A 55413-nucleotide genomic window follows, 5' to 3' on the forward strand; every position below is an offset into this window, starting at 1 on the left:
GCGCGCGCGACAGCGCGGTGGCCAGTTCCGAGGTGCCGGTGGCCTGCAGCGCCTCCGGGGTGATGATGTCGATCGGCGACTGCGACTCGGCGACGGTGCGGTCGCTGACCCGGGTGCCGGTGACGATCACCGTGTCCAGCGTGCTGGGCGCGGCGGACGCGTCGGGGGCGGTCTGGGCGAAGACGGAGGGAGTGGCGAGGGCGGCGAGCACGGCGCTCGCCAGCAGCGACAACGGACGGTTCATGGAAACTCCAGCAGGTGCCGAAACGGCAGGCGGGGCGCGGCGGCCGGCATGGCCAGGCGGGCCGCGTCCCAGGGGCGGCTTATTATTTTTTAACATGCGTGCTGCGTCGCAGGATGCAAGCGCATGTTCTTATTCTTTTACGTTCTAAGCCGCCCGCGCCGGTGCGTGGCCGCGCCCCTGCGGCCACGCCACGGTCCCTGGCCTTCTCAGAAGCGGTAGCTCACCCGCCCGTACCAGTAGCGCCCGTTGAAGCCGAACGGCGACAGCGGCGAGTACTGCAGGCCGTTGGGGCGGTCGTCGTAGATGTTGTTGAGCGCGGTCCGGGTCGGGTACTGGTTGGTGACGTTGTCGGCGCCGACGGTGAAGGTGAGGTCGTGCCAGGCGTAGCTGGTGGACAGGTTGAGCAGCCAGCGCGCCGCGAACGCCTGGTCCTGGCTGCCGTCGGCCTCGTCGCCGCGGCGGGTGATGGCGCCGTAGCGGGTCGCGTCGCCGTGCAGGGTCCAGCCGGCCAGGGTCCAGTCGCCGCTGAGCACGTACTTGGTGCGCGGCGTGGCGTCGGTCAGCAGGCCCTGGCTGGCGCGGCCGAAGTTCGGATCGGAGATCTCCAGGATCTCGATCTTGTTGTAGTTGGCGCTGAAGCTGAGGTTGAGCGAGCCGGCGCGATCGAGGTCGAGCAGGTAGTTGCTCACCCAGTCCACGCCGCGGGTGCGGGTGGTGGCGCCGTTGACGAAGAACTGCGCGGCGCTGACCTGGCCGATCGGCACGGCCAGCGAGATCTGGTCCGAATACAGGATCTGGTCCCAGATGCGGATCTGGTACAGGTCGAGGGTGGAATTGAAGCCGCCGCCGGGCTGCCAGACCGCGCCGATGCTGTAGTTGGTGGATTTCTCCGGCGCCAGCGGCTTGGCGCCGAGCGCGATCGCCACCGGGTCGGAGGTGCGGTAGGTGCCGATCTGGCTGAGGACGCCGTCCACCGGCAAGGTCACTACCGACGCGTAGTTCTGTTGCGCCAGCGAGGGCGCGCGGAAGCCGTTGGAGATGGTGCCGCGCACGGCGAAGGCGTCGTTGAGCTGGTAGCGCGCCGACAGCTTGCCCGAGCGGGTGGAGCCGGCGTCGCTGTAGTCCTCGTAGCGTGCGGCCACGCCGCCGGACAGGCGCTCGCTCAGGTCCGCTTCCAGGTCCGCGTACACCGCCTTGCTGTGGCGCTGGAACTGCCCGGCCACCGAGGGCGACAGGCCGGGAAACACCTGCGAGCCGCCGGGGTAGGGCGCGCCGGTCTCGGGGTTGATGGCGTTCGGATCGAAGTAGATCGAGGTGGGCGAGCCGGCCACCACGGCGTACTTGTCCTGCCGGTACTCGGCGCCGAAGGCGAGGTTGACCGGATAGGCCAGGCCCCAGTCCAGGGATTTGCTGAAGTCGGCGTTGAGCGCGTTCTGCTCGTTGCGGAAGCCGCCTGCGTTGAAGCGGGTCGGCGAGGCGCCGGTGCTCCAGTACAGGTTGGTGTTGATGGTGTTGCGCAGGTCGAAGGTGACATCGTTCTTGCCGTAGTCGGCGGAGACGTCCCAGGTCCAGCCGTTGTCGGTGCTGCCCTTGACGCCGAGCACCGCGGCGCGGTCGTTGGACGGGTTGTAGATCTGCGGCAGGAAGCCGTTGGGATAGACCGCCTGCACGTTGCGGTCGCTGTTGTTCCAGGCGCGGTAGTAGCCGTTGGACAGCACCTCGCGGCGGCTGAAGTTGGCGTAGCCGTACAGGTCGACGTGCGGGGTGAGCGCATAGCCGAAATTGACCAGCCCCTGATAGGTCTTCAGCGCCGGGTCGCCGTAGCGCTCGTAGGGAACGCCGCTGGGGTTGGCGGCCCCGGCCAGGGTGGTGGCCTTGTCGGTATTCTCGGCGCGGTTGGTGTTCATCGCGTTGAGGTAGTTCCACGACACCCGCACCCAGCCCGGCGCCTCGCCGTCCGGCGCACCGCCGAAGGCCAGCCCGTAGGAGCCATCGATGCCGTTCTGCGCGCCGTCGCCCTTGTCCATGATGCCGCCGTTGACCGCGACGCTGTTGCTGCCGGCCTTGGCGCCGTGCTTGAGCACGATGTTGATGACCCCGGCGATGGCGTCGGAGCCGTATTGCGCCGACGCGCCGTCGCGCAGCACCTCGATGCGCGCGATCGCCGACATCGGGATCGAGTTGAGGTCGGCCGGCGCCGAGCCGCGCCCGACCGAGGGGTTGTAGTTGACCAGCGAGGTGGTGTGGTAGCGCTTGCCGTCCAGCAGCACCAGCACCGCATCCGGCGACAGGCCGCGCAGGGTCGCCGGGCGCAGTGCGTCGTTGCCGTCGTTGATCGCCGGGCGCGGGAAGTTCAGCGACGGCAGCAGCTTGCCGAGGGCGCTGGCGAGGTCGCTGGCACCGGTGGCCTGCAGCGCCTCGGGCGCGATGATGTCGATCGGCGATTGCGATTCGGCCACCGTGCGGTCGGCGATGCGGGTGCCGGTGACGATGATGTTGTCCAGCGTGGTCGGCGCCTGCTGGGACTGGGCGAGGCTGTTGGCGGAGGCGAGCGCGAGCAGGACGGCACTGACGAGGGGGAGGCGGCGTTGCGTCATCGGGCGGAGACTCCAGTGGCTGGTGGGAGTGGCGTGGGTCTGGCGATTTCCGTTGGGGCGGGCGAATGCTGCAGTGCAGCGGGTGCCATCGGATTGAAATCCGTTTTTCACGCCGGCGCGTATACAAATCCGGACCTGGGTCCGGTTTTTGCGGTGCCCAGGGGGTAGCCCCGGACCGCGCTACGTCGCCGCCCCGGGTGGGCCGGGGCGGGCGAAGCGGCTACACTTCCGCCTCGCTAGCCGAGTGCCCTGCCTTGATTTCCCTACGTAATTTCGCCTTGCGCCGCGGCGAGCGGCTGTTGCTGTCCAATGTCGACCTCACCCTGCATGCCGGCTACCGGGTGGGCGTGGTCGGCCGCAACGGGGCCGGCAAGTCCAGCCTGTTCGCGGCGGTGAAGGGCGAACTGGAGGCGGACAAGGGCGACGTCGACCTGCCCGGCAAGGTGCGCATCGCCAGCGTCGCCCAGGAGACCCCGTCGCTGCCGGACCCGGCGCTGAGCTTCGTGCTCGGCGGCGACACCGCGGTGGCCGCGGTGCTGGCCGAAGAGGCCGAGGCGACCGCGCGCGAGGACTGGGAGGCGGTGGCTGCCGCGCACACCAAGATGGCCGAGATGGGCGCCTACGACGCCGATGCGCGTGCCGGCAAGCTGCTGCACGGCCTCGGCTTCCCGGCCGAGACCCATCACCGCGCGGTGTCCTCGTTCTCCGGCGGCTGGCGCGTGCGCCTGAACCTGGCGCGTGCGCTGATGATGCCCAGCGACCTGCTGCTGCTCGACGAACCGACCAACCACCTCGACCTGGACGCGGTGTACTGGCTGGAGCAGTGGCTGCTGAAGTATCCGGGCACGCTGCTGCTGATCTCGCACGACCGCGAGTTCCTCGACAACGTCGCCACCCATACCCTGCATCTGCACAACGGCGGCGCCAAGCTGTACACCGGCGGCTACACCGATTTCGAGCGCCAGCGTGCCGAGCAACTGCGCCAGCAGCAGATCGCGCACGAGAAGGAACAGGCCGAGCGCGCCCACCTGCAGAGCTTCATCGACCGCTTCAAGGCCAAGGCCTCCAAGGCGGCACAGGCGCAGAGCCGGATGAAGCGCCTGGAGAAGCTGGCCGGCACCGAGGCGGTGCGCGCCGAGCGCGAGTTCCGCATCGAACTGGCGCCGCCGGCCAAGCTGCCGTTCTCGCTGATCCGCCTCAACCACGCCGAGGCCGGTTACGGCGCGGACGCGGTGATCCTGCACAACGTCGGCTTCGGCCTGGAGGCCGGCCAGCGCATCGGCCTGCTGGGTCCCAACGGCGCCGGCAAGACCACCCTGGTCAAGACCCTGGTCGGCGAACTGCCGCCGATCGCCGGCGAGCGCATGGCGCATCCGGACCTGCGCATCGGCTACTTCGCCCAGCACACGGTGGAGTCGCTGCACGAGGGCCAGTCGCCGATGGACCACATGCGCGAGATCGACAAGGACGCCAGCAACCAGGCGTTCCGCGATTTCCTCGGCAAGTGGAATTTCCCCGGCGATCGCGCGTTCGAGCCGGTCGACGGATTCTCCGGCGGCGAGCGCGCGCGCCTGGCGCTGGCGCTGATCGCCTGGCAGCAACCCAACGTGCTGCTGCTCGACGAACCGACCAACCACCTCGACCTGGAGATGCGCGAGGCGCTGGCCGAGGCGCTGAGCGATTTCGAGGGCGCGATCGTGATGGTCTCGCACGACCGCCACCTGATCGGCCTGGTCTGCGACACCTTCTGGCGCGTGGCCGACGGCGTGGTGGAGCCGTTCGACGGCGACCTCGACGCCTATGCCGCTTGGCTGCGCACCCGCCCGGCCGCGCAGGGCACCAAGCAGAAATTGGCCGAGGCCGCGCCGACCCCGCCGCCGCCGGTCAAGCCACTGCCGGCGAAGAAGCCGCCGAATCCGCACAAGCTGGCCGCTGCCGAGAAGCGCGTGGGCGAGCTGGAAGCGGCGCTGGCCGAACTCGACCGCCAACTCGCCGATCCCAAGCACTACGCCGATGCGGAAAAGATGGCGGTGCTGGGCCGCGAGCGCGAGGCCGCCGCGCGCGAGCTGGCGCAGGCCGAGCAGGCGTGGATGGAGTTGATCGACGGCTGAGGCGCGCCATGGGCCTGCCTTGCGGCGTAGGCCGACGCCGCGGTGAAAGGCCGCGCAGCGCGCCTGCCGGCGGCTTTGCGCCGGCCCTGCCGCGCGTGGCACGCTCCCGCTCTGGCCGGTGCAGGACAGCGGGAGGAACAGCATGACGATCAGCGGCAACATCACGCTGGAGGACTATCTGATCGCCCAGCGGCTGCATCAACGGCGCGCCGTGCGGCGCGTGCTGGTGGCGATGGCGGCGTTGCTGCTGAGCGGATTGACGCTGTTCGCCTTCGCCCGGCATGGCTCCGGCATGGCCATGCTCGGCATCGTGCTCGCCGGCGCCGGCGCCGGTGGCGGTGGCTTGATCGGCCAGACCATCCAGTCGGCATGGACGATGCCGCGCAAGGTCCGCCGCCTGTATGCGCAACAGGCGGCGTTGCGGCATCGCCTCACCTATCGCTGGGACGAAGCCGGCCTGGAGGTCACGTGGGTGGATGGCCACGTGCGTCGTTCCTGGCGCGACTACGTGCGCTATCGCGAGAATCCGCAGGTGCTGATGCTGTACCAGAACGACATCCTGTTCGACCTGATGCCGATGTCCTGGTTCGCCGATGCCGCGCAGCGCGACGCGTTCCGGCAACTGGTGGCGGCGCAGGTGGGCACCGACGGCGGCAAGCGCGCCGTGTAGCGGGCGCCGCCGGCAGGGCGTGCGTTGGAGAGACGGGAGAGGTGGATGTTCGGGCCGGGTCTGTTGGCGCGGATGCGGCTCCGCGATGGTGTCGCCGCCGAACACGGATGATTCCCGTCGAGCCAGTTCCTTCTCCCTGCGGGAGAAGGTGCCCCGAAGGGGCGGATGAGGGGGCGGGCGCCTGCGGAGCCCGGAGCAGCCGGCCGTGCGTGCCGGCGTACCCTCACCCCAACCCCTCTCCCGGCGGGAGAGGGGCTTCCATCGCTTCTTGACGCCGCTCAGGCTGCGGCGCTGGCCACGACCAGCAGGCCGCCGGCGATCGCCGCCCAGTCCAGCGGCGTGCGCGAGCGAAGGCCCTGCAGCGAGGGGCGGGCGGTCGGCGTCGGCCGCAGGCCGGCCTTGAGCGCCATCAGCGCCAGACCGGCGGCGCTGAGCGCCCAATGCCATTCGCTGGCGCCGCTGCGCAGAAAATAGGCGAGGTGCAGAACACACAGGCAGGCCAGCGCGGCCGCGAGCACGACGTCACGCGAGACCAGTCCCGGACGGGCGGTCAAGGCAATACGGTTCATCAGCAAGTTTCCCCCAGAAACTGTGGGCGCCTTCCCCAGGCGCACATTGCGACTGCGACCGGGATCATAGTTCGCCCAAAACCGGTCGCCAAGCGGCACTGCACAAAATCTTCACATGGGTATCGTTACCAGTTTCGCGCGCTGTTTCGGCGATGCCGTTCACACCGGCCGAGTGCCCGACAAGCCGTGCATCCAGGCACTTGCCTGCGCGCGCCGCCGCCGACTCACTCGGCCGACGCCGCCTGCTCGGCCAGCAGCCACGCGCGCAGGCGCCGGGCGGCGTCGTTTTCCACGCGCGAGCGCAGCCGGGTCAGCCAGTAGCGGCCCAGGTCGATGCGGGTGCTGAACGGACAGACCAAGCGCCCGGCATCCAGGTCCTGGGCGAACAGGCGCAGCGGCAGCAGGGCCACGCCGTGGCCGGCTGCGGCGATGCTGGCCAGGGTCAGCGAGGCATCGCAGATCGGGCCGCCGGCCTGCACGTCGGGGGCACCGGCGGTATGCAGCCAGCGCGGCCATTCGTCCAGCCGATAGGAGCGCAGCAGCGTGGTCCTGGCGAGGTCGGCGGGCGTGCGCAGCAGCGGCGCCAGCGCCGGCGCACACACCGGTGCGAACGGGGCGTCCAGGATCGGCGTGGCGTGCTGCCCCTGCCAGTCGCCATCGCCGAACCGGATCGCCAGGTCCAGGCCTTCGCCGGCCAGGTCGACCCGGTTGTTGTGGGTGTACACGCGCAGTTCGATGTCCGGATGCGCGGCATGGAAGGCGTCCAGCCGCGGCAGCAGCCAGCCCACCGCGAAGGTGCCGACCACGCCCACGCTCAGCGTCTCGCGATAGCGGCCGCCGGCGAAGCGCTGCAGCGTCCCGGCGATGCGGTCGAAGGCTTCGGTCAGTACCGGATGCAGGCGCAGACCCTCGTCGGTCAGGGCGACGCCGCGCGGGAGGCGCTGGAACAGCACCACGCCCAGGCGCGCCTCCAGATGCTTGATCTGGTGGCTCAGCGCGGCCTGGGTCACGCACAGCTCGGCCGCGGCGCGGGTCAGGTTCTGGTGCCGCGCCGCGGCCTCGAAGGCGCGCAGGGCGTTCAGCGGCAGGTGCGGACGGATCATCGCTAGGTATCAATTCGGCTCATGGGTGCGATTGAATAACCTCGCTGGTGGGGGTGGGTCAATGCGGCCATCATCCTGGCTCCCGACGGAGGTGGACGATGCTGACGAGACGACGGTTCCTGCAGGGCGTGGGCATGGGCGCGAGCCTGCTGGCGGTGGCTGCAGCACAGGCAAAAACTGCGCAAAATCCTGCGCAGACGCTGCAACAGCGCTTGGCCGAGATCGAGCGGCGCAGCGGCGGCCGGCTCGGTGTGAGCCTGCTCGACGGCAGCGGCGCAACGCTGGGCGGACAGCGCCAGGACGAGCGCTTTCCGCTGTGCAGTACCTTCAAATTTCTATTGGCGGGGGCGGTGCTGCAGCAGGTCGACCGTGGCGCGCTGTCCCTGGAGCGGCGCCTGCCGGTGCGCAAGGCGGATCTGCTGGCGAATGCGCCGGTGTCCGAGCGCCATGTCGGCGGCACCCTCAGCGTGGTCGAGCTGTGCCGCGCGGCGATGATCTACAGCGACAACACCGCGGCCAACCTGCTGCTGCCGCTGGTCGGCGACCCGCCCGGGGTGACCCGCTTCCTGCGTGCGCTGGGCGATGCGCAGACCCAGCTGGACCGCAACGAGCCGGGCATGAACGACTTCGTCGCCGGCGATCCGCGCGACACCACCACGCCGGCGGCGATGGCCGCGACGATGCGTGCCTTGTTGCTCGGGGAGGTGCTGCAGCCGGTCTCGCGGCAGCGCCTGATCGACTGGATGCGCGACAACCGCACCGGCAACGACTGCCTGCGGGCCGGCCTGCCGGCGGGCTGGCGGATCGGCGACAAGACCGGTAGCAACGGCACCGATACCCGCAACGACATCGCCATCGTGTGGGCGCCGGGGCGGGCCACGCCGCTGCTGCTCACCGCATATCTCAACGGCGCCACGGTCGACAGCGCCGCGCGCGATGCGACGCTGAAGACGGTGGCGCAGGCCGTGGTGGCGTCGCTGCCTGCGCAGGTGCTGCGTACCGGCTAGGCGGCGTTGTGCGGCGCCGTATCGACTGCGCTCGCCGCAATCGCGCCGGGTGCAGGTCGATTCCCGTAGGCGCGGCTTCGGCCGCGACAGGCTTTATCGCGAAAGTCCGTCGCGGCTGATTCCACAAGCGGACCAACAGCCATTCGCACGAGCCGCTGCTCGCGATCGTCGGCGGCGCGATCGTGCCGATGCCGCGCGCGATCGCCTTCGTTGCACCCAACGGCCACCGCCGTCGCGGCCGTGCCACCTGATCGTGCGGTTCCTTCCATTCCCCATTCTGTTCGGAGCGTCCCATGCGTCGACTCGTATGCTGTTCGTTGGCCATTGCCCTCGGTCTGTCTGCCCACGCCGCGCAGGTGCGGGTCTGGGAACCCTCGCCCGGGCACGTGCAGGTGCCGATCTGGCCCGGCGCGGTGCCGGATGCGCTGCCGCATCCGAAGCCGGAATCGGCCGGTCCCGGTCCGGGCAAGCCGTGGTGGCCGGCCATCCACGACGTCAGCCGACCGACCATGACGGTCTATCCGGCGCAGGGCCACAACACCGGCGCCGCGGTGGTGGTGTTTCCCGGCGGCGGCTACCAGATGCTGGCGATGGACCTGGAGGGCACGGAGATCTGCGACTGGCTGATCTCGCGCGGCATCACCTGCGTGCTGTTGAAGTACCGCGTGCCGAACTCCGGGCCGACCTGGGTCGACGACCGGCGCTACTACCCCAAGGTGCAGACCGCGCTGCAGGACGCGCAGCGCACGCTGGGCCTGGTGCGCCAGCAGGCCGCCACCTGGGGCGTGGACCCACACAAGATCGGGGTGATGGGCTTTTCCGCCGGCGGCCACCTGGTCGCCGCGACCAGTACGCATTTCGCCCAGCGCACCTATCCGCTGGTGGATGCCGCCGACCGCGTGAGCTGCCGCCCGGATTTCGCCATCGCCGTGTATCCCGGCCATCTGTGGGTGCACGAGGACGAGGACGCCGACACCCGCAATCCCACCGATCTGGCCTTGCGTCCGGACATCCGCGTCGTCGCCGACACCCCGCCGACCTTCCTGTTGCAGGCCCAGGACGACCACGTGGACGGCGTCTCGCAGGTGCTGGCGTACTACGTCGCACTCAACCACGCCGACGTGCCGACGGAAATGCACATCTACGCCCAGGGCGGCCACGCCTTCGGCCTGCGCGCCAAGAACCTGCCGATCGCACAGTGGCCGCAGCTGGTGGAGACCTGGCTGCGGACGATCGGGGTGCTTGAGAGCCGGGATTAGGGACAGCCGGGATTTGGGATTGGGGATTCGGGATTGGCAAAAGCGTGTCGGCGCGCGGATTGGGCTTTCACGAATCCCCAATCCCTAATCCCCAATCCCGGACGTTGTCACGAATCCCAATCCCGAATCCCCAATCCCGCCCGCCTCAGACGGGCCCGGGGCCTTGATAGTTGGGCGGGCTCTCCTGATACAGCCGCGCCGGTCCGCCCATCGCCGGGTCGCTGATGCCGGGCCTGCCGGTTTCCACGCGGCCGGCCAGGCGCTGGCGCGCGTTGTCCTGGACCAGCCACAGGTCGTACCAGCCGCCGCTCGGCTTGGCATTCCAGCGAATGCGCTGCTCGCCACCGGGCGCCAGCGTCACCCGCTGGCGCGGTTGGGCCTGGGCGTACGCGACTGGTTCCAGGGACACGCTAAGCGGCGCGGCACCCGGATTGCGCAGGACCAGGCACAGCGCCTGCGCGTCGGTCGGCTCCTGGACGATCTCGGCCTGCAGCAGCGGGGCGCTGAGGTCGCCACAGTAGTGGCGGTGGAAGCCGTTGGGGCCGAGCAGCCACAGGTCGTAGCTGCCGTCGTAGGTGGTCCAGGTGCCGTCCAGGGTGGCGCCGGCGCCGACCGTGTAGCGGCGCGGGAGTGCGGCCAGGTCGTAGCGGTCGTAGACGTGCAGCACTGTCGCCGCGCCTGCATTGGCCATGCGTAACTGCACCTCGCCACGTGCCTGCACGTACTGCAACTGCACCGTCGGCCGATACGGCAGGGCGCGCGAACGGCGCACGCCGAAGGCCTGTCGTGGCGCCTGCAGTTGCGCCGGCAGTGGCGGCAGCGCGTGGTCGCGCAATGCGGCGGCGCGCGCCGCTGCCTCGCGCACATCCGGCAGATCGGCGACGAACGGGCGGGTATCGGCCTGGCGGAAATCGAAGGCGTCGAGCAGGTCGCCGCAGACCGCGCGGCGCCACGGGGTCAGGCCGGCGGCGGCGACGCCGAAGCGGCGCTCCAGCAGGCGCAGCACCGAGGTGTGGTCATAGATCTGCGAGTCCACCCAGCCGCCGCGGCTCCACGGCGAGATCACGTACAGCGGCACCCGCGGACCGAGGCCATAGGGGCGCCCGCGCAGTTCCGGTGGATCGGCCTTGGCGTCGCCCGGCGCCGGCTGCAGGTGGTACTCGCCGTCGGTGGCGACGCTGGACGCGCCGGCCCAACCGCCGGCCGCGGACGGGTCGGGCGAGGGCGGGGCCGGCGGCGGCACGTGGTCGAAGAAGCCGTCGTTCTCGTCGAACATCAGCAGCAGCGCGGTGCGTGCCCATACCTTGGGATCGGCGGTCAGCGCGTCGAGCACGCGCGCGGTGTAGGCCGCGCCCTGTGCCGGGCTGGATGGATCGGGATGCTCGCTGCCGGCGGCGTCGGCGATGATGAAGCTCACCGACGGCAGCCGCGCGGCCAGCACGTCCTCGCGCAACTGCGCCAGGCTGCGGCTGGAGACGCCGCGTGCGCGCAACTGCGGATCGTGCCCGGGCACGCCGCGCCAGGCCGCGCGGAACGGCGCGAAGCCGGCCAGCGGGTTGTCGGTGAAGTTGTCGGCCATGTCCTGGTAGATCTGCCACGACACGCCGGCCTGCTGCAGCGCCTCGACGTAGCTGGGCCAGCGGTAGTCGTCCGGGTCGCCGCCCAGTTCCGGGAAGTTGTCGTGCGAGTTGGCGATGACCGGGCCGCCGGCGCGGGCGTGCGGATCGTTCTGCCCGGTCCACAGGAACACCCGGTTCGGATTGGTGCCGGCCTGGATCGCGCAGTGGTACGCGTCGCACACGGTGAAGGCTTCGGCCAGGGCGAATTGGAACGGCAGGTCCTCGCGTTCGTAGTAGGCCAGCGCGTGGTCGCGCTTGGCCGCCGGCCATTGGCCCATGCGGCCGTGGTCCCAGGCCTGCTGTGCGTTCGGCCAGGTATGCGGGGTGCCCTGCACGCGCATGGTGGCGAAGTTGTGCGCGGTGCGCAGCGGGAATGGCGCCAACGGGCGGCTGCCATCGGCGCTGGGTTGCAGCCACACCGTGCGCGGGGCGATGCCGGGCAGTGTCGGCGCAGGGATCGGGAAGCGATCGCCGAAGCCGCGCACGCCGGCCAGGCTGCCGAAGTAATGATCGAAGGCGCGGTTTTCCTGCATCAGGATCACCACGTGCTGCAGATCGTCGAGGGTGCCGCTGCGCACGTCCGGGGCGATCGCCGCGGCGCGGGCGATGCTCGGCGGCAGCAGTCCGGCGGCGCTGGCGGTGAGGCCGGCGCGGAGCAGCCGGCGGCGGGTCTGGTCGGTCATGGTGGTCCGGGGAAACGCAATGCGGCGGCGGCCGGGATCGGCCGCCGCCGCGAGACTGCCACGGTGCCGGTTACAGGTCGACCATGAAGGTCAGGCCGACGGTGCGCGGCGGCGCGATGAAGGCGCTGTCGCTGCCGTCCACGCCGTTGAGGTAGCGCTTGTCGGTGAGGTTGCTGATCACCAGATCCAGCTTGGCCTGCTGCAGTTGCGGACTCAGTCCGCCCAGGGCGATGCCGAGGTTGGCGTCGAAGGTGGTCACCGCATCCAGCGCCGCGCTGTTGGCCGCGTCCAGGTAGCGTCGGCCCAGGTAGCGGCCGGACAGGCCGCCGTGCCAGCGCTGGCCCTGCCAGTCGGCCGACAGCACCAGGGTCTGCCGCGGCTGGCCGATCACCTGCGAGCCGGGGGCGATCTCCAGCGCCTGGTCGCGCGCGGCGTTGCCGCTGCCCAGGTAGGTGGCCTTGTTGTAGGTGTAGGCGCCGTTGAGCCGCCAGCCGTTGTCCCAGGCGTAGCCCAGCGCCAACTCCACGCCGCGCGCGTGCACGCCTCCGAAGTTCTCGTAGACGCCGTCGGTCTCGCCCAGGTAGTCGATGCCGGTGACGAAGTTGGCCGGCACGTAGACGATGCGGTTGTCGAAGCGGATGTCGTACAGGGTGATGCTGCCGGTCAGCGGCCAGCGGCTCATGCGCAGGCCCACCTCGATGTTGTCGGCGGTTTCCGGCTTGACCTTGCTGAGCACCAGCGGATCGGTCTCGCCGAGTACGCCGGAGGGGATCGCGGCGAAGTTCTGCGAGAAGCCGGCGAAGGCTTCCACGCCCTTGATCGGCATGGTCCAGGTCAGGCCGGCGGAGAACAGCGGATCGGAGTGCGAATCCGATTCGATGTGCGCGGCGTCGCCGATGCGGCGGTCGCGGGTCTGGTCGACGAAGAACTGCTTGACGCCCACGCGCCAGGCGAAGTCGCCATAGCGCATCACGTCCTCGACGTAGTACATCTGCTCGTCGGTGCGGTAGTCGTCCTTGAACTGCACCCAGTACGGCACGTGGTCGAAGGCGATGTTGGTGCCGACGTTGAGCAGGCGGTGCCAGTCGCGGGTGACGCTGCGGTCGTAGCGTTCCAGCCACAGCCCGCCGCGCAAGGTGTTGTGCAGTCCACCAAAGTCCTGCGCCCATTCCACGTCGGCGGTGACGCCGCCGCGCTGGTTGTCGTAGTGGCTGTGGCGGTAGGACTGCACCGGCAGCGAGCCGGCCGGGTAGCAGGCCGGGTTGGACTCGGCCGGCAGGGTCGCGGTGTCGGCGCAGCCGGGCAGCATGCTCGCCGCCGCGCCGCTCGGGGTGACGAAGTAGAGCTTGCCCAGGGCGCTGCCGCCGTACACGGTATGGCCGCCGGTGTATTCGGACTCGGGCTGGCCAGCGCCATCGTTGCTGACGTCGACCAGGTACGGCGGAATCCAGTCGCCGCGGCCCTTCATCCGATGCGCGTAGCCGGTCAGGGTGGCCTTGAAGCCGTTGCCGCCGTCGAACAGGCCGCGCAGGTAGCCGAAGGTGTTCTTGCGCAGCGCGCGCGAGCCGGAGCGGTAGTTCTGGTCGTAGTAGGGGATGCCGGTGAGCGTGCCGGTGAGTAGGTCGTGGTCCGGATCGGTGGCGAACTGCGCCGGGGTGACGCTGCTGTATTCGGATTCGTTGGCATCGTCGTAGGACAGGTAGCCGCTGAGCGTCCATGCGCCGAGGTCGCTGACGAACTTGCCGGCCAGGTGGTCGCGGGTGGTGTGGCCGCTGCCGTCGATCCAGTCGTCGTTGCTGGCATGCGAACCGCTGACCCAGGCGCGGGTGCCGCCGAGGTCGCCGCTGTCGTAGCGCGCGTAGTACTTGCGCGCCTGGTTGTCGCCGATGCCGAAGGCCAGGCGGACGCGCTGCTGGTCCAGCGGCTCGCTGGTGAGGAAGTTGAGGGTACCGCCCAGCGCTTCGTTGGAGCGCGAGGCGATGTCGGCGGTGCCCTGGCTGACCTCCACCGTCTCCAGGTCCAGGGTGTCGATGAAGCGGTTGGCCTTGGAGCCGCCGCCGTAGGCCGAGCCGCCGTTGGGCACGCCGTCGATGGTGGTGCCGATCTGCTGGTCGTCGCGGTTGGTGACGAAGCCGCGCATGCTGATCTGGGTGCCCCAGTCGGAGGAGCCGAATGCATCGGCCTCGGTGGCGATCACGCCAGGCAGTTCGTTGAGCGCGTCGTTGACGCTGCTCATCGCGAACTGGCGGTCCAGCGCCTCCTTGCTGACGTTGATCTTGGCGTAGGTGGTGGCCTGGCCGAGCACCTGCACCTGGTCCAGGGTGGAGACCTGGTCGCTGCTGTCGGCAGGCGCGGCGGTCTCCGCTGCGTTGGTGGCCTCGGCGGCGTGGGCGCAGGCGATGCTGGCGGCGAGCGCCAGGGCCAGCAGGGTCGGAGAAGGGGTGCGGAAATACGCCGAAACGGTCATCGGTTGCGCAGCTGCGTGAGGGGCGCTCATGGTCGGATCTGGCGGTTTCGTGCGTGTGACCGGGATCTTGCGAATCCGTGCACCATGCGCAAATCGGCATGAATCACGTGCGGCGCGGCACCCGGCGCCACGCGCACTGGCAACGGGTGGCTGGCGGTTGCGGCGGAGCCATTGCGTGTGCGCCGTTGGACGATGCGTGTCGGGCACGGATGCCTGCAGGCGACGCGGATCCGCCACAGCGAGGACGTGTCCTTCGCGGGGCGCACGCAGGCGCCGCGCGGTGGCGCGACCGCAGCCGGCGCTCGGCCGTGATGGCGCAGCACACGGCCGACCCGGCATCATCGACGCAGCCGCCGCTGGCGGGTCCCCACCGGAATCTCCTGCCCGATGAGCCACGAACTGATCTACCTGCTGCTGATCTTCGCCCTGCTGGTGATCCCGCGCGCGCTGCAGCGGTTCAAGATGCCGGCGCCGCTGACCTGCCTGCTGTTCGGCATCATCGCGATGCTGGCGATGGGGCCGCGTGCGCACGATCCGGTGGTGACCTTGCTGGCGACGCTCGGCATCTCCTCGCTGTTTCTGTTCGCCGGCCTGGAGGTGGACCCGAAGGCGTTGCGCCGCGGCTTGTGGCCGCTGCTGCTGCACCTGGTGGTGCGCGGCGCCACCCTGTTCGGCGTCGGCTGGCTGGCCTGGCGCTATGCCGCGCTGCCGTGGCAGGCGGCCGGGTTGCTGGCGCTGGCCCTGCTGACCCCGTCCACCGGTTTCATCATCGAGTCGCTGGGGCGACTGGGGCTGGACGAGGAAGAACGCTTCTGGGTCACCAGCAAGGCCATCGCCGGCGAACTGCTGGCGCTGGCGGCGCTGTTCGTGATCCTGCAGGCCGGCGATCCCTGGCAGATGGGCCTGTCCAGCCTGGCGCTGGTGGCGATGCTGGTCGGCCTGCCGCTGCTGTTCGTGGCCTTGGGGCGCTGGGTGGCGCCGCAGGCGCCGGGGTCGGAGTTCTCGCTGCTGGTGATGGTCGGGCTGATCGCCGCCTACATCACCTATTCGCTGGGCGTGTACTACCTGGTCGGTGCGTTCATCGCCGGGCTGGTGGCGCGGCTGCTGCGCCAGCGCATGCCGCTGCTGGCCTCCGACGAGAACCTGCAGGCGGTGCGCCTGTTCGCCTCGTTCTTCGTGCCGTTCTACTTCTTCAATGCCGGCACCAAGGTGCCGAGCGGGGCGCTGAGCCTGCAGGCGCTGGGCCTGGGCCTGGCCCTGACCGCCTGCGTGCTGCCGCTGCGCATCGGCATCCTCTGGCTGCAACGGCGGGTGCTGTTCGGCGAGGGCGCGCGCAGCAGCCTGCGCGTGTCGCTGGCGCTGTCGCCGACGCTGATCTTCACCCTGGTGCTGGCCGGGATCCTGCGCGACCGCTTCGCCATCGCCGATGCGCTGTTCGGCGCCCTGCTGCTGTACGCGGCGCTGACCACGCTGCTGCCGGCGCTGCTGCTGCGCATGCCGTTCGACGTCAGCCCGCTGGAGGCAGCGCCGGCCACGCCGGCAGATCCCGCGTCGGCGCAGGCACCGACGGCACCGGATGAGCCGGTCGCCGAGGCGCCGCTGGTGGACGCACCGACGCCATCGGCGGGCGCGCCGGAGACCGTGCCGCGCGCCCAGCCCGGGCCGGCGTGAGCGGGAACGCTTGAAAGCCGGCGTGCGGCCCCCATACTGGCCGCCTCCGTTGCTCTCGCGTTTTTGCCGCCATGCCGATCTACGCTTTCCAATGTGCCGCGTGCGGTCACAGCTTCGACCGCCTGCAGAAACTGTCCGATCCCGATCCGGAGACCTGTCCGGCCTGTTCCGCTACGGCGGTCAAGCGCCAGCTCACCGCGCCGGCGTTCCGCCTGTCCGGCAGCGGTTGGTACGAGACCGACTTCAAGAAGGACGGCGACAAGAAGCGCAACCTCGCCGAGTCGGGCAGCACGGGTGGCAGCGGGGACAGCAAGCCCGCCTCCGCGCCAGCTGCCGATGCACCGGCCAAGCCGGCCGCCGCCGCCACACCGGCGCCGGCGCCCGCCGCGGCCAAGCCTGCGGCGACCTGAGTTCCGGCTTGGCCAAGTCGCGCCAGGCACGCGCTCCTCGTAGGAGCGGCTTCAGCCGCGACCGGTCATCACCCGGTCGCGGTAGTCCAAAAAGGGCACGAGCCGCCCCTCAAAATCGACGCCTCACGCCGAGCAGCGGGCCGCCCGACATCGCGCGCGGCCCGCATTCGCCTTGCTCAGCGCGCCCCGAAGCGCGCCCGGCAGCCGCCGTTGACCCACACCGTATTGCCTTCGTAGCCCCAGCTGCGGCCTTCGGCGCAGGTGGTACCGGACAGTTGCTCGATCAGTACTGGGCGGCCCTGGCGGCGGTCCCAGGCGCAGGTGCGTAGGCGCTTGTCGTCGCTGCTGCAGGTCACCGTGTAGCCGTTGTCCAGCGGCGGCCGGCCCGGTCCCCAGCCGCCACCGCCGCGGCCCTCGGCGAACTCGCCGCGGCAGCCGTCGTCGACCCACACCGCGCCATCGCGCGAGCCCCAGGTGCGGCCCTCGATGCAGCGGGTGTCCGACAACTGCCGCACCAGCATGGCGTTGCGCCAGCCGGTCGGGCAGATGCGCTGGCGCTGGTCCTGGCTTTCGCAGCGCACGGTGCCGGCCACGCCGCCACCGCCGCCGCCCCAGTTGCCGCCCGGAGCGCCGCGGCCTTCGACGAAGCGACCACGGCAGCCCTGGTCCACCCATACCACGCCCGGCGCCGAGCCCCAGGTGCGACCTTCGATGCAGGGCGAGTCGGACAGCGTGCCGACCAAGCGGGCGGGCCCGCGGAACGGGGTCGCGCACTGTTGGCGGCGGCGGTCGTTGCTGGAACAGGCGACGGTGCGGCCGTCGAAGCCCGGTTCCTGCCGCCAGCCGCCGCCGCTGCCGCGCAGCGAGGTGGCGATGTCCTGCTGGATGTTGCCGAAACTCCAGCCGCGGTCGATCTGGTCCAGATAGAACTCGAGCTGGTCGTCGGGGATCTGCCGGCCACGCGACTGGTCGGCGTATTCGCGCTCGATCACCCGGACCCGGCCGGGGACCGACAGTTGCCGCAGGTCCTGCGGGGCGTAGGCGCGGGCGCTCTGGGCCGCGGCCGGGGCGCTGGCCAGGGTCAGCGCGGCGATCACCAGCCAGGTGCCAAGGGGCTTCAACATGGGTTCTCTCCTCCCCGTGAATGGTGCGCGGACTATAGCCGCAGGCAAACTTAAGCCAGGGTGAGCCGGGCGACGATTTGCCCGGGCCGGCGCCGCGCCGCAGAATATCCGGCTTGCCGGCGCCTTCTGCGCCGGCCGCCCCCTGTTTGGAGCTAGCGATGCGTACCCACTTCTGCGGCCTGGTCGACGAGACCCTGATCGGCCAAACCGTCACCCTGGCCGGCTGGACCGACGTGGCCCGCAACCTCGGCGGCGTGTGCTTCATCGACCTGCGCGACCACGAAGGCATCGTGCAGGTGATGGTGGAGCCGGAGAACGCGGACGTGTTCAAGGTCGCCGCCAGCCTCGGCTACGAGGACGTGCTGCAGGTCGAGGGCGTGGTGCGCGCGCGGCATGCGGTCAACGACAAGCTGCGCAGCGGTAAGGTCGAGGTGATCGCCACGGCCATCACCGTGCTCAACAAGGCCGCGCCGCTGCCGTTCCACGCGCACGAGAACCCGGGCGAGGAAACCCGCCTGAAGTACCGGTATCTGGATCTGCGCCGCCCGGAGATGCAGCGCATGCAGCGCACCCGCATCAAGCTGGTGCAGGCGCTGCGCCGCTACCTGGACGAACGCGGCTTCCAGGACATCGAGACCCCGATCCTGACCAAGGCCACCCCGGAGGGCGCGCGCGACTTCCTGGTGCCGGCGCGCATGCACCCGGGCGAGTTCTACGCGCTGCCGCAGTCGCCGCAGCTGTTCAAGCAGATCCTGATGGTGGCCGGCTTCGACCGCTACTACCAGATCGCGCGCTGCTTCCGCGACGAGGCGCTGCGCGCCGACCGCCAGCTCGAGTTCACCCAGCTCGACATGGAGTTCGCCTTCGTGCGCGAGCGCGACGTGCAGGACTTCGTCGAAGCCATGGTCCGTGCCATCTTCAAGGAGGTGGTCGACGTCGAGCTGGCCGCCGAATTCCCGCGCATGACCTGGGCCGAGGCCATGCGCCGCTACGGCTCGGACAAGCCGGACCTGCGCATCGCGCTGGAACTGACCGACGTCGCCGAGCTGGTCAAGGACAGCGACTTCGCGGTGTTCAGTGCGGCGGCCGCCGACCCCGACGGCCGCGTCGCCGCGCTGCGCATTCCCGGCGGCGCCAGCCTCTCGCGCAAGCAGATCGACGACTACGCCGCGCACGCCGCCAAGTACGGTGCCAAGGGCCTGGCCTACATCAAGATCGCCGACAGCGGCGAGATCAGCTCGCCGATCCAGAAGTTCTTCGGCGAGGCCGCGTTCGCCGCGCTGCTCGCCCACGTCGGCGCCGGCAACGGCGACATCGTGTTCTTCGGCGCCGGCACCTACGGCAAGGTCTCCGACTTCATGGGCGCGCTGCGCCTGAAGGCCGGCAAGGATTTCAATCTGGTCGCCGACGGCTGGCGTCCGTTGTGGGTCACCGATTTCCCGATGTTTGAGTGGGACGAGGAGGCGCAGCGCTACGTCGCCCTGCATCACCCGTTCACTGCGCCGGCCGTGGACGACATCGCCGAGTTGCGCAGCCACGCCAAGACCGCGGTGTCGCGTGGCTACGACATGGTGCTCAACGGCAACGAGATCGGCGGCGGTTCGATCCGTATCCACCGTCCGGACATGCAGAGCGCGGTGTTCGAACTGCTCGGCATCGGTGCCGAGGAAGCGCGCGCCAAGTTCGGCTTCCTGCTGGACGCGCTGAACTACGGCGCGCCGCCGCACGGCGGCATCGCCTTCGGCATCGACCGCATCGCCGCGCTGATGGCCGGCACCGAGTCGATCCGCGACGTGATCCCGTTCCCCAAGACCACCGGCGCGCAGGACCTGATGACCGACGCGCCGTCGCCGATCGCCGACGCGCAGCTGGCCGAAGTGCACGTGCAGGTGCGCCCGCAGGCGCAGTGATCCCTTTCTTACAACCGTAGCGCAGGCCGACACATGAGCGAGACCGCATTCAATCTGGAGTGGGAAACCCTCGGCAACGAGGGCGCAGTGGAGGCCATCGTCACCCAGCGCGCGCGCGTGTTCGGCGGCTGGCTGGTGCGTGCCGGCAGCGGCGCCAACGCGCCGCTGGCGTTCGTGCCGGATCCGGAAGGCCGTTGGGACGGCGAGGATTTCGGCGAGGACGACTACGAGTACGAGGAAGACGACGAGGAAGAAGAGGACGAGGACGAGGAAGAGGAAGAAGGCGACGACGAGGACGACGGCGAAGAGGCCGATGCCGACGCCGCGCACCCGGCGCGCTGAGCCGTGCTGATTCGTCGCGCCACGCCGGACGATGCCGCGGCGGTGACCCGCATCGCCACGGCCACCTTCTGCGAAACCTTCGGCCATCTTTACCCTGCGCAGGATCTGCAGGCCTTCCTCGACGAAGCCTATTCGATCGAGCGCGCGCAGGTGGTGCTGGCGCATCCGGACTACGCGATCTGGCTGGTCGAGCACGACGGCCAGGTGGTGGGACACGCCGCCGCCGGCCCCTGCGGCCTGCCGCATGCCGAGGTGACGCCCGGCGACGGCGAACTGAAGCGGCTGTACCTGCTGCGCGCGCACCAGAACGGCGGCTGGGGCGCGCGGCTGTTCGAGACCGCCCTGGCTTGGCTGGAGCGCGACGGCCCGCGCACGCTGTGGGTCGGCGTGTGGTCGGAAAACCTGGGCGCGCAGCGCTTCTACGCGCGCTACGGCTTCGAGAAGGTCGGCACCTACGAGTTCCCGGTGGGGCAGGTGCGCGATCTCGAATTCATCCTGCGTCGGCCGCCGCGCGCGGGCTGACGCCTGCAGCCGGACGTCGTCCGGGCATGCCGCGTCGACACAGCGGCAACGAGCGCGCGCTACAGTGCTGGCCTGTCCAGCTTGAGGAGAACGCGCCATGTTCCGACCGTGGATGGGAGTCGCCGCCGTGTTGCCGCTGCTGGCCGCGTGCGCGCCACCGGCCAAGTTGCAGCCGGCCAGTGGCGGGCCGAGCGTGCAGGGCGATGGCCGCTGCAACGTCGAGGCCGTGGCCTGGGCGGTGGGCCAGGAGGCCACCCAGGCAACCATGAGCCGGGTGTGGAAGGAGAGCGGAGCCGGCGTGGTGCGGCCGATCGCGCCGGGCCAGGCGGTGACCCGCGACCTGCGTCTGGATCGGCTCAACGTGTTCCTGGATGGCAGCAACCACATCGTCCGCACCACCTGCGGCTGAGCCGCGCATGGCCGCCGCGCCGCAGGTGCTGTTGCTGCATGGCATCTGGAACGCGCGGCCGTGGCTGCTGCCGCTGGCGCTGCGCCTGCGCCGCGAGGGCTGGCGCGTCGCGCGCTTCGGCTATTCGACCGCGTTCGGCGGCGCCGAAGCCGCGCTTCCACGGCTGCACGCGCGCATCGAGCAACTGTCAGCCGCGGGGCCGGTCGCCCTGGTCGGGCATAGCCTCGGCGGCCTGATCGCCTTGCGGGCCTTGCAGCAGGCGCCAACACTGCCGGTGACCCGGGTGGTGTGCCTGGGCAGCCCCTTGGCCGGCAGTGCCGCGGCGCGCGCCTTGGCGCAACGGCGGCTCGGGCGGGCGCTGGGCCGCAGTGCGGTGCTGTTGCAGCGGGGCGTGGTGCGTTGGGACGGGGCGGCCGAAGTCGGCATGATCGCCGGCACCGTGGCCCGCGGCCTCGGCGCACGCTTTGCCGCGCTCGGGCCGGCGTCCGACGGCAGCGTAGCGCTGGCCGAGACCCGCGTGCCCGGACTGGGCGATCACTGCCAAGTCCGCGCCAGCCACAGCGGCTTGCTGTTCTCGATGGAGGCCGCGCGGCAGACCGCCGCGTTTCTGCGCGACGGCCGCTTCGCCGCCTGAGCCGGCGCCTGCCGGAACCCAATGCGCCGCGGCGCCGGTCGCGGCGCATTACGATCCACCGCGACCGCCTGGCGCCGACGTAGTGGCGATGCCGCCGCTTACGGCGTCACGAAGGTCTTCAACCAGTCCAGCGTGGGGTTGAGCGCCCAGGCGGCGGTGCCGCTGCGGTAGTTGCCATCGACCAGAATGCCTGCGCACTGGGTGCCCGGATAACCGCCGAAGCCCATGAAGCAGTGGTCGGCGTAGAGGTCCTGCACCTCGCGATCCTTGACGACGTACCAGCCGCTGCCGTTGCTGCGGAAGCACGACTGCTGCCCATCGCAGCGCAGGCCGGTGACCAGTTGCGCCTGCGTGCGGGCGATGTTCTCGGTGCCGCCGACGAACATGTCGCGCTCGCCGTTGATGATGCGCAGGCGATCGGACGGCAGCGAATGGTTACCGTCGGCGATGCACGACGCCAGGTTGTAGTAGGCGGTGTAGGTCGCGCCGGTGCCCTGGCCGAACGAGGCGGCGACCCGGGGATCGTAGTCGTGCGCCAGCACCGAGATGATCGAGCCCTGGCTCAGCCCGCCGGTCACCACGCCCTTGGAGCAGTCGGCCTTGTCGCGGGCGCAGAGCTGGGCGATGGCGCTGTTGAGATTCTGCGCATCGAAGATGGCCTTGGCGCGGTTGCCGATGACGCCGCAGCTGCCGAAGCTGGCGTTGTCGTACTCCACCGAGGCCGCCACGAAGCCCTTGGCCGCGGCGGCATTCACCGCGGCCATCGCCCAATTGCTCTGGTAGTTCTCACCGGTGCCGCCGATATGCACGTACACCGGGTACTTGCCGGCCGCGCGGGGTTCCTGGCCGCTGATCGCATAAGTGCTGACGCCGGCACTGTAGCGCCCCCGGAAGGCATCGGTCTGGGCGCTGGCCAGGCCCGGGGCGGCGAGGGCGGCCAGGCCCAGGCAGCGCAGGGCCAGCGACAGGAACGGGTGGGCGAGGGACGTGCTGCAGGCCATGGGGGATCTCCTTCGATGCGATGGAACGCTGGCGCGACCGGCGCGTTCAGCCTCCCAGTGGGGCGCTACAGTCTTGGCGGCAGTCCGCGCGCCGGGGTAGACAGCCCGCCAAGACTTGACGGCCACCACGGGCCGGCGCGCACCCGGGCGGGAGGCGCCAGCGGAACGCGGCACGCATGCGCGGACACGTGCCCCGGCCGGTCGCCGGCCCGCCTGGGCCGCGGGATGTGCGCTGCATCAGGTAAAATCCGCGCCTTGTCCTTACAACTGTCCGGAACGCCCCATGGGTAGAGGCCCCTCGATCGAAGCCCGCAAGAACGCATCCGATGCGAAGCGCGGCAAGATTTTCACCAAGATCATCCGCGAGATCGGCGTCGCCGCGCGCGCCGGCGGCGGCGATCCGTCCAACAACCCGCGGCTGCGCGTGGCGATGGACAAGGGGCTGGCCTCCAACATGTCCAAGGACGTGATCGAGCGCGCGATCAAGAAGGCCACCGGCGAACTGGAAGGCGTGGAGTACGAGGAAGTGCGCTACGAGGGCTACGCCCCGGGCGGCGTGGCGGTGATCGTCGACTGCCTGACCGACAACCGCGTGCGCACCGTGGCCGACGTGCGCCATGCCTTCAGCAAGTGCGGCGGCAACATGGGCACCGACGGCTCGGTGGCCTTCATGTTCAAGCGCCTGGGCGTGCTCAGCTTCGCCGCCGGCGCCGACGAGGAGAAGATCACCGAGGCGGCGATCGAGGCTGGCGCCGACGACATCGTGGTCTACCCCGAGGACGGCGCGATCGACGTGCTGACCGCGCCGGAGGCATTCCAGGCGGTCAAGGACGCCATGGACGCGGCCGGCCTGGCCGCCGACCACGCCGAAATCACCTTCCGCGCCGACAACGACATCGCCGTGGACGGCGACACCGCGGTGCAGGTGCGCAAGCTGCTGGACATGCTGGAAGACCTGGACGACGTGCAGAACGTCTATTCCAACGTGGACCAGGCCGCCCTGAGTGACGGGGGCTGACACCATGAAACCCGGGGCCCGGGGCCCAAGACCCGGAACCCGGAAGAACGCCGTGCCGGCACCGGAGGCATCGCAGACGTCGATGGCTGCCACGGGCATCTCTGCCCGCACGGGCGCTGCTTTCCCGATTCCCGATTCCCGAATCCCCAATCCCGGCTCCACCCGCATCCTCGGCATCGACCCCGGCTCGCAGCGCACCGGCGTGGGCATCATCGACGTGGACGCGGCCGGCCGTACCCGGCATGTGCACCACGCGCCGCTGGTGTTGCTGGGCGAGGGCGACTTCGCCCAGCGGCTCAAGCGCCTGCTGCACGGACTGGATGCGCTGATCGAGGAGTACCGGCCGCAGGAAGTGGCGATCGAGCGCGTGTTCATGGGCAAGAGCGCCGATGCGGCGCTGAAGCTGGGCCATGCCCGCGGCGCAGCGATCTGCGCGGCCGTGCTGCGCGAACTGCCGGTGCACGAGTACGCGGCAAAAGAGATCAAGCTCGCCGTGGTCGGCAAGGGCGCGGCGGAGAAGCAACAGGTGCAACACATGGTCGGTCTCATGCTGAGCCTGACTGGCAAACTTCAGGCCGACGCCGCCGACGCGCTGGCCGTCGCCATCACCCATGCCCACGTGCGCGCGACCGCGCAGCGCCTGGGCGTCAGCACGCAGCAGGCGTGGAGTAGAAAATGAGTGGAGCTGGGATTCGGGATTGGGGATTGGGGATTGGCAACAGCCGCGCGCGTGCGTGCCGGCCCCGCTTTGACGAATCCCCAATCCCGAATCCCCAATCCCGGCGCCTCCAAGGAGGCGCCCAATGATCGGCCGTCTGCGCGGCATCCTGGCCTACAAGCAGCCGCCGTGGCTGGTGATCGACGTGGGTGGGGTGGGGTATGAGCTGGAGGCGCCGATGAGCACCTTCTACGACCTGCCCGATGTCGGCCGCGACGTCATCCTGTTCACCCACTATGCGCAGAAGGAGGACAGCGTGTCGCTGTATGGCTTCCTTCGCGAGGGCGAGCGGCGCCTGTTCCGCGACGTGCAGCGGGTCAGCGGGATCGGCGCAAAGATCGCGCTGGCGGTGCTGTCCGGGGTCAGCGTCGACGAGTTCGCGCGGCTGATCACCGCCGCCGATGTCACCGCGCTGACCCGCATTCCCGGCATCGGCAAGAAGACCGCCGAGCGCATGGTGGTGGAACTGCGCGACCGCGCGGCCGACTTCAGCGGCGGTGCGCCGATCACCGGGCAACTGGGTACCGACGCGGTGTCCGAGGCCACGGTGGCGCTGCAGCAGCTCGGCTACAAGCCGGCCGAGGCGGCGAAGATGGCGCGCGACGCCGCCGCCGACGGCGACGAGGTCGCCACGGTGATCCGCAAGGCCCTGCAGGCGGCGCTGCGCTGACCGCCCGGTCGGCCCGGCTTCCCCCGCTCTTTCTTCACGTTCTGGCGCTACTCTTCCCACCATGTCCAGCTCCTCCAGTTCCGCCGCCCGCCCGGGCAGCCACGATCCGCATGCCAAAACGGGCCTGGGGGTGATGCTGACCGCCATCGGCGTGGTCTTCGGCGACATCGGCACCAGTCCGCTGTACACGCTCAAGGAGGCGTTCTCGCCGCACTACGGGCTGACCCCGGACCACGACACCGTGCTGGGCATCCTGTCGCTGGTGTTCTGGGCGCTGATGCTGGTGGTCACGGTCAAGTACGTCACCGTGATCATGCGCGCCGACAACGACGGCGAGGGCGGCATCATGGCGCTGACCGCGCTGGCGCAGCGCACCCTGCCGGGCGGCTCGCGCTCGATGTACGTGGTCGGCATCCTCGGCATCTTCGGCGCCTCGCTGTTCTTCGGCGACGGCGTGATCACCCCGGCCATCTCGGTCCTCTCGGCGGTGGAAGGCCTGGAAGTGGCCGCGCCCAAGCTGGAACCGTTCGTGGTGCCGATCACCCTGGTGGTGCTGGGGATGCTGTTCATGGCCCAGCGCTACGGCACCGAGCGGGTCGGCAAGGCGTTCGGGCCGATCACCCTGGTCTGGTTCGTGGCGCTGGGCGCGATCGGCGTCTACAACATGGCGCGCGCGCCGGAAGTGCTGCATGCGCTGAATCCCTGGTGGGGCGTGCGCTTCTTCGCCGAACACAACTGGCACGCGGTGTTCGTGCTCGGCGCGGTGGTGCTGGCGGTGACCGGTGGCGAGGCGCTGTACGCGGACATGGGCCATTTCGGCGCCAAGGCGATCCGCCGCTCCTGGCAGTGCGTGGTGCTGCCGATGCTGACCCTGACCTACCTGGGGCAGGGCGCGCTGGTGCTGCGCGACCCGGCCGCGGTCAGCAACCCGTTCTACGAGGCGGTGCCGGAGTGGGCGCTGTATCCGATGATCGTGCTCGCCACCGCGGCCACGGTGATCGCCTCGCAGGCGCTGATCACCGGCGCCTACTCGGTGGCCAGCCAGGCCATGCAGCTGGGCTACATCCCGCGCATGCACATCCGCCACACCTCGCACTCCACCATCGGCCAGATCTACGTGCCGGCGGTGAACTGGTGCCTGCTGGCGCTGGTGGTGGTGGCGGTGATCGGGTTCGGCGACTCGACCTCGCTGGCCACGGCCTATGGCGTCTCGGTCACCGGCACCATGCTGATCACCACCGTGCTGATGGTCATCTACGCGCGCGCCAACCCGCGCGTGCCGGCACCGCTGCTGTGGCTGTTCGCGCTGGTGTTCCTGGCGGTGGACTGCGCGTTCTTCTACGCCAACATCATCAAGTTCCTGGACGGCGCCTGGTTCCCGCTGCTGCTGGGCCTGATCCTGTTCACCCTGATGCGCACCTGGCGCCGCGGCCGCAAGCTGCTGCACGACGAAATCCGCAAGGACGGCATCAAGCTCGACACCTTCCTGCCCGGGCTGATGCTGGCGCCGCCGGTGCGCGTGCCCGGTACCGCGGTGTTCCTGACCGCCGACCCGATGGTGGTGCCGCACGCGCTGATGCACAACCTCAAGCACAACAAGGTGCTGCACGAGCGCAACGTGTTCCTGACCGTGGAAACCCTGCAGGTGCCGTACGCAGCAGCCGGGCAGCGCTTGAAGATCGACGCGATCGGCGACGAGTTCTATCGCGTCTACGTGCGCTTCGGCTTCATGGAGACCCCGGACGTGCCGCTGGCGCTGATGCGTTCCTGCGACCAGGGCGGGATCTACTTCGACCCCATGGACACCACCTATTTCGCCAGCCGCGAGACCATCGTGGCCAGCGCCAACCGCGGCATGCCGATCTGGCGCGACAAGCTGTTCGCGGTCATGCACCGCAACGCCGCCCCCGCCACCGGCTTCTTCCGCATCCCCGGCAACCGCCTGGTGGAACTGGGCGCGCAGGTGGAGATCTGAGGCCGCCTGCGGCGGCCGGGATTGGGGAGTGGGGATTCGGGATTGGTCAAGGCCATGGCGCCGAGACCGTCCCGCAGCCGATACTATTGCGCTACCAATCCCGAATCCCCACTCCCCAATCCCGGCTCTAAATGGACCGCATCATCGCCAGCAGCGCCACCCGCGAGGATGAGGCGGCCGAGGCCAGCATCCGCCCCAAGCGGCTGGACGACTACCTCGGCCAGCAGCCGGTGCGCGAGCAACTGTCGATCTACATCGAGGCGGCCAAGGCGCGCGGGGAGGCGATGGACCATGTGCTGATCTTCGGGCCGCCAGGCTTGGGCAAGACCACGCTGAGCCACGTCATCGCCAACGAGCTGGGGGTCAACCTGCGGGTCACCTCCGGCCCGGTGATCGAGAAGGCCGGCGACCTGGCGGCGCTGCTGACCAACCTGCAGCCGCACGACGTGCTGTTCATCGACGAGATCCACCGCCTGTCGCCGGTGGTGGAAGAAGTGCTGTACCCGGCGATGGAAGACTTCCAGATCGACATCATGATCGGCGAGGGCCCGGCCGCGCGCTCGATCAAGATCGACCTGCCGCCGTTCACCCTGATCGGGGCCACCACCCGCGCCGGCCTGCTGACCGCGCCCTTGCGCGACCGCTTCGGCATCGTCCAGCGCCTGGCCTTCTACACCCCGGACGAGCTGGCGCAGATCGTGCGCCGCTCCGCCAGCATCCTCGGCATCGCCTGCAACGCCGACGGCTGCGCCGAGATCGCACGCCGCGCGCGCGGCACCCCGCGCATCGCCAACCGCCTGCTGCGGCGGGTCCGCGACTTTGCCCAGGTCCGCGCCGGCGGGCAGATCGACCTGGCGGTGGCCCAGGCCGCCACGCAGATGCTCAAGGTCGACGCCGAAGGCTTCGACGAACTGGACCGGCGCATGCTGCGCACCATCATCGACTACTTCGACGGCGGCCCGGTCGGCGTCGAGTCGCTGGCCGCCTCGCTGTCGGAGGAGCGCGGCACCCTGGAGGACGTGATCGAGCCCTACCTGATCCAGCAGGGCTACCTGATCCGCACCGCCCGCGGACGCATGGCGACCAACAAGGCCTATCTGCACTTGGGCTTGCAGCCCAAGCGGGATTCGGGATTGGGGATTGGGGATACAGGAGCGCTGTTTTGACTGTCAGCCGCCAGGATCCGTCTTTGCTCGGCGAATCCCCAATCCCGAATCCCGAATCCCGGCAGCTATTCAGTTGGCCGACACGCGTCTACTGGGAAGATACCGACGCCGGTGGCGTGGTCTACCACGCGCGCTACGTGGCCTTCCTGGAGCGGGCGCGCACGGAGTGGTTGCGGGCACTGGGGTATGGTCAGGAGCGTCTGCGCCTGCAACACGATCTGGTGTTTGCGGTGCGTGCGATGCAGCTCGACTTCCTGCGCCCGGCACGCCTGGACGATTCCCTGCAGGTCGGCGTCGCGCTGTCGCACTGCAAGCGCGCCAGCCTGGTGTTCGCGCAGTCGATCCGCCGCGACGACGGGGAACTGCTGTTGCGCGCGCAGGTGCGGGTCGCGGCGCTCAGCGCCGGCAGCTTCCGCCCGCGTGGCATGGACGACGCGCTGCACGATGCATTGAAAGTTCTTGAAATCACTGAAGCCGAATTACTGAGGAACGACGGATGATCGCATTGCTCCTGGCCCTGCAGGACACGGTGGTGGAGGCGCTGCCGCAGGACGTGACCCAGACCGCCACCCAGGCCGTCGCCAGCACCGCCGCCCACGGCGGCATCAACTACCTGGACCTGATGGTCAAGGCCAGCCTGCCGGTCAAGGTGATCGTGCTGCTGCTACTGCTCGGCTCGCTGATCAGCTGGGTCATCATCTTCCGCAAGGGCAAGGTGTTCAAGAACGCCAACCGCGAGGCCGACGACTTCGAGAACCGCTTCTGGTCCGGCACCGACCTGAGCAAGCTCTACGCCGGCGCCACCGACCGCAACCGCGTGGTCGGCGGGCTGGAGGCGATCTTCGAGGCCGGGTTCCGCGAATTCACCCGCCTGCGCGACAAGCGCCGGCTCGATGCGCGCATCCAGCTGGAAGGCGCGCAGCGGGCGATGCGCGCCACCTATGCGCGCGAAGTGGACCGCCTGGAGCGCAACCTGGAACTGCTCGCCAACATCGGCTCGACCGCGCCCTACGTGGGCCTGGTCGGTACCGTGTTCGGCATCATGGTGACCATGCACGACATGATCAACAGCGGCCAGCAGGCGGGCATCGCCGCGGTCGCGCCGGGCATCTCCGAGGCGCTGTTCGCCACCGCCATCGGCCTGTTCGTGGCGATCCCGGCGGTGTGGGCCTACAACCGCTTCACCACCCGGGTCGAGCGCCTGGCCGTGCGCTTCGAGACCTTCTCCGAAGAGTTCAGTTCCATCCTGCAGCGCCAGGCCAGCGGCGACTGAGCGTCGCCCGCCTGCCCACGACTCCCAGGATTCCCGCATGACTGCCGCCATTTCCCGCCGCAAGCGCCGCAAGCTCAAGTCCGAGATCAACGTCGTGCCGTACATCGACGTGATGCTGGTGCTGCTGATCATCTTCATGGTCACCGCGCCCTTGCTCAGCCTGAGCGTGGACGTGGACCTGCCCGATTCCACCGCGCGCTCGGTGGAGAGCAAGAAGGACCCGGTGATCGTCACCGTCGATGCCGAAGGCCGCTACACCCTGACCCTGCAGGACGGCAAGCCGGAGAAGATCGCCGCGCCGGAACTGAAGGCCAAGATCCAGGCCTTCGTCGGCCAGTACAAGGACGTGCCGGTGTTCGTCGCCGCGCCCGGCAGCTCCAACTATCAATTGGTCATGGACACCATGGTCATGCTGCAGCAGGCCGGCGTGCCCAAGGTCGGCCTGATGAGTCAGCCCGGAAACAATGCACGCTGAAGCCGATTTCCGCCCGCCGCAGCAGCGCGGCGACGACAAGGGCCTGATCCTCGGGGTCGCCCTGGCGTTGCTGGTGCATGTGCTGATCGCGCTGCTGTTCTTCCTGGCCTGGTGGTGGTCGCCGGTGCGCCAGGTCGAACCGGCCGCCGGTTCGCCGATGGTCGAGGCCTCGCTGGTGGTTTCGGCCGCCGACGTGCGCTCGGCGCAGAAGGCGGTGAAGGACGCGCCCAAGCCCTTGCCCGAGCCGCTGCCCGAACCGGTCAAGGACGTCGCCGAAGAAGACACGGTGCCGCCGCCGCAGCCGCTGCCCACGCCCAAGCCGCAGCAGGCGCCGACCCCGCAGCAGCAGAAGGCGCAGGACTTCGTCCCGGTGCCCGACAAGGTCGACCAGGACCGCGCCACCCGCACCGCGATCTCCCAGGAAAAGGAGAAGCAGGAGCAGGAGGCCAAGCGCCGCCAGGAACAGATCGACCTGACCGAGCAGAAGCGCCAGCAGGAGGCCGAGCAGAAGCAGCGCCTGGCCGCGCAGCAGGAAGAGGAGCGGCAGAAGAAGATCGCCGACATCCGCAAGCAGCGCGAGAAGCTGGAGCGCGAGGCGCAACTGGCCCAGCAGAAGCTGCAGCAGATCGCCGACTTGAACGCGAAGAAGGCATCCGCGGCCGCGGCCACCACGCCGCAGCAGGCGCCGGGCCAGAACGGCACCAATACCGATTTGCAGGCCAAGTACGCCGCGGCGATCCAGCAGGCCGTGTTGAGCCAGTGGGTGCGCCCGGACTCGGTGCCGCTGGGGCAGAAGTGCAAGATCTCGATCACGCAGATTCCCGGTGGTCAGGTCATGCAGGCCAAGGTCAGCCCCGACTGCCCCTACGACGAGGCCGGGCGCCGCTCGATCGAGGCCGCGGTGCTGCGTGCCCAGCCGTTGCCCTACCGCGGCTTCGAGACCGTGTTCGCGCGCAATCTGACCTTCAACTTCACCGCCCAGGACCAATGAGCCCGGCGGCCACCGCCGCGTTCGCGCACGGTCGGCCGTCCACCGGGCAGGCGTTGGGCGATAATGGAGAGCGTCCTGCCATCGGCTTCACATGGCGATGGTTCATGATTGCGAATACGTTCACCCGCGCATTGCTATCTCTTGCGCCTTTCCGATCCTGCTGAGCGACCCATGAAGAAACTGCCGCGCTGGCTTGCCGTTCTCACCGCCCTGTTGCTGCCTCTCGCCGCGTCCGCGCAGGACAAGGGCCTGGAAATCGACATCGTCGGCGGCAATGCCTCGGCGACCCCGATCACCGTCGTGCCGATGCCGTACCAGGGCTCGGCGACCCCGCCGAGCACCGATGTCGCCGCCGTGGTGCGCGCCGACCTGGATCGCTCCGGCCAGTTCCGCAACCTGCCCGAGTCGCAGATCGTCGAGCGTCCGACCCGCGGCAGCGAGGTGCAGTTCGCGACCTGGCGCGCGCTGAAGCAGAGCTACCTGGTCGTCGGCCGGGTGATGGATGCGGGCGAAGGCGCCTACCGCGTCGAGTACGAGCTGTTCGACGTGGGCAAGGGCGAGCGCATGCTCGGCCTGGCGATGACCGCCCGCGCCAACGCCATGCGCGACGTCGCCCACCAGATGGCCGACGCCATCTACGAGAAGATCACCGGCGTGCGCGGCGCGTTCTGGACCCGCATCGCCTACGTCACCGCCAGTGGCAAGGGCGGGGCGATGCGCTATGCGCTGATGGTCGCCGACTCCGACGGCTACAACCCCCAGACCATCGTCCGTTCTGCCGAGCCGCTGCTGTCGCCGAACTGGAGCCCGGACGGCAAGAAGCTGGCCTACGTGAGCTTCGAGCGCGGCAACTCGTCGATCTACATCCAGGACATCGCCACCGGTGCGCGCCAGCTGGTCTCCAGCTTCCGCGGCATCAACGGCGCCCCGTCGTTCTCGCCGGACGGCAAGAAGCTGGCCCTGGCGCTGTCGCGCAGCGGCAACCCGGAGATCTACGTGATGGATCTGGGGAGCAAGCAGCTGACCCAGCTCACCAACCACTTCGGCATCGACACCGAGCCGACCTGGGCGCCGGACGGCAACAGCATCTACTTCACCTCCGACCGCAGCGGCCGCCCGCAGATCTACCAGGTGCCGGCCACCGGCGGCAGCGCCACCCGCATCACCTTCCAGGGCAACTACAACGCCACCCCGAGCGTGTCCTTCGACGGCAACAAGCTGGTCGTGGCCCAGGGCAGCGGCAACACCTACAAGATCGCGATGATGGACCGCAGCCTGGGTTCGCCGCGCTGGAGCACGCTGTCGACCGGCTCGCTGGACGAGTCGCCGAGCTTCGCCCCCAACGCCAGCATGGTGCTGTATGCGGCGCGTGAAGGCGGTCGTGGCGTGCTGTACGCGGTCTCGGCCGATGCCCGCGTGCGGCAGCGCCTGGTGCTCGCCGATGGCGACGTGCGCGAGCCGTCCTGGTCGCCCTATCGCACTGCACGTTGACATGTAAGTTTGGTGTTAATATTTCGCTGTTGAACCCCTCATCGGCCCAGGAGCCACAAGGTATCCCCATGAACAAGACCACCCGCGTTCTGCTTGTTTCGCTGTTGTCCGTTGCAGCTCTGGCCGGCTGCGCCAAGAAGGTCAAGGAACAGCCCCAGACCGACACCACCGGCACCACCGGTACCACCGCCCCGACCGGCCCGTCGACCTCCGGTCTGTATGGCCCGGGCGACCTGGACACCGATTCCTGCCTGCGTCAGCGCGTGGTCTACTTCGACCTGGACAAGGACACCGTGAAGCCGGAGTTCCAGGCGATCATGGCCTGCCACGCCAAGTACCTGCGTGACCGTCCGTCCTCGCGCATCACCCTGCAGGGCAACACCGACGAGCGCGGTTCGCGCGAGTACAACATGGGCCTGGGCGAGCGTCGTGCCAACGCCGTGTCCTCGGCGCTGCAGGCCAACGGTGGCTCGGCTGCGCAGCTGACCGTCGTCAGCTACGGCGAAGAGCGTCCGGTCTGCACCGAGTCGAACGAGTCCTGCTGGTCGCAGAACCGTCGCGTCGAGATCGTCTACACGGCGCAGTAAGAAAAGATGCGTATCGGTGTCCTTACATCGATGATCGTCGCGGCGGCCCTCGTGGCCGCCGCGCCGGCTCATGCGCAGCGCGCAAGCCTGGCCGACCGCGTTTCCGCGCTCGAGCAGCAGGCCATGAATACCCAGGCCAACACCGACATGCTGAACCAGCTCAACCAGCTGCGGACGCAGATGCAGTCGATGGAGGCCACGATCGAACAACTGCAGCACAGCAACGACCAGCTCAAGCAGCAGATCAAGGACCAGTACCTGGACCTGGATGGCCGCGTGGGCCGGCTCGAGAATGGTGCAGGGGCAGGGGCGACGCCGCCGTTGCCGCCGGCCAATGGCGCCGCACCGGCTGTTGCGCCGGCCGCACCCGCAGGCAAGCCGTCCGCCGTCGCCGAGCCGCCGCCGTCGGTGCACGGTGACGCCGGCACCCTGGCTGCCGCCGGCGACGAGCGTGCCGCCTACAACGTCGCCTTCGACGCCCTCAAGGCGGGCAAGTACGCCGACTCGGCGAACCTGTTCCAGAACTTCCTGCAGGCCTACCCGAACGGCGTGTATGCGCCGAACGCGCTGTACTGGCTCGGCGAAAGCTACTACGCCACCAAGAACTTCCAGTTGGCCGAGGCCCAGTTCCAGGACCTGATCGGCCGCTACCCCACCCACGACAAGGCGCCCGGTGCGCTGCTCAAGCTCGGTCTGTCCCAGTACGGCGAAGGCCGCGTCCAGGACGCCGAGCAGACCCTGCAACAGGTCGGCGCGAAGTATCCTGGCTCCGATGCCGCGCGGACCGCGCAGGACCGCCTGCAGTCGATCCGTCTCGGCCAGCAGCTGCGCTGAGCCCCTAACGCTGCCGCCGCCGTCGCGGGAGCACTCTTCTCCCGCCATGGCCGCCGTTCCCAGCGATATCGTCCAAAGCCCGCTGCCCCGCCTGAAGCTGACGGAGATCTTCCTGTCGCTGCAGGGCGAGGCCGAGAGCGCCGGCTGGCCGACCGTGTTCGTACGTCTCACCGGCTGCCCGCTGCGCTGCAGCTACTGCGACACCGCTTACGCCTTCCACGGCGGGCAGTGGTGGGACATCGACGCGATCCTGGAAGAGGTGGCTCGCCACGGCGTGCGCCATGTCTGCGTCACCGGTGGCGAACCGCTGGCGCAGAAACGCTGCCTGCAGCTGCTGCAGCGCCTGTGCGACGCCGGCTACGACGTGTCGCTGGAGACCTCCGGCGCCCTGGACATCGCCGAAGTCGACCCGCGGGTGTCGCGGGTGCTCGACATCAAGACCCCGGCGTCGCAGGAAGCGCACCGCAACCGCTGGGAGAACCTGCTGCTGCTGACCGCGCGCGACCAGATCAAGTTCGTCCTGTGCGGCCGCGCCGACTACGAGTGGGCGCGCAGCGTGGTCGCCGAACACCGGTTGGAGACCCGCTGCACGGTCTGGTTCTCGCCGAGCAAGAGCGAACTGAGCGCGCGCGACCTGGCCGACTGGATCGTCGCCGACCGCCTGCCGGTGCGGTTCCAGATGCAGTTGCACAAGCTGCTGTGGAACGACGAGCCTGGCCGCTGAGCGGCCGGGATTAGGAATTCGGGATTAGGGATTCGTAGGAGCGGCTTCAGCCGCGACCGATCTTGTCCGAACGTTCATTGCAGCTGAAGCCGCTCCTCCATGGTCAAATGGACCATGTGGATCCCATTCGCCCACGTGCGCCCGCTTTTGCGAATCCCCAATCCCCACTCCCGAATCCCCACCCTCATGAAAAACGCCGTCGTCCTTCTCTCCGGTGGCATGGACTCCGCCGTCGTCGTCGCCATCGCCCGTGCGCAGGGCTTCGCCGTGCATGCTTTGAGCGTGCGCTACGGTCAGCGCCACACTTCCGAACTGGACGCCGCCGCGCGCGTCGCCTCGGCGCTCGGCGCGGTGGCGCACAAGACCGTCAATGTCGACCTGCGCAGCATCGGCGGCTCCGCGCTGACCGACGACATCGAGGTGCCGGATGCCGGCGGCGACGGCATCCCGGTCACCTACGTGCCGGCGCGCAACACCATCATGCTGTCGGTGGCGCTGGGCTGGGCCGAGGTGCTGGGCGCGGCCGACATCTTCTGCGGGGTCAACGCGGTGGACTACTCCGGCTATCCCGACTGCCGCCCCGAGTTCATCGAGGCGTTCCAGACCCTGGCCAACCTGGCGACCAAGGCCGGGGTGGAGGGCGCCGGGCTGCGCGTGCATGCGCCGCTGCAGCACATGAGCAAGGCCGACATCGTGCGCGAGGGCGTGCGCCTTGGCGTGGACTTCGGCCTGACCGTGTCCTGCTATCGCGCCGACGACGCCGGCCGCGCCTGCGGCCACTGCGACGCCTGCCGCCTGCGCGCGGCCGGCTTCGCCGATGCCGGCGTCGCCGACCCGACCCGCTACGCCTGATTTCGCGAAACGCCCCGTGCTGGGGTAGACTACGCGCCCCGGTGCAACGCCGGGGTCTTGTTTTGGGCCGTTAGCTCAGTCGGTAGAGCAGAAGACTTTTAATCTTTTGGTCGATGGTTCGAATCCATCACGGCCCACCACTAGTCTCAAAGAGTTAGGCGTCGCCTTGCTGGTTTTTTCGCCGGCTCCTGAAAGCTCTCCCTGAAAACGACGGTAGTTGCTGCATCCATGCTCGGCAGTACGTGTTCGCAGCATTGCCGCATTGACTTCGTTTTGCAGCCGCCTGTGCCCTCGTCATCCGAATCCACGGTGGCCTCGATGCGTCGTGGCCGTGCCACGCAACGCGATGACCGGTGGCGATGACGCCTTTCTTGGCCGCGCATGGCGAAGCGCTCTCAGAGGCTGCCGAAGCTGCACGCATGTCCCTTCCCTGCATCTGAACACTCAGTTCAAGCTGCTATCATGAATTTTGTCTACAGGGGACTTGCTATGCGATCGAAGGCCGTTATTTTCACCGCCGTCCTGGCGGTTTTTTCCGTGTTTGTACACGCCGCCCCATCTGACCGCTATATGGTCTCGCGCAAACAACTCACGATTGCCAGCATACCGGACGATGACATGCGCCCAGAGATCATCGGGAAGGTCGTCGACGTCAGCGCCGGAAGCACCACCCTGAAAGGTGGCGCTCATGTTCCAGCGACCGGTGCCAAGGTCGGCGACCTGGCGCGCTTCGTCTGTGCGTCGATCGACACGGGCAACCCGCCGGTCTCGACCAACTGCGAACTGGTCAGCTCCCAGGCACCAGACAAGAAGCCGCGCGACTACAACAACTTCTGGGACTGATCCGACACCGTAGGCGTACCACGATCAGCACGGACCAAGCCCGGGCCATGCGCCGGGGTTTTGTTGCGCACTTCTCTTGCGTGCAAATGGACAGCGAGAGCGGATCACGCATATGGTCAGCGGCACCGACGCTGCATCCGCGCTGCTGGGTACTGTGCTGTACATTTTGCAGCGTCACCCGCATGCAGTTGGACTCGTATGCGACGATGTGCGTATGCGGCGCTCCTGAGGACGTACGGGAGAGCGTCCGCGGATCGGTATTCCGCCAATGCCGGCGCACCGGGAAGCCAGGATCTGCAGCGAGGACGCTTTGGATCAATTGACGACAACGCCTGTTCCGCACGGGGATGCCTTTTTCCATGGGCGCTGGAAAGAGTGCGTGTGCATCGCGAGCGGCCCGAGTTTGAGGTCCGAGGATTGTGCCGCTGTCCGGGCTTGGGCGGACCGACATCCGGATCGGGGCGTCATCGTGGTGAACACGACATTCCGCCTGTGCCTCTGGGCGGATGTGCTTTATGCGATGGACCATGCGTGGTGGCAATGGCACCTGCCGGAGGCGCGTGCGAGGTTTCTCGGTGCGCTGGTAGCGCCTGGGAGACTACCCGGCGTGCATCATGTGCCAGTGGAAGGCGTCGGACATTCCGGCGCCGGCGCGGTTGCACTGGCGGCACGATGGGGCGCGACGAAGATCGTATTGCTGGGCTACGACTGCCAGAAAAGCGGTGGAAAGGCGCATTGGCATGAGGATCATCCGCACGGGCTCGGGAATGCCGCCGCCTTGCCGGGCTGGTCTGCGGATTTCAAACGTCTGCTTCCGATGCTCGGCGGAATCCAGGTCATCAATGCGACCCGCGATACGGCGCTTGATGTGTTTCCGCGCATGAGCTTGGAAGAGGTATTGGACGCATGATGCTCGGCGCCTGCACGGATCGTCGCCGCGTCGTTCCTGGGAATAGGACAGGGTGTGCGAGATGCTGACGCTGTTGACGGCGACTGGCGCCAGGCCGGACGCATGGAGACTGTGCGAGCGCTGGATGTGCGCTCAGGATTATCCCTATCCGGTCAGGTGGATCGTCGTCGACGATGGCCCGTCTGCGCAAACGATCGGTTTTGTGCGCGATGGCTGGCATCTGGAGGTTGTGCGCCCCTCGCCAGCCTGGGAGGTCGGGCAGAACACTCAGGCGCGCAACCTGTTGGCCGGTTTGGAGGCCGTCGCTTCGGCGGAGCGCGTGGTCATCGTGGAGGACGACGACTGGTATGCGCCAGATTGGCTGTCCCACGTCGCCAGCGAGCTGGAATCGGCCGATCTGGTGGGCGAGTGCCGTGCGCGCTACTACAACATCCGCTCGCGTCTTGCGCGGCAGATGAGCAATAACGCGCACGCAAGTCTGTGCAGTACCGCGGTCAAAGGGGAAGGCATCGAGGCGCTTCGTGAGGCTTGCAAGCGCCAACCCAAATTCATCGATCTGGAGCTGTGGCGTCACGCACGGTATGGCCGGGTTTTCTCCGGCCATCGGGTCGTGGGCATCAAGGGTCTGCCGGGACGTCTTGGAATCGGCATCGGGCATCTGCATCAGTTCAGTGGCCAGTACGACGCGGACGGCGCCATCTTGCGGGCCTGGGTGGGGCAGGATGCCGCGCTGTATGAGCAAGTGGCGTCGCGCTGAGCGGCCGGTGCAGGCCAGGGCAGCGCGCCGCGTTGGCAGCCAACGCATCCGATCTTTCATGCCAGGGGCTGTAGGAGCAACGCGAGGCACAAGCCCAGCATGAACAGTGCGACCGCCGCATCCAGCAGCCGCCACGCGGCGGGTTTGCGGAACGCCGGCTGTAGCAACCGCGCGCCGTAGCCCAGGCTGCTGAACCAGGTCGCGCTGGCCAGGCAGGCGCCGAGTGCGAACGCCCAGCGCAGTTGTCCCGGGTAACGGGTCGAGAGGCTGCCCAACAGCACCATGGTATCCAGGTACACGTGCGGGTTGAGGAGGGTGAAGGCCAGGCAGGTCAGCAGGACGCGCTGCCAGTGCTGCGGGTCCTTGCCTTGCGCCAGCAGGCCGCCAGTGCCGCGCCAGGCGCGTCGTGCCGCCAGCAGCGCGTAGGCACCGAGGAAGGCCGCGCCGCCGAAACGCAATGCCTGCAGCACGCCCGGCCAGGCATCCACGACGGCACCGATGCCGGATACGCCGAGGACGATCAGCGCGATATCGCTGGCGGCGCACACGGCCACGACCAGGCCGACATGCCGACGCTGCAGTCCCTGGCGCAGTACGAAGGCGTTCTGCGCGCCGATGGCGACGATCAGGCCGGCGCCGGCGACGAGGCCGGCCAACAGTGCGTGCAGCCACATGCGCAAGGTCCTGGTGGGTGGGGCGAGCATGCTGCACGCGCCGCTCTCATTAGCCAAACTCGTTTTTCTGTAGGCTGTGAAGCGTTCCTAATCTGCGTCGCTGCCATGGATCTGCTTCATCCCCAACTGTCCGCCTTCGCCGCCGTGCTGGAAGAAGGAAGTTTCGAGGCCGCCGCGCGCCGCCTGGCATTGACGCCGTCGGCGGTGTCGCAGCGGATCAAGGCGCTGGAAGACCGGCTCGGCCAGGTGCTGATCGTGCGCCAGGCTCCCTGCCGGCCGGCACCCGCCGGCGAGCGCCTGCTGCGCAGTGTGCGGCCGATGCAGGTGCTGGAAGCTGAGGCGGTGGCCGACTTGCTGCCCGCGCCCGTCGGAAGCGCCGTGGCGCGCAGCATCGCCATCGCGGTCAACGACGACTCGCTGCAGACCTGGTTCCTGGACGCGCTGGCGGCCCTGCACGACGCGCACGGGTTCCTGTTCGACATCCGCGTTGACGACCAGGACCACACACTGGAGTTGCTGCGCAGTGGTGCGGTGCTCGGAGCCGTCACCTCCGTCGGCAAGGCCTTGCAGGGCTGCAATGTGCTGGCGCTGGGCGCGATGCGCTACCGTGCGATCGCCTCGCCGGCCTTCTTCGCCCGCCACTTCGCCGATGGCCTGGACGCCGCGGCGCTGGCCCACGCCCCGATGCTGGTCTACAACCGCAAGGACGCGCTGCAGGCGCGCTTCGTGCGCCGCATCACCCGCGCGCGCTTGCACCCGCCGATCCATTACCTGCCGACTTCCATCGGCTTCGTCGAGGCAGCCGCGCGCGGCCTGGGCTGGTGTCTGGCGCCGGAGCAGATGCTGGTGGCCGCGCTGCGGCAGCAGCAGATCGTCGTCGTCGACCCGCAGCGCTGGCTCGACGTGCCGTTGTACTGGCAGCACGTGGCAGTGCGTTCCAGCACCCTGCAGCACATCGGTCGGGCGTTGCGCAACGCGGCGGGGCAGATGCACGCGCCAGCAGCGCCTGCCTGAGTGGCCTCGCGGTGGTCGCTGGCTCCGGCGTCGAACATCGCCCAGACAGCGTTGCTTGCGGGGCCTCAAGCATCGATATCGAGCGTTGCGCTGGATCCGACGGGCCATTCCGGGGATGGCGCCGCTCGCATGCAGTTCCGTGCAAAGGCGTGGTGCCTGCGGTGACCAAGGACGGCGTCGGCAGGCCGCACCAGGCGCCGCGTCGCTGCTTCGGCGATGCAGATGGACGATCGGCGGTAAACAGGGAATGGCGCAGGACAGCGTCAGGTGCGTGCCGTACTGAAGATCCCGGCCAGGCTTTCGCTGAGGATCAACTGCAGGTGCATGCGGTTGAGCTCAACGCCCGTGGTCATCATCATGTGCAGGCCGCCGCACATCGCCGCGACCGCGTAGACGCGGGCCTGGAACTCCGCCTCGCCGCCGCTCCAGCCGTGGTCGCGCAGCATGCGTCGCAGCAGGTCGCCCAGGTTCTGCACCAGGGACACGTTGAGGCGGCGCGCGTACTGGGCCAGTTCGGGATCGCGTGCGGCGGCCAGGTCCATCTCCAGATCCAGGCGCCGCCGCCGCTGGTTGGCATCGGCCACCAGCCATTCCTCCAGCGCACCGGCGATGAAGGCGGTGGCGTCCTGGTGCGGCGGCGGTTGCAGCAGCCACATCGTGCGGATCGCGCGCTCGTAGCCGCGTTCCATCAGCGCCTGGACCAGGCCGCGCTTGTCGTCGAACTGCCGGCGCACCGCGCTGCAAGGGACGTCGGCGGTTCCGGCGATCAGTTCGAAGGTGGTGGCGCCGAGGCCGTTTTCGACGATGCAGCGCTCGGCCGCATCGAGGACGTCATCGTGCAGGCGCTGCTCGCGTTCGCGGGCGCTGTGCAGCCGGACTACGTTGGACATGGCGTGGGCTCGGGGGGAAGCGGTGCCACATGAAGGGAATATACGCCTGGCGCCTGTCCGCGGCGCGCACGCTGTAGCGCGTGCCGCCGCCGCATGTGCAGATGCCGGTGCAGCGCGATTGTAGACGCGATGCGTTGCTGCGGCGCGTGCGGCGGCACGTTGGTCGATCCCGTCGCCACGCGCGTGACGGCCGCCACTCTTGGATGGGGGCATTGGTGCACGCTTCACGCTCGCAATGAGCACGACAGGTGTGACTGCATGATTGGGTGCGTCTGCGTGCAGAGGAGCGCGAGCTGCGCCCTGGCGGTTTCAGGGGGGCTGACTCGGCATGAAGCACCGCAGGGCGCTGCGACTCAGGACGTGAACAGAGGAGATGTGCTGTCGGGGAGTTCCAGGCCGCGTGCGCACCCGGCCGGGAGAGCCGTGGACGCTGGCAATCACGTCGGGAAGTGCGCGGTAGGAGCGGCTTCAGCCGCGATGAGGCGTTACCGGGAAAGCCCGTCGCGGCTGAAGCCGCTCCTACGACGAGGTAACGTGCATCGGTTCGACCGTGGCGGGCGCGGCTTGTTGGCGCTGCCCTCGCGTCGCGCCGCGCTTACCAGCCGAACGGCGGTGGGCCGTACGCGCCAGGATAGTAGCCGCGACCGAATGCCGGGCCATCGCCGCGGCCGACGCTGATGCTGATGCCCATCTGCCGCGGCTTGCCGTCGTCGGTGTAGGAGGTCTTGCACATGTTCAGATTGGCGGCCTGGTAGTTGCTGTTGCCGCCATGCGTGGAATAGCCGATGCCGGTGGCGACGCTGCCGTGCACGTCGCCGTTGCAGCGGTCGGCCTGCGCCTGCAGGGCCTCGGCGCGCGCCTGCGCTGCCGCCGCCTTCTGCGCCGAGGCGGAGGTGCCGCTGGTGTCGCCGTAGTAGGTGCCCGGCGGATCGGCCTTGGTGCCGGGATCGGCATAGGTGATCGGCTGCTGCGGCACGCTCAGGTCGAGCTTGCGCTTGGCGGCCTCGCTGTCGCTGGTGGCATCGGCGGTCTGGGCCAGGGCGGGGCCGGCGAGCAGGGTGCAGACGAGAAAAAGGAGGCTGCGGTTCATCGGGCATCCGCCAGGAGAGAGAGGGGCCGGGCGGGGTCGGTGAAATGGCCCGCCATGACGCTGACGCTATCAATACCACGTTGAACCCGGCCTGTCGGCGCCCGGAAATTTTCTTGCCGGCGCCGGCGATCTTTCGCGATGCGCCGGCAAGCGGCGCCTCGCACCTGTCGCCGCTAGCCTTGCTGCAGGACGATATCGATCAGTTGCTGGCCGTAGCGGGCCAGCTTGCTGCCGCCGATGCCGCCGACCCGCGCCAGTTCGTCCAGGCTGGTTGGGCGCTGCTCGGCGATGTTGCGCAAGGTGCTGTCGTGGAAGATCACGAAGGCCGGCACGTTCTGCTCCTTGGCCAGGCCGGCGCGCAGGTCGCGCAGCGCATTGAACAGCGGCAGGTCCTGCGCCTGCACTGGCACGCCGGTGCGCGGGCTGCCGCTGCGGTCGCCGCGTTCGCGGCCACGGCTGGGCAGTTCGCGGCGCATCATGATCTTGCGTTCGCCCTTGAGCACCTGGCGGCTGGCGTCGGTGAGGCGCAGGCCGCCGTAGGCGTCGCTGTCCACTTCCAGCAGGCCGGTGGCGACCAGTTGCCGGAACACGCCGCGCCAGGCGCGCGCGTCCAGGTCCTTGCCGATGCCGTAGGTGCTGAGCTGGTCGTGGCCGAACTGCTTGATCTTCTCACCTTCGTTGCCGCGTAGGATGTCGATCAGGTGGCCGACGCCGAAGCGCTGGCCGCTGCGGTACACGCAGCTCAGCGCTTTCTGCACCGCGACCGTGGCGTCCCAGGCGTCGGCCGGCTGCAGGCAGTTGTCGCAGTTGCCGCAGGGTTGCGGATAGGTCTCGCCGAAGCCGGCGAGCAGCACCTGGCGGCGGCACTGCATCGATTCGCAGTAGCCCAGCAACTGGTCGAGCTTGCGCCGTTCCACGCGCTTGCGCTCTTCGCCGGCCTCGCCCTGCTCGATCATCTGCTTGAGCAGCACCACGTCGCCCAGGCCGTAGCACAGCCAGGCCTCGGCGGCCTCGCCGTCGCGCCCGGCGCGGCCGGTCTCCTGATAGTAGCCCTCCAGCGACTTGGGCAGGTCGGTATGGGCGACGAAGCGCACGTCGGGCTTGTCGATGCCCATGCCGAAGGCGATGGTGGCGCACATCACGATGCCGTCCTCGCGCAGGAAGCGGCGCTGGTTGTCGGCGCGCACCTCGGCCGGCAGGCCGGCGTGGTAGGGCAGGGCGTTGAGGCCCTCGCGGGCCAGGAAGTCGGCGGTCTCCTCGACCTTGCGCCGCGACATGCAGTAGACGATGCCGGCGCTGCCGCGGTGCGCGCGCAGGAAGTCCAGCAGCTGGCGCCGCGCATTGTCCTTCTGCACCACGGTGTAGCGGATGTTGGGGCGGTCGAAGGAGCTGACGAAATGGCGAGCCTGCGCCAGGTCCAGGCGCTCGGCGATCTCGCGCTGGGTCGGTGGGTCGGCGGTGGCGGTGAGGGCGATGCGCGGGGTCTGCGGCCAGCGCTCGTGCAGCACGGTGAGCTGGCGGTATTCGGGGCGGAAGTCGTGGCCCCATTGCGACACGCAGTGCGCTTCGTCGATGGCGAACAGGGCGATGCGGCTGCGTTCGATCAGCGACAGGAAGCGCGGGGTCAGCAGCCGTTCCGGGGCGACGTACAGCAGGTCCAGCTCGCCGGCCAGCAGGGCGCGCTCGACCCGCTGCGCGGTCTCGCTGTCCAGAGTGGAGTTGAGGTATTCGGCGCGCACGCCGAGCTGGCGCAGCGCCTCGACCTGGTCCTGCATCAGCGCGATCAGCGGCGAAATCACGATGCCGGTGCCGTCGCGCAGCAGCGAGGGGATCTGGTAGCACAGCGACTTGCCGCCGCCGGTCGGCATCAGCACCAGCGCGTCGTGGCCGGCGGCGACGTGTTCGACGATGTCCTGTTGCAGGCCGCGGAACTGGTCGTAGCCGAAGACGCGGCTGAGCAAGGCGTGGGCGGGGGAAGACATCTGTGTAGGATACCGCGCCGCGCAAGGGCGGTTGGCTTCCGGATGTCCGCAGGCGCGTATCAGGCGAAGGTGTTGCTTTGTGTAGGACTCACGGATCCTGCGGCCGTGACGAAGCAAGTTTGCCTGGCCGGACCTTGCAAGGCGTCGGGACTGAAGTCCCTCCCACAATGCAGCCTGCTGGCGTCTCGCAGGTTCTGATAGGAGTGGCTTGTCTCTTTTAGGGGACAGTCGCGACGGGCCTGGTCATGAGCACCCGTCGCGGCTGAAGCCGCTCCTAAAAGGGGAGCCAGGCGTGACGACGCAGCGGTCGGCGTGCCGGGTCGCACAATCCAGGGGACGCAGCGCACAGCGTCGCTCGGTTGGTCCGCCCTGCCTGCCAGGCAGACAGGGCGGCATCCCTTACTGCAGCAGCGAGCGCAGCATCCAGGCGTACTTCTCGTGGGTCTGCAGGCGCTGGGTCAGCAGGTCCACCGACGGGTCGTCGCCGGCGTCGTCGGCGGTCTTGAGCACCTTGCGCGCGGTGCGGCACACCGCCTCGTTGCCGACCACCAGCTGGCGCACCATTTCGCGCCAGTCGGCGCTGTCGCTGAGGCCTTCCTCTTCCGGGATCGAGGTCAGCGCGGCGTATTCCTTGTACGAACCGGGGGCGTTGAAGCCCAAAGCGCGGATGCGCTCGGCGACATCGTCCAGCGCCGCCCACTGCTCGGTGTACTGGGTCTCGAACATCAGGTGCAGCGAGTTGAACATCGACCCGGTCACGTTCCAGTGGAAGTTGTGGGTCTTCAGGTACAGGGTGAAGGCGTCGGCCATGTAGTGCGACAGGCCGTCGGCGATCTTCTTGCGATCGCCGCCGCCGATCCCGATATCGATGTTGGGCGCGGACGGCGCCAGGCCGGCCAGCGGCTGGCCGGCGACGGCCTTGCTGGCGGCGTTCTTGGTCTTGCCGGGGGTCTTGTTCTTGGCCATGGGAATTCCTCTTTGGGGGTTACAGACGAGATGGCGTCACAATAGACAGACTAAAGCATGTGCTGTGATTCAACGTTCAATGGCATCCGATTGATGAACGCTATCGAAAAACCTACCGTGCCGGCACGCCTGCGCGAACGCCGCGCCGCGATCGATGGCGCGCTGACCCGCGACCGTGGCCGCCTGCTGGGCCTATGGTCGCGCTGGCAGGCCGCGCCCGGCAATGCCGCGCTGGAGACGGCGTTCGAACAGGCGCTGCAGGCGTCGCAGGCGCGTTGCGCCGCGCGCGCGGCGCAGCAGCCGGCGATCACGTTGGATCCGCAGCTGCCGATCGCGCGAGAGGCCGAGCGTATCGTGGCGCTAATCCGTGAGCACCAGGTGGTGGTGATCGCCGGCGAGACCGGCTCGGGCAAGACCACGCAGTTGCCGAAGCTGTGCCTGGCCGCCGGACGCGGCGCCGCTGGCATGATCGGCTGCACCCAGCCGCGGCGCATCGCCGCGCGCGCGGTGGCCAGCCGCGTGGCCGAGGAGCTGCGCACGCCGGTGGGCGAGACCGTGGGCTTCCAGGTGCGCTTCAACGACCGCGTCGGCGAGCAGACCCGCATCAAGTTCATGACCGACGGCATCCTGCTGGCCGAGATCGCCAGCGACCGCTGGCTGTCCAGCTACGACACGATCATCGTCGACGAGGCGCACGAGCGCAGCCTCAACATCGATTTCCTGCTGGGCTACCTGAAGCAGTTGCTGCGCAAGCGTCCTGACCTGAAGGTCATCGTGACCTCCGCAACGATCGACACCGCGCGCTTCGCCGCGCATTTCGACGATGCGCCGGTGATCAGCGTGGAAGGCCGCACCTATCCGGTGGAAGTGCGCTACCGGCCGCTGGAGGAGCCGGGATTGGAGATTCGGGATTCGGGATTGGCAGAAGCCCGTGACGCCGAACGCGCGCGGCCAACCGCCGTTTCGAATCCCGAATCCCGAATCCCGAATCCCGGCCTCTCCGTCAACGACGCGATCGTGGCGGCGATCGACGAAATCACCCGGCTGGATCCGCGCGGCGACGTGTTGGTGTTCCTGCCCGGCGAACGCGAGATCCGCGATGCGCACCATGCGCTGGAACGGCGCAAGTACCGTGAGACCGAGGTGCTGCCGCTGTACGCGCGGCTCTCCAACGCCGATCAGGATCGGGTGTTCAACCCCGGTCCGCGGCGGCGGCTGGTGCTGGCCACCAACGTCGCCGAAACCTCGCTGACGGTGCCGCGGATCCGCTACGTGGTCGATCCCGGCTACGCGCGGGTCAAGCGCTACAGCCCGCGGCAGAAGCTCGATCGCCTGCACATCGAGCCGATCTCGCAGGCCAGCGCCAACCAGCGCAAGGGCCGCTGCGGCCGCATCGCCGAGGGCATCTGCTACCGGCTGTACGCCGAGGCCGATTTCCAGGCGCGCCCGGAGTTCACCGACCCGGAGATCCGCCGCTCCAGCCTGGCCGGGGTGATCCTGCGCATGCTGCAGCTGGGGCTGGGACGGATCGAGGATTTCCCGTTCCTGGAGCCGCCGGACGAGCGTGCGGTGGCCGACGGCTGGCAGCAACTGGTGGAATTGGGCGCGGTCGGCGAGCCGGACCGCCATGGCCTGCGCAAGCTGACCGAGATCGGCCGCAAGATGGCGCGGCTGCCGGTGGACGTGAAGCTGGCGCGCATGCTGGTGGCCGCGCAGCAGCACGGCTGCCTGCGGCCGATGCTGGTGATCGCCGCGTTCCTGGGCATCCAGGACCCGCGCGAGCGCCCGCCGGAGGCGCGCGAGGCCGCGGACAACGCGCATGCCAAGTTCGCCGATGCGCGTTCGGAGTTCGTCGGCATCCTGCGCCTGTGGGACGGCTACCGGCAGGCGCACGAGGATCTGACCCAGTCCAAGCTGCGCGATTGGTGCGGACGGCATTTTCTCGGCTTCCTGCGCATGCGCGAGTGGCGCGAACTGCACCGCCAGCTGCATCTGCTGTGCGCGGAGCTGGGCTGGACCGAGGAGCCGGCGGAAGCCTCCCTGCGGCCCCTGCTGGCCGGCGCTTCCGCGCCCGCGCCGGCGCGCGATGCCGAGACCGCGGCGCGCGCGACTCGTGGGCAGCTGCACCGCGCCGCACGCCTGGCTCGTGAAGGCCGCGGTACCGGCACGCCGGCCACGCCCGCACCGGTGGCCCAGGCCGCACCACTGGCGCCCGCCGAGGCAGGCGAGGCGCCGCGTGCCAGCGAACGCGAGCGTGCCGCGGCCTACCAGGCGCTGCACCGCGCGTTGCTGGCCGGCCTGCCGACCCAGGTCGGCCATCGCACCGAGAAGGGCGATTTCCTGGCGCCGCGGCAGCGCCGCTTCCTGCTGTTCCCCGGCTCGGCGCTGGCCCGCAAGCCGCCGCCGTGGGTGCTGCCGGCGACGCTGCTGGACACGCAGAAGGTGTGGGGCCTGACCAACGCGGCGATCGAGCCGGATTGGGTGATCGCCGAGTTGCCGCACCTGCTGGCGCGCAAGCATTTCGATCCGCACTGGTCGCGCGCGCAGGGGCAGGTGCTGGCCTCCGAGCAGATCAGCCTGTTCGGGCTGGTGCTGGCGCCGAAGAAGCCGGTGCACTACGGCCGCATCGATCCGCCCGGTGCGCACGAACTGTTCGTGCGCCAGGGCCTGGTGCCGGGCGAGATCAACACCCGCGCCAGCTTCGTCGCCGACAACCAGAAGGTGCTGGCGCAGGCGCACGAGGAAGAGGCCAAGCTGCGCCGCGCAGGCATCGTCGCCGACGAGGACTGGCAGGCGCGCTGGTACCTGGACCGGATTCCTGGCGAGATCCATTCCGCCTCCGGCCTGGACGCCTGGTGGAAGGCGCTGGCGCCGGAACAGCGACGCGCGCTGCACTGGTCGCTGGCCGATCTGCTGCCGGGCGAAGGCAGCGCGGCCGAGCGCTATCCCACGTACTTCCCGCTGGGCGATGCGCGGCTGCCGCTGCACTACCGATTCGAACCGGGCGCGGCCGACGACGGCGTGACCCTGGAGGTGCCGGTGCACCTGCTCAACGCGCTGGACCCGGCGCGGCTGTCGTGGCTGGCGCCGGGCTTCGTCGCCGACAAGGCGGCGGCGCTGATCCGCAGCCTGCCCAAGGCGCTGCGCCGCAACTACGTGCCGGCACCGGACTTCGCCCGTGCGTTCTACGAGGCGTTCCCGCAGCCCAGCGCCGACGACCTGCGCGGCGAGCTGGCGCGCTTCCTGCAGCGCGCCACCGGTGCGCCGCTGAGTGCGCTGGAGTTCGACGAGGGCACGCTGGAGCCGCATCTGCGCATGAACCTGCGCCTGCGCGACGACGCCGGCAAGGTGCTGGCCGAATCGCGCGACCTGGACGCGTTGCGTGCGCGCTTCGGCGAACGTGCCGGGCAGGCCTTCGCCGCGCGCGCCGGCCGTGCCATGGCCGCGACCGGGCTGCGCGAATTTCCGGCGGCGCCGATTCCGCTGCAGGTGCCGGGCGAAGCCGGCGTGCCGGCGTATCCGGCGCTGGTGGACGAGGGCGACAGCGCCGCGCTGCGCATCTTCGCCGACCGCGCGCAGGCCGAGGCCGCGCATCCGCGCGGCGTGCGCCGGTTGCTGGAGATCGCCCTGGCCGACAAGGTCAAGCAGGCGCGCAAGCAGTTGCCGGTGTCGCCCAAGACCGGGCTGTTGTACGCGGCGATCGAATCCCAGGAACGCCTGCGCGGCGATTTGGTGGAGGCGGCGTTGAACGCGCTGCTGGAGCAGGGGCTGGAGGCGATCCGCGATGCGGACAGTTTCGCCCAGCGCCGCGATACCGCTGCCAAGCAGCTGTTCGGCGAGGCGATGGAGCGGCTGAAGCTGGCCGAGGCGATCATGGGCGCGGCGGCGGAGCTGAAGCCGCAACTGGAATCGCCGCTGATGGGCTGGGCCAGCGGCAACCTCGACGACCTGCGCGCGCAACTGGCGGCCTTGCTGCATCCGGGCTTCCTGCGCGAGACCCCGGGCACGGCCCTGGCGCAGTTCCCGCGCTATCTGCGCGCGATGATCCTGCGCGCCGAACGCGCCAAGCGCGATCCCGCCCGCGACCAGGCACGGATGCTGGAACTGAAGCCGTTCGTCGACGCGCTGGCCGACGCGGCCGTGGCCGGCCGCGGCGACACGCCGGAATGGCAGGCGCTGCGCTGGGATCTGGAAGAACTGCGGGTGTCGCTGTTCGCCCAGGAACTGGGTGCCCGTGCCGGTATCTCGGCCAAGAAGCTGGCGCAGCGGGTGGCTCTGCTGCGGTGATTCGGGATTCGAGATTGGGGATTGGGGATTGGGGATTGGTGGCGGGATTCCCGTGCGGTTCCTGCTGCCCGTGGCCGAGGTGTTCGCGTTTGCAGCGTTCTGTGGAAGGGATTTCAGGGCAGGTCTCATCACCCGCGTTCGTCATACGCGTCATTGCATCTGTAGGAGCGGCTTCAGCCGCGACGGCGCTCCCGGCAAGGCCTCGTCGCGGCTGAAGCCGCTCCTACGCCTGCACCCCAGAGAATATTGGAGGTGCCCTGCATTCCCGATGCTCTGGCGGTAATGCGTCGGGGCCGAAGCCCCTCCCACAAAGGGCGATGCCCCGCGTGCAGTGGTCACGGCGACCGTTGTGGGAGGGGCTTCAGTCCCGACGCGTTGCCGCCAAAAGCGTCGGGACTGAAGTCCCTCCCACGAGAGAGTTGCGCCGTGTGGAGGGCAAGCGAGTTGCGCGGTAATGGCACGTCTTTGGGGGAGCCAAGCGCCGACGCAGCAGCATCTTGCCGGTGCGGGGTAGGAGCGGCTTCAGCCGCGACCTTTTTGCGCCAACGCGTCGCGGCTGAAGCCGCTCCTACGACATGCGAGCACGGCCCTCAACCTCTCAGGGGCCAGCAGTCCTGTGAATCCCCAATCCCCAATCCCCAATCCCCGCCCCTCAGTCATCCACCCGCTCGCCCATCAGCTCGCGCTGGCGCTTGTCCAGTTCCTCGGCATAGCGCTTGCGCACGAAGCTTTCGCTCAGCACGCCCAGCACCTTGCCGTGCTCGTCGACCACCGCCAGTTCGTCGCTCTGGGTCAGGTCGAACTGGCGCATGGCGGTGACCACGTCGGTGTCGGCGGGCAGGGCCACGTCGCGGTTGCCGGCGTAGTCGACGATGGCCGCGTCGGCGTTGACGCCGTCGGCGTAGGCGGCGGCCAGGGTGACCAGGCCGGCGTAATGGCCGCTCTCGTCCTCCAGCACCACGCGCGTGCCCGAGCCGAGCGGGAAGCGGCGGCGGAATTCGGCCACGCTGGTGGTGGCGGCCAGCGGATGCACGTCCTTCTGCATCATCCGCCCGGCGCTGAGGTGCTTGACCCAGCCGACGTCGCGCGCGCTCTTGATGGTCTCGCCGCGCAGGTGCAGGCGCCAGGTCGAGAACGAATAGCCGAAGATCTGCCGGACGATGGTGTTGGCCACCAGCACCGCCACCATCACCGCACTGGCCAGCACGAAGTCGTGGGTGCCTTCCAGCACCAGCATCGCCATCGTCATCGGCGCGCCGATCACCGCGGCGGCCATCGCCGCCATGCCGGCCAGCGACGCGGCGGTGCCGTCGACCAGGGCCATGCCGCTGCCGAGATTGAGCACGCCGGCGAACAGCCCGCCGACCAGCGAGCCCATGAACAGCGAGGCGAAGAACAGGCCGCCGCGAAAGCCGAAGCCCAGCGAGATGGCCGAGCCCAGGCACTTGAGCAGCAACAGGATGCCCAGCCAGCGCAGCGAGGTCGGGCTGGTCAGGTCCAGGTGCAGCGCGCCGTGTCCGGAGGACAGCACCTGCGGCGTGATCAGCGCCAGCGGGATCAGCAGCAGGCCGCCGGCGACCGGGCGTGCCCAGCGCGGCAGCTGGCTGCGGTTGATCGCCTGTTCGATCGCGCCGATCAGGCGCATCACCGCCACCGCCAGCAGCGCGCAGAGCACGCCCAGCAGCGCGTACAGCACGTAGTCGCGCGCCTCCAGCGCCGAGGCCGCCGAGGCCGGCAGCAGGTACGGCTGCACCCCGGCCAGCTGCGACACGAACACCGCGCCCAGCGAGGCCACCGCCACCGGTGCCAGCGCCGACGGCGAGTAGGCGCCGATCACGATCTCGAAGGCGTAGAACGCCCCGGCCAGCGGCGCGCCGAACGCGGCGGCGATGGCTGCGCCGGCGCCGGCGCCGACCAGGGTGCGGATGTCGGCGCGGCGCAGGCGCAGCACCCGGCCCAGGTGCGAGCCGCTGCCCGCGCCCATCTGCGTGTAGGCCGCTTCCAGGCCGACCGAGGCGCCGACGCCGTTGGAGAACAGGGTCTGCACGGAGACGATCAGGTTGTCGCGCATCGACATGCGCCCGCCGTACAGCGCGTTGGCTTCGACGGCGTCGACCAGTTGCCGCTTGCGCGCGCGTGCGGCCATGCCCAGCAGGCCGACCAGAAGCCCGCCCAGCGGCAGCACCAGCAACTGGTGCACGCTCAGTTCGGACATGGCGCTGAGCCGCTCGTCGGCCTCCAGGCCGTACAGCAGGGCCTGCGCCCCGTGCGCCAGGCTGCTCTGCAACAGGGTCAGCAGGCCGGCGATCACGCCGACCAGCAGGGCCAGGGCGATGAACCAGACATCGCTGGCGCGCAGGCGCCGGCGCAGCGCGTCGGCGAGGCTGTGCGAGGCGTCGGCCAGTCCTGGCCGCGGGCGCATGTTCACGGCGCGCGACCCTATTTGACGCGGCGGACCTTGGCGCGGGTGTTGTAGGTGCCGACCTGCATGTACCAGACGCCGACGATGCCGGGGGTGATCTTCACCTTGGGCGCGGTGAGGTGCACGCTGGACAGGCTCGCCGCCTCGGTCTGTTCCCACTCCTGGCCGTTGGCCAGCACGTACTTGCGGCCCTTGCCGAAGCCGGTGAAGTCGCCGACCAAAGTGCTCTCGATCGGCTCGGCGCTGCCGAAGTCGAAGAAGCCGCGGTTCTTGGTGATCACCTCGCGGCGGCCCTCTTCCTTGGCCTTTTCCAGCGCCACCGCGGTTTCCTTGGCGACCTTGCCCTGCAGCCAGTCGTTCAGCGCGGCCAGCTCCTGTGGCGAGAGCTTGTCCAACCCGGCCGCCTTGAACTCCTGCGGCGACATCTGCGTCTGCAGATCGCCGGAGACGGTGCGCTGGGCGAGCGCCGGGGCGGCGGACACGGCGAGCGCCGCGCACAGGACCAGGGGAGCGAGACGCGCAAGGGACATGGCGGGGATCCGGGCAGTGGGATGCGCCGTAGTGTAGTCGCAAGCGGTGACCGCGCACCGGACGCCGGGCGCGTCCGGGCCCGCGTCGGCGCCGGGTTCAGTCGTCGGCGGAGGCGGGCACGGCGGTGGCGCGTGGCGGCCGCCGGTACACGAAGTCCGGGGCCGGCGCGGCGGCTTCGCGCTGTGCCAGCGCCTGCAGCGCCGCGTGCGCCGGGGCGCGTTCGCACACCGGGTCCAGGGTCGCGGCATCGCCGCTCAGCGCCAGCGCCTGGCAGCGGCAGCCGCCCCAGTCGACCTCGCGTTTCGGGCAGCCTTGGCACACCTCGGGCATCCAGGCGCTGCCGCGGAAGCGCACGAAGGCCTCGCCGTCTTCCCAGATCGCCGCCAGCGGGCGCGTGCGCAGGTTCTCGAAGCGCATGTCCGGCAGGGTCTCGGCGGCATGGCAGGGCAGCACATCGCCGCGTGGGGAGATGTTGACGAAGCGCTGGCCCCAGCCGCCCATGCAGGCCTTGGGCCGGTGCGCGTAGTAGTCGGGGGTGACGAAGTCGATGTGCAGGCGGTCCTGCAGGCGTAGCCGGGCGGCGTCCACCGCGGCCACGGTGGCGTCGATCTGCGCGCGGCTGGGCATCAGCGCGGCGCGATTGCGCAGGCCCCAGCCGTAGTATTGGGTGTGCGCCACTTCCAGGCGTTCGGCACCGAGTTCCAGCGCCAGCTCGATCATCGCCGGCACGCGTTCGGCGTTGTGGCGGTGGATCACCGCATTGATCGTCAGCGGCAGGTCGAGTGCGCGCACCGCCGCGGCGAAGGCGCGCTTCTTGGCCAGGCTGTCGCGGTAGCCGGCGATGCGGTCGGCGCCGGCGGCGTCGGCGTCCTGGACGCTCAACTGCACGTGTTCCAACCCGGCCGCGGCCAGGTCCGCCAGCATCGGCGCGCCACCGGCCACGCCGGAGGTGATCAGGTTGCTGTACAGGCCCAGTGCGCGTGCATGCGCGACCAGCTCGGGCAGGTCCTTGCGCAGCATCGGCTCGCCGCCGGAGAAATGCGCCTGCAGTACGCCCATCGCCGCGGCCTGGTCCAGCGCCGAGCGCCAGCCGGCCGTATCCAGTTCCTCGCGCAGGACGGCCAGTGCGATGGGGTTGGAACAGTACGGGCAGGCCAGCGGGCAGCGGTGGGTCAGCTCCAGCAGGATCGACAGCGGCGGCGGCACCGGGGCGTTCATGCGCGCAGCAGCCGCTTGGCGTGCAACTGCTGCGCCAGTTCGCGCACGTCGTGTTCGACCTCGGTCGGGTCGGCTTCGAATTCGGCCGCCAGTTCCGCCGCGATCGCCGCCAGGCTGCGCGCGCCATCGCAGCGCGAGACGATGGCGTGGGCGATGGCGTCCAGTTCGATCACCCGCTCCGGCGCCAGCAGCACCCATTGGTCGCGGGCGCGGTCGTGCTGCAGGCGCACGCCGGCGGCGAGCCGCGGTTGGCTGCTCGCGTCCAGCGTGCTCATGCCGCGGCCTGCGCGGCGTCCGGCACGAACGCGTCCGGCCAGGCCACGCCCGGTTGCACGTAAGCGAAGTGCAGCGCATCCAGTTGCGACCACAGCACGCCGCACTTGAAACGCAGCGCGTCCTGCACCAGTTGCTGCTTCTCCACGGTGTCGGCGTGGCGTTTGACGTAGTCCAGGGCGAAGTCCGAATCGCGTGGCGCCTCGTGCAGGCGATGCTCGAAATACGCCAGCGCCTCGCGCGAGACGAAGTCGTAGTGCTGCAGCATGCCGGCGACGCGGTGGCCGATGATGCCGGGCGCGAACAATTCGGTTAGCGACGAGGCGATCGCTTCCAGCAGGCTCTTCTCGCGCACGAAGTGCAGGTAGGCCTGCACCGCGAAGCGGGTGCCGGGCAGCAGGCCGCGTCCGGACTGCACCAGGTCGCGGTCCAGTCCCAGCGCGTCGGTCAGGTGCAGCCAGCGGGCGATGCCGCCTTCGCCCTCGGCGCTGCCGTCGTGGTCGACGATGCGCTGGCGCCAGATCCGGCGCAGCGCCGGGTCGTCCATCCGCGCCAGGATCGCCGCGTCCTTGAGCGGGATGCAGCGTTGGTACTCGTAGCGGTTCAGCGCCCAGGCCTGGACCTGACTGCGGTTCAGGCGGCCGCTGTGCAGCAGGGCGTGGAAGGGGTGCTGGTCGTGGTACAGCCGCGCACCGATCCCGCGCAGTGCGGTTTCCAGTTGCTCGGGGCTCAGCAACGTAGTCACGGATTCGGTCTCGCGGGCGGGGCGGGGATTCGGGTCACAGCGCGATCTCCAGGCCGTCGTAGGCAACGTCCCAGCCGTGCGCGGCGACCGTGGCACGCTCGGCGGAGCCGGCGTCGAGGATGGGGTTGGTGGTGTTGATGTGGATGAAGACCTTGCGTGCCACGCCCAGGTCGGCGAAGGCACGCAGCGTGCCGGCCTCGCCTTCGATGCTCATGTGGCCCATGCGCTGGCCGGTCTTGGCGCTGATGCCCAACTGCACCAGCTCGTCGTCGCGCCACAGGGTGCCGTCGAAGAACACCAGTTCGGCGCCGTGCAGGCGCTCGCGCAACGCGTCGGTCAGCGCCGCGCAGCCGGGGATGTAGTGCAGGCGGTGCGTGCCGTCGTCGATGGTCAGGCCCAGCGTCTCCTCGGCCGAGCCGGCCAGGTCGCCGCTGTGGCGGGATTCCATGAACAGCGGCACCTTGCCCGGCACCGCGAACGGCGTGACCTGCAGGCCGAGCAGCGACAGTGGCGTGTCCAGGGCGAACGGATGGCGGTGCACATAGGCCGGGTGCAGCGCGTCGAACACCGGGTTTTGCGCCAGCAGGTCGAGCACGCGGCTACTCGCGTACAGGTCGAAGCGCTGGCTCTCGCGCATCGACAGCAGGCCGGCGATATGGTCGATCTCGCCGCTGGTCAGCAGGACCGCCTCGATCGGCGAATGGCGCTGGTCGCGCTGTGGCCATAGTGCGGGGGTGGCCAGCACTTGCTGGCGAAAATCTGGTGACGCGTTGATCAGCAGCCAGCGCTGGCGGTCGATGCTGACCGCGATGCTGGCCTGGGTACGGCGTTGGGCACCCGGGTGTTGCTGCCACGCGCGTTGGCTCGCGGGCGTGTGGCAGTTCCACTGCGGATGCCCTCCGCCTGCCGCCGATCCCAAAACGATGAGGTGCATCCGGTCTCCGTTGATGGCGCCTGGCCGGTCGCGCTTCGGTCGCGGGAAGGGAGGAGTGCGCGGGTCAGAGCTCGCCGGAGGCGTAGCAGTTGATTTCCGCGCCGACGCAGATTTCGCGGATCACAGGCTTGTTCCACTTTTTCATGTGCGTTCCTCTTCGAGTCGGTCCAGGGACGACGGCAGCGGCGCATGCGGACAGCAGCGGGTCGCCGTCGCGTTCGAGCATAGGCGCGGGGATTTGGGCGGTTGTGAAATTCCGGTAAAACCGCCGCAAGTCGCAACCGGATCACAGTGACGCGGCGGTGCGTATCCGCCAAGCGCCTCCCGGCGCGTGGCCGGCGCAATTGTGAGAACGCGCACAAGCGCGTTAGTGTAGGCGGCACCGTTTCGTCGACTGCGTCCGTCCTTGAACCACACCGTCCACTCCGGCCTGGAGGCGTTGCTGCAGCGCCCGTCGGCCGCGACCCTGGCGCCCGCCCTGCGCGCGGCGCTGCTGCAGGCCTGGCAGGCACAGGCCGAGCCGCTGCCGCGGCTGCCGTGGCCGGTGCTGGCCGACACCCTGGACGCGCTGGCGCTGCTGTCGGCCGACGAGGCGGCGCTGCTGGCGGCGTTGCTGTTCGACCTGCCGGCCTTGCGCGCACAGTTGCCGCAGTTGCCGGTGGCGCCACCGGCACGGGCGCAGGCGGTGGCCGGTCTGCTGGAGGCGCAGGACGCCGCCGACCCGGTGTGGGCGCTGCATGCCGGGCGTGAG

Annotated in this window: 51 protein-coding genes and 1 tRNA gene (2 of these 52 only partly in view); 32 read left to right on the forward strand and 20 right to left on the reverse strand. The window is 69.4% G+C overall.

What is annotated here, in order from left to right; translation table 11 throughout:
* Positions 1 to 244, reverse strand: partial view of a TonB-dependent receptor plug domain-containing protein gene (locus AC1PK7_RS06040; RefSeq protein WP_481100182.1) — the 5' end (the start) only. It extends 2150 nt beyond the left edge of the window; 244 of the gene's 2394 nt are visible here — the first part of the coding sequence; it begins with the start codon at positions 242 to 244; its stop codon lies off the left edge, out of view.
* 206 nt (positions 245 to 450) lie between these two features.
* A complete protein-coding gene (locus tag AC1PK7_RS06045; RefSeq protein ID WP_481100183.1) occupies positions 451 to 2841 on the reverse strand; it encodes a TonB-dependent receptor plug domain-containing protein in 2391 nt (796 codons plus the stop codon).
* Positions 2842 to 3095: 254 nt separating this feature from the next.
* Between AC1PK7_RS06045 and AC1PK7_RS06050 the strand changes: the two genes are divergently transcribed.
* Both AC1PK7_RS06050 and AC1PK7_RS06055 read left to right on the forward strand, forming a co-directional pair.
* Positions 3096 to 4952, forward strand: coding sequence for an ABC-F family ATP-binding cassette domain-containing protein (locus AC1PK7_RS06050; protein WP_153751052.1), 1857 nt, complete (start codon positions 3096 to 3098; stop codon positions 4950 to 4952).
* Positions 4953 to 5094: 142 nt separating this feature from the next.
* Positions 5095 to 5622, forward strand: a complete 528-nt coding sequence (locus AC1PK7_RS06055) for a YcxB family protein (RefSeq protein ID WP_481100184.1) — start codon at positions 5095 to 5097, stop codon at positions 5620 to 5622.
* A 278-nt stretch (positions 5623 to 5900) separates the two neighbouring features.
* Here AC1PK7_RS06055 and AC1PK7_RS06060 read toward each other — a convergent pair whose 3' ends face one another.
* Both AC1PK7_RS06060 and AC1PK7_RS06065 read right to left on the reverse strand, forming a co-directional pair.
* Positions 5901 to 6191: a hypothetical protein gene (locus tag AC1PK7_RS06060; protein WP_019799624.1), complete on the reverse strand. Its 291-nt coding sequence runs from the start codon at positions 6189 to 6191 to the stop codon at positions 5901 to 5903.
* Between the two features lie 224 nt (positions 6192 to 6415).
* Positions 6416 to 7294: a LysR substrate-binding domain-containing protein gene (locus tag AC1PK7_RS06065; protein WP_481100185.1), complete on the reverse strand. Its 879-nt coding sequence runs from the start codon at positions 7292 to 7294 to the stop codon at positions 6416 to 6418.
* 98 nt (positions 7295 to 7392) lie between these two features.
* Between AC1PK7_RS06065 and bla the strand changes: the two genes are divergently transcribed.
* Complete coding sequence (gene bla / locus AC1PK7_RS06070) at positions 7393 to 8301, forward strand: class A beta-lactamase (RefSeq protein ID WP_481100186.1); 909 nt, start codon at positions 7393 to 7395, stop codon at positions 8299 to 8301.
* A 317-nt stretch (positions 8302 to 8618) separates the two neighbouring features.
* Positions 8619 to 9560 carry an alpha/beta hydrolase gene (locus AC1PK7_RS06075; protein ID WP_481100846.1) on the forward strand — a complete coding sequence of 314 codons (942 nt, stop codon included), beginning with the start codon at positions 8619 to 8621 and terminating at the stop codon, positions 9558 to 9560.
* A 145-nt stretch (positions 9561 to 9705) separates the two neighbouring features.
* On the opposite strand, the gene AC1PK7_RS06080 is transcribed toward AC1PK7_RS06075, so the two are convergent.
* On the reverse strand, positions 9706 to 11862 hold the full coding sequence (locus AC1PK7_RS06080; RefSeq protein WP_481100187.1) for a phosphocholine-specific phospholipase C: 2157 nt from the start codon (positions 11860 to 11862) through the stop codon (positions 9706 to 9708).
* 70 nt (positions 11863 to 11932) lie between these two features.
* Complete coding sequence (locus AC1PK7_RS06085) at positions 11933 to 14329, reverse strand: TonB-dependent receptor (RefSeq protein WP_481100847.1); 2397 nt, start codon at positions 14327 to 14329, stop codon at positions 11933 to 11935.
* Between the two features lie 387 nt (positions 14330 to 14716).
* Between AC1PK7_RS06085 and AC1PK7_RS06090 the strand changes: the two genes are divergently transcribed.
* Positions 14717 to 16000 (forward strand): cation:proton antiporter, encoded by a 1284-nt coding sequence (locus AC1PK7_RS06090; protein ID WP_481100188.1) that lies wholly within the window; start codon positions 14717 to 14719, stop codon positions 15998 to 16000.
* Positions 16001 to 16071: 71 nt separating this feature from the next.
* Positions 16072 to 16410: an FmdB family zinc ribbon protein gene (locus tag AC1PK7_RS06095; RefSeq protein WP_481100189.1), complete on the forward strand. Its 339-nt coding sequence runs from the start codon at positions 16072 to 16074 to the stop codon at positions 16408 to 16410.
* Between the two features lie 176 nt (positions 16411 to 16586).
* Here the strand turns inward: AC1PK7_RS06095 and AC1PK7_RS06100 are convergent, their stop codons facing one another.
* Positions 16587 to 17534, reverse strand: coding sequence for a DUF3011 domain-containing protein (locus AC1PK7_RS06100; RefSeq protein ID WP_481100190.1), 948 nt, complete (start codon positions 17532 to 17534; stop codon positions 16587 to 16589).
* 158 nt (positions 17535 to 17692) lie between these two features.
* Between AC1PK7_RS06100 and aspS the strand changes: the two genes are divergently transcribed.
* The 5 genes from aspS (at position 17693) to AC1PK7_RS06125 (ending at position 21351) form a co-directional block, all read left to right on the forward strand.
* Positions 17693 to 19444, forward strand: a complete 1752-nt coding sequence (aspS, locus tag AC1PK7_RS06105; protein WP_481100191.1) for an aspartate--tRNA ligase — start codon at positions 17693 to 17695, stop codon at positions 19442 to 19444.
* A gap of 33 nt (positions 19445 to 19477) precedes the next feature.
* Entirely contained in the window at positions 19478 to 19786 is a 309-nt protein-coding gene (locus AC1PK7_RS06110) for a DNA primase (RefSeq protein WP_481100192.1), read from the forward strand.
* Between the two features lie 3 nt (positions 19787 to 19789).
* Positions 19790 to 20308, forward strand: coding sequence for an N-acetyltransferase family protein (locus AC1PK7_RS06115; RefSeq protein WP_481100193.1), 519 nt, complete (start codon positions 19790 to 19792; stop codon positions 20306 to 20308).
* 97 nt (positions 20309 to 20405) lie between these two features.
* Positions 20406 to 20717: an I78 family peptidase inhibitor gene (locus AC1PK7_RS06120; RefSeq protein ID WP_244667391.1), complete on the forward strand. Its 312-nt coding sequence runs from the start codon at positions 20406 to 20408 to the stop codon at positions 20715 to 20717.
* 7 nt (positions 20718 to 20724) lie between these two features.
* A complete protein-coding gene (locus tag AC1PK7_RS06125; RefSeq protein WP_481100194.1) occupies positions 20725 to 21351 on the forward strand; it encodes an esterase/lipase family protein in 627 nt (208 codons plus the stop codon).
* A 98-nt stretch (positions 21352 to 21449) separates the two neighbouring features.
* On the opposite strand, the gene AC1PK7_RS06130 is transcribed toward AC1PK7_RS06125, so the two are convergent.
* Complete coding sequence (locus tag AC1PK7_RS06130) at positions 21450 to 22352, reverse strand: hypothetical protein (RefSeq protein ID WP_481100195.1); 903 nt, start codon at positions 22350 to 22352, stop codon at positions 21450 to 21452.
* 283 nt (positions 22353 to 22635) lie between these two features.
* On the opposite strand from AC1PK7_RS06130, the gene AC1PK7_RS06135 reads away from it, so the two are divergent.
* The 18 genes from AC1PK7_RS06135 (at position 22636) to AC1PK7_RS06220 (ending at position 37636) form a co-directional block, all read left to right on the forward strand.
* Positions 22636 to 23370: a YebC/PmpR family DNA-binding transcriptional regulator gene (locus tag AC1PK7_RS06135; protein ID WP_010344319.1), complete on the forward strand. Its 735-nt coding sequence runs from the start codon at positions 22636 to 22638 to the stop codon at positions 23368 to 23370.
* Between the two features lie 82 nt (positions 23371 to 23452).
* Positions 23453 to 24049, forward strand: a complete 597-nt coding sequence (ruvC, locus tag AC1PK7_RS06140) for a crossover junction endodeoxyribonuclease RuvC (protein WP_481100196.1) — start codon at positions 23453 to 23455, stop codon at positions 24047 to 24049.
* Positions 24050 to 24173: 124 nt separating this feature from the next.
* On the forward strand, positions 24174 to 24758 hold the full coding sequence (gene ruvA / locus AC1PK7_RS06145) for a Holliday junction branch migration protein RuvA (RefSeq protein ID WP_017907444.1): 585 nt from the start codon (positions 24174 to 24176) through the stop codon (positions 24756 to 24758).
* Positions 24759 to 24819: 61 nt separating this feature from the next.
* Positions 24820 to 26733, forward strand: a complete 1914-nt coding sequence (locus tag AC1PK7_RS06150; protein ID WP_010344316.1) for a potassium transporter Kup — start codon at positions 24820 to 24822, stop codon at positions 26731 to 26733.
* Positions 26734 to 26864: 131 nt separating this feature from the next.
* Entirely contained in the window at positions 26865 to 27899 is a 1035-nt protein-coding gene (ruvB, locus tag AC1PK7_RS06155) for a Holliday junction branch migration DNA helicase RuvB (protein WP_420009252.1), read from the forward strand.
* A gap of 23 nt (positions 27900 to 27922) precedes the next feature.
* Positions 27923 to 28399 carry a tol-pal system-associated acyl-CoA thioesterase gene (gene ybgC / locus AC1PK7_RS06160; RefSeq protein WP_481100197.1) on the forward strand — a complete coding sequence of 159 codons (477 nt, stop codon included), beginning with the start codon at positions 27923 to 27925 and terminating at the stop codon, positions 28397 to 28399.
* Complete coding sequence (gene tolQ, locus AC1PK7_RS06165; RefSeq protein WP_010344313.1) at positions 28396 to 29172, forward strand: protein TolQ; 777 nt, start codon at positions 28396 to 28398, stop codon at positions 29170 to 29172. The genes ybgC and tolQ overlap by 4 nt, the downstream gene beginning before the upstream one ends.
* A gap of 37 nt (positions 29173 to 29209) precedes the next feature.
* Entirely contained in the window at positions 29210 to 29647 is a 438-nt protein-coding gene (gene tolR / locus AC1PK7_RS06170) for a protein TolR (protein ID WP_481100198.1), read from the forward strand.
* Positions 29637 to 30638 (forward strand): cell envelope integrity protein TolA, encoded by a 1002-nt coding sequence (tolA, locus tag AC1PK7_RS06175; RefSeq protein ID WP_420009256.1) that lies wholly within the window; start codon positions 29637 to 29639, stop codon positions 30636 to 30638. Before tolR ends, tolA begins: the two co-directional genes overlap by 11 nt.
* Before the next feature lie 171 nt (positions 30639 to 30809).
* Positions 30810 to 32129: a Tol-Pal system beta propeller repeat protein TolB gene (gene tolB / locus AC1PK7_RS06180; protein ID WP_010344310.1), complete on the forward strand. Its 1320-nt coding sequence runs from the start codon at positions 30810 to 30812 to the stop codon at positions 32127 to 32129.
* A gap of 68 nt (positions 32130 to 32197) precedes the next feature.
* The gene (pal, locus tag AC1PK7_RS06185; protein ID WP_010344309.1) at positions 32198 to 32716 is read left to right on the forward strand and encodes a peptidoglycan-associated lipoprotein Pal; all 519 of its coding nucleotides are present in this window, start codon (positions 32198 to 32200) and stop codon (positions 32714 to 32716) included.
* A gap of 6 nt (positions 32717 to 32722) precedes the next feature.
* Complete coding sequence (gene ybgF, locus AC1PK7_RS06190; RefSeq protein ID WP_481100199.1) at positions 32723 to 33550, forward strand: tol-pal system protein YbgF; 828 nt, start codon at positions 32723 to 32725, stop codon at positions 33548 to 33550.
* Between the two features lie 46 nt (positions 33551 to 33596).
* Positions 33597 to 34274, forward strand: coding sequence for a 7-carboxy-7-deazaguanine synthase QueE (gene queE / locus AC1PK7_RS06195; RefSeq protein ID WP_481100200.1), 678 nt, complete (start codon positions 33597 to 33599; stop codon positions 34272 to 34274).
* 186 nt (positions 34275 to 34460) lie between these two features.
* Positions 34461 to 35126, forward strand: a complete 666-nt coding sequence (queC, locus tag AC1PK7_RS06200; RefSeq protein ID WP_267083683.1) for a 7-cyano-7-deazaguanine synthase QueC — start codon at positions 34461 to 34463, stop codon at positions 35124 to 35126.
* Between the two features lie 64 nt (positions 35127 to 35190).
* Positions 35191 to 35266: transfer RNA gene (locus AC1PK7_RS06205), tRNA-Lys, on the forward strand.
* 322 nt (positions 35267 to 35588) lie between these two features.
* A complete protein-coding gene (locus AC1PK7_RS06210; protein WP_481100201.1) occupies positions 35589 to 35969 on the forward strand; it encodes a hypothetical protein in 381 nt (126 codons plus the stop codon).
* Positions 35970 to 36441: 472 nt separating this feature from the next.
* Positions 36442 to 36879 carry a hypothetical protein gene (locus AC1PK7_RS06215; protein ID WP_481100202.1) on the forward strand — a complete coding sequence of 146 codons (438 nt, stop codon included), beginning with the start codon at positions 36442 to 36444 and terminating at the stop codon, positions 36877 to 36879.
* A gap of 61 nt (positions 36880 to 36940) precedes the next feature.
* Positions 36941 to 37636 carry a glycosyltransferase family A protein gene (locus tag AC1PK7_RS06220; protein WP_420009261.1) on the forward strand — a complete coding sequence of 232 codons (696 nt, stop codon included), beginning with the start codon at positions 36941 to 36943 and terminating at the stop codon, positions 37634 to 37636.
* Positions 37637 to 37692: 56 nt separating this feature from the next.
* On the opposite strand, the gene AC1PK7_RS06225 is transcribed toward AC1PK7_RS06220, so the two are convergent.
* Positions 37693 to 38310: a LysE/ArgO family amino acid transporter gene (locus tag AC1PK7_RS06225; RefSeq protein WP_481100203.1), complete on the reverse strand. Its 618-nt coding sequence runs from the start codon at positions 38308 to 38310 to the stop codon at positions 37693 to 37695.
* A 105-nt stretch (positions 38311 to 38415) separates the two neighbouring features.
* Here AC1PK7_RS06225 and AC1PK7_RS06230 point away from each other — a divergent pair, with 105 nt between their 5' ends.
* On the forward strand, positions 38416 to 39324 hold the full coding sequence (locus AC1PK7_RS06230; RefSeq protein WP_481100204.1) for a LysR family transcriptional regulator ArgP: 909 nt from the start codon (positions 38416 to 38418) through the stop codon (positions 39322 to 39324).
* Positions 39325 to 39587: 263 nt separating this feature from the next.
* Here AC1PK7_RS06230 and AC1PK7_RS06235 read toward each other — a convergent pair whose 3' ends face one another.
* From AC1PK7_RS06235 to AC1PK7_RS06250, 4 genes are all read right to left on the reverse strand, one after another.
* A complete protein-coding gene (locus tag AC1PK7_RS06235) occupies positions 39588 to 40214 on the reverse strand; it encodes a TetR/AcrR family transcriptional regulator (RefSeq protein ID WP_481100205.1) in 627 nt (208 codons plus the stop codon).
* Between the two features lie 595 nt (positions 40215 to 40809).
* The gene (locus AC1PK7_RS06240) at positions 40810 to 41304 is read right to left on the reverse strand and encodes a hypothetical protein (protein ID WP_019799904.1); all 495 of its coding nucleotides are present in this window, start codon (positions 41302 to 41304) and stop codon (positions 40810 to 40812) included.
* Positions 41305 to 41477: 173 nt separating this feature from the next.
* Entirely contained in the window at positions 41478 to 43286 is a 1809-nt protein-coding gene (gene recQ, locus AC1PK7_RS06245) for a DNA helicase RecQ (protein WP_481100206.1), read from the reverse strand.
* 399 nt (positions 43287 to 43685) lie between these two features.
* Positions 43686 to 44252 carry a Dps family protein gene (locus AC1PK7_RS06250; protein ID WP_010344296.1) on the reverse strand — a complete coding sequence of 189 codons (567 nt, stop codon included), beginning with the start codon at positions 44250 to 44252 and terminating at the stop codon, positions 43686 to 43688.
* Positions 44253 to 44345: 93 nt separating this feature from the next.
* Between AC1PK7_RS06250 and hrpA the strand changes: the two genes are divergently transcribed.
* Positions 44346 to 48539: an ATP-dependent RNA helicase HrpA gene (gene hrpA, locus AC1PK7_RS06255; protein WP_481100207.1), complete on the forward strand. Its 4194-nt coding sequence runs from the start codon at positions 44346 to 44348 to the stop codon at positions 48537 to 48539.
* 652 nt (positions 48540 to 49191) lie between these two features.
* Here hrpA and AC1PK7_RS06260 read toward each other — a convergent pair.
* From AC1PK7_RS06260 to pqqA, 7 genes are all read right to left on the reverse strand, one after another.
* A complete protein-coding gene (locus tag AC1PK7_RS06260; RefSeq protein ID WP_481100848.1) occupies positions 49192 to 50961 on the reverse strand; it encodes a chloride channel protein in 1770 nt (589 codons plus the stop codon).
* A 17-nt stretch (positions 50962 to 50978) separates the two neighbouring features.
* Positions 50979 to 51491 carry a hypothetical protein gene (locus tag AC1PK7_RS06265; protein ID WP_209229701.1) on the reverse strand — a complete coding sequence of 171 codons (513 nt, stop codon included), beginning with the start codon at positions 51489 to 51491 and terminating at the stop codon, positions 50979 to 50981.
* Between the two features lie 97 nt (positions 51492 to 51588).
* Positions 51589 to 52710 carry a pyrroloquinoline quinone biosynthesis protein PqqE gene (gene pqqE, locus AC1PK7_RS06270; RefSeq protein ID WP_481100208.1) on the reverse strand — a complete coding sequence of 374 codons (1122 nt, stop codon included), beginning with the start codon at positions 52708 to 52710 and terminating at the stop codon, positions 51589 to 51591.
* Positions 52707 to 52985: a pyrroloquinoline quinone biosynthesis peptide chaperone PqqD gene (gene pqqD, locus AC1PK7_RS06275; RefSeq protein WP_481100209.1), complete on the reverse strand. Its 279-nt coding sequence runs from the start codon at positions 52983 to 52985 to the stop codon at positions 52707 to 52709. The genes pqqE and pqqD overlap by 4 nt, the downstream gene beginning before the upstream one ends.
* Positions 52982 to 53728 carry a pyrroloquinoline-quinone synthase PqqC gene (pqqC, locus tag AC1PK7_RS06280; RefSeq protein ID WP_481100210.1) on the reverse strand — a complete coding sequence of 249 codons (747 nt, stop codon included), beginning with the start codon at positions 53726 to 53728 and terminating at the stop codon, positions 52982 to 52984. The genes pqqD and pqqC overlap by 4 nt, the downstream gene beginning before the upstream one ends.
* A gap of 34 nt (positions 53729 to 53762) precedes the next feature.
* Positions 53763 to 54662 carry a pyrroloquinoline quinone biosynthesis protein PqqB gene (gene pqqB, locus AC1PK7_RS06285; protein ID WP_481100211.1) on the reverse strand — a complete coding sequence of 300 codons (900 nt, stop codon included), beginning with the start codon at positions 54660 to 54662 and terminating at the stop codon, positions 53763 to 53765.
* A 64-nt stretch (positions 54663 to 54726) separates the two neighbouring features.
* Positions 54727 to 54888, reverse strand: a complete 162-nt coding sequence (pqqA, locus tag AC1PK7_RS06290; RefSeq protein WP_199774638.1) for a pyrroloquinoline quinone precursor peptide PqqA — start codon at positions 54886 to 54888, stop codon at positions 54727 to 54729.
* A 180-nt stretch (positions 54889 to 55068) separates the two neighbouring features.
* Between pqqA and AC1PK7_RS06295 the strand changes: the two genes are divergently transcribed.
* Positions 55069 to 55413 carry the start of a RelA/SpoT family protein gene (locus tag AC1PK7_RS06295; RefSeq protein ID WP_481100212.1) on the forward strand. Its footprint extends 1812 nt past the window's final position, so only the first 345 of its 2157 coding nucleotides appear in the window; it begins with the start codon at positions 55069 to 55071; the stop codon falls past the right edge of the window.

The sequence above is a fragment of the Xanthomonas sp. NCPPB 3174 genome, from assembly GCF_056725205.1.

What these genes read in the sequence shown, in the direction of transcription:
- AC1PK7_RS06230 (WP_481100204.1), top strand. Translation starts at nt 38,416, where the DNA reads ATGGATCTGCTTCATCCCCAACTGTCCGCCTTCGCCGCCGTGCTGGAA.
- pal (WP_010344309.1), top strand. Translation starts at nt 32,198, where the DNA reads ATGAACAAGACCACCCGCGTTCTGCTTGTTTCGCTGTTGTCCGTTGCA.
- AC1PK7_RS06100 (WP_481100190.1), bottom strand. Translation starts at nt 17,534, where the DNA reads ATGTTGAAGCCCCTTGGCACCTGGCTGGTGATCGCCGCGCTGACCCTG.
- AC1PK7_RS06095 (WP_481100189.1), top strand. Translation starts at nt 16,072, where the DNA reads ATGCCGATCTACGCTTTCCAATGTGCCGCGTGCGGTCACAGCTTCGAC.
- AC1PK7_RS06085 (WP_481100847.1), bottom strand. Translation starts at nt 14,329, where the DNA reads ATGACCGTTTCGGCGTATTTCCGCACCCCTTCTCCGACCCTGCTGGCC.
- AC1PK7_RS06150 (WP_010344316.1), top strand. Translation starts at nt 24,820, where the DNA reads ATGTCCAGCTCCTCCAGTTCCGCCGCCCGCCCGGGCAGCCACGATCCG.
- hrpA (WP_481100207.1), top strand. Translation starts at nt 44,346, where the DNA reads ATGAACGCTATCGAAAAACCTACCGTGCCGGCACGCCTGCGCGAACGC.
- tolQ (WP_010344313.1), top strand. Translation starts at nt 28,396, where the DNA reads ATGATCGCATTGCTCCTGGCCCTGCAGGACACGGTGGTGGAGGCGCTG.
- AC1PK7_RS06055 (WP_481100184.1), top strand. Translation starts at nt 5,095, where the DNA reads ATGACGATCAGCGGCAACATCACGCTGGAGGACTATCTGATCGCCCAG.
- AC1PK7_RS06260 (WP_481100848.1), bottom strand. Translation starts at nt 50,961, where the DNA reads ATGCGCCCGCGGCCAGGACTGGCCGACGCCTCGCACAGCCTCGCCGAC.
- AC1PK7_RS06120 (WP_244667391.1), top strand. Translation starts at nt 20,406, where the DNA reads ATGTTCCGACCGTGGATGGGAGTCGCCGCCGTGTTGCCGCTGCTGGCC.
- bla (WP_481100186.1), top strand. Translation starts at nt 7,393, where the DNA reads ATGCTGACGAGACGACGGTTCCTGCAGGGCGTGGGCATGGGCGCGAGC.
- queC (WP_267083683.1), top strand. Translation starts at nt 34,461, where the DNA reads ATGAAAAACGCCGTCGTCCTTCTCTCCGGTGGCATGGACTCCGCCGTC.
- pqqE (WP_481100208.1), bottom strand. Translation starts at nt 52,710, where the DNA reads ATGAACGCCCCGGTGCCGCCGCCGCTGTCGATCCTGCTGGAGCTGACC.
- tolA (WP_420009256.1), top strand. Translation starts at nt 29,637, where the DNA reads ATGCACGCTGAAGCCGATTTCCGCCCGCCGCAGCAGCGCGGCGACGAC.
- pqqB (WP_481100211.1), bottom strand. Translation starts at nt 54,662, where the DNA reads ATGCACCTCATCGTTTTGGGATCGGCGGCAGGCGGAGGGCATCCGCAG.
- ybgF (WP_481100199.1), top strand. Translation starts at nt 32,723, where the DNA reads ATGCGTATCGGTGTCCTTACATCGATGATCGTCGCGGCGGCCCTCGTG.
- AC1PK7_RS06090 (WP_481100188.1), top strand. Translation starts at nt 14,717, where the DNA reads ATGAGCCACGAACTGATCTACCTGCTGCTGATCTTCGCCCTGCTGGTG.
- AC1PK7_RS06220 (WP_420009261.1), top strand. Translation starts at nt 36,941, where the DNA reads ATGCTGACGCTGTTGACGGCGACTGGCGCCAGGCCGGACGCATGGAGA.
- AC1PK7_RS06210 (WP_481100201.1), top strand. Translation starts at nt 35,589, where the DNA reads ATGAATTTTGTCTACAGGGGACTTGCTATGCGATCGAAGGCCGTTATT.
- AC1PK7_RS06250 (WP_010344296.1), bottom strand. Translation starts at nt 44,252, where the DNA reads ATGGCCAAGAACAAGACCCCCGGCAAGACCAAGAACGCCGCCAGCAAG.
- aspS (WP_481100191.1), top strand. Translation starts at nt 17,693, where the DNA reads ATGCGTACCCACTTCTGCGGCCTGGTCGACGAGACCCTGATCGGCCAA.
- AC1PK7_RS06080 (WP_481100187.1), bottom strand. Translation starts at nt 11,862, where the DNA reads ATGACCGACCAGACCCGCCGCCGGCTGCTCCGCGCCGGCCTCACCGCC.
- AC1PK7_RS06125 (WP_481100194.1), top strand. Translation starts at nt 20,725, where the DNA reads ATGGCCGCCGCGCCGCAGGTGCTGTTGCTGCATGGCATCTGGAACGCG.
- AC1PK7_RS06110 (WP_481100192.1), top strand. Translation starts at nt 19,478, where the DNA reads ATGAGCGAGACCGCATTCAATCTGGAGTGGGAAACCCTCGGCAACGAG.
- pqqD (WP_481100209.1), bottom strand. Translation starts at nt 52,985, where the DNA reads ATGAGCACGCTGGACGCGAGCAGCCAACCGCGGCTCGCCGCCGGCGTG.
- tolR (WP_481100198.1), top strand. Translation starts at nt 29,210, where the DNA reads ATGACTGCCGCCATTTCCCGCCGCAAGCGCCGCAAGCTCAAGTCCGAG.
- AC1PK7_RS06235 (WP_481100205.1), bottom strand. Translation starts at nt 40,214, where the DNA reads ATGTCCAACGTAGTCCGGCTGCACAGCGCCCGCGAACGCGAGCAGCGC.
- ruvB (WP_420009252.1), top strand. Translation starts at nt 26,865, where the DNA reads ATGGACCGCATCATCGCCAGCAGCGCCACCCGCGAGGATGAGGCGGCC.
- AC1PK7_RS06065 (WP_481100185.1), bottom strand. Translation starts at nt 7,294, where the DNA reads ATGATCCGTCCGCACCTGCCGCTGAACGCCCTGCGCGCCTTCGAGGCC.
- pqqA (WP_199774638.1), bottom strand. Translation starts at nt 54,888, where the DNA reads ATGCTCGAACGCGACGGCGACCCGCTGCTGTCCGCATGCGCCGCTGCC.
- recQ (WP_481100206.1), bottom strand. Translation starts at nt 43,286, where the DNA reads ATGTCTTCCCCCGCCCACGCCTTGCTCAGCCGCGTCTTCGGCTACGAC.
- AC1PK7_RS06060 (WP_019799624.1), bottom strand. Translation starts at nt 6,191, where the DNA reads ATGAACCGTATTGCCTTGACCGCCCGTCCGGGACTGGTCTCGCGTGAC.
- queE (WP_481100200.1), top strand. Translation starts at nt 33,597, where the DNA reads ATGGCCGCCGTTCCCAGCGATATCGTCCAAAGCCCGCTGCCCCGCCTG.
- AC1PK7_RS06135 (WP_010344319.1), top strand. Translation starts at nt 22,636, where the DNA reads ATGGGTAGAGGCCCCTCGATCGAAGCCCGCAAGAACGCATCCGATGCG.
- ruvC (WP_481100196.1), top strand. Translation starts at nt 23,453, where the DNA reads ATGGCTGCCACGGGCATCTCTGCCCGCACGGGCGCTGCTTTCCCGATT.
- AC1PK7_RS06225 (WP_481100203.1), bottom strand. Translation starts at nt 38,310, where the DNA reads ATGTGGCTGCACGCACTGTTGGCCGGCCTCGTCGCCGGCGCCGGCCTG.
- AC1PK7_RS06265 (WP_209229701.1), bottom strand. Translation starts at nt 51,491, where the DNA reads ATGTCCCTTGCGCGTCTCGCTCCCCTGGTCCTGTGCGCGGCGCTCGCC.
- ruvA (WP_017907444.1), top strand. Translation starts at nt 24,174, where the DNA reads ATGATCGGCCGTCTGCGCGGCATCCTGGCCTACAAGCAGCCGCCGTGG.
- AC1PK7_RS06045 (WP_481100183.1), bottom strand. Translation starts at nt 2,841, where the DNA reads ATGACGCAACGCCGCCTCCCCCTCGTCAGTGCCGTCCTGCTCGCGCTC.
- AC1PK7_RS06130 (WP_481100195.1), bottom strand. Translation starts at nt 22,352, where the DNA reads ATGGCCTGCAGCACGTCCCTCGCCCACCCGTTCCTGTCGCTGGCCCTG.
- tolB (WP_010344310.1), top strand. Translation starts at nt 30,810, where the DNA reads ATGAAGAAACTGCCGCGCTGGCTTGCCGTTCTCACCGCCCTGTTGCTG.
- AC1PK7_RS06240 (WP_019799904.1), bottom strand. Translation starts at nt 41,304, where the DNA reads ATGAACCGCAGCCTCCTTTTTCTCGTCTGCACCCTGCTCGCCGGCCCC.